This window comes from Xanthomonas bonasiae (assembly GCF_014836395.1).
Classification (GTDB): domain Bacteria; phylum Pseudomonadota; class Gammaproteobacteria; order Xanthomonadales; family Xanthomonadaceae; genus Xanthomonas_A; species Xanthomonas_A bonasiae.
Genome location: NZ_JACSQX010000012.1, coordinates 56,901 through 112,353 on the forward strand (window position 1 = coordinate 56,901; position 55,453 = coordinate 112,353).

A 55,453-nucleotide genomic window follows, 5' to 3' on the forward strand; every position below is an offset into this window, starting at 1 on the left:
CGTCGAAGGAGGCCGCAGACGCTGCCGCCGCCCCGACCAGCGTGGTGGTGGAGGCGTTCGGATCGGTCTGGCTCTTCACCCTTGCGCAGGCCGCGTGGCATTCAGAGGGCGGCGAGCACGTGTCCACGGTCGGTCCGCTCGCGGTGGCGCCGGCGTCGACCTATGCGGCCGACTATCTGCGCTCGATCTTCCTCCCGGGGACGACGGCGCCGTTGCATGTCCATTCCGGGCCGGAGGCCTTCTTCGCGGTCAGCGGCGACACCTGCCTGGAGACGCCGGCCGGCGTCCAGGTCGGGCGCGGACCCGGCAACAGCCTAACGATCGAGGCCGGACCGCCGATGCTGCTGATGGCGATCGGCACGGTGCCACGGCAAGGCTTTGCGCTCATCCTCCACGACGCCGACCGGCCAGCGACGACCTTGACCCAGGCCTGGCAGCCGCAAGCGCTGTGCGCGCGGCAGCTTGCGGCGGATCGGAGTCCTTAGCCCGCCCTCGATTGTCGGCCCGTGTCGGGAAATTCTGACGGCACGACACGGCATCGACCGATCGCGCCGGCACGTGTCCACAGGCATCCTGTGTCTGTCGGCAACGTCATCGCTCCCGCGCCAGGGATGCGCGCTTGCACGGAATCGAACGGATCTCGATTCGCCGGCCACCTGATTTCGTTCCCGCATGCGCCGACGGACCGGCGCGCGTGCATGCGAGCGGAGTGACACGGACGGAACGCACGACGCCCCGGCATGCCGGGGCGTCGTGCGTTTGGGTGCATGTTGCTTGGCCGCTCGCCTGCGCCGAATACCGGCCGAGCGGTGACGTTCGCGTGGCGCCGATGCAGAAATCGGCGGCGCCTGGACGCTACTGCGGACTGTCGGTGCATCCATTCCCGGACCGTCCTTTGACCTCGCGAGATCCGCTGGACCGCTGCTTCGCTAGCCAGGCAGGATCGCCGCTATCGCGGTCGCTTCGATCCTGCCGCCTGGCATCGAGGTGATCGGCTACGCGCGCTGAGGAAACACCGCGCCCTGCGCACGCCACCATCAGCGTCCGCCCAGGCGCGACGAATCCCCAATCCCCAATCCCGGCTCTACAACGCCCAATCCACGCGCATGCCGGCGACCAACGCATTCGGCAGGTCGCGGGTCCGCGACGGATCGTTGAACTGGTCCGGATGCACGATGTAGTGCAGGTTCGGCGCGATGCGCAGCTGCGGCGTGACCTGGATGCCGTAGCTCAGTTCCATCATGTACTGCGAGCTGTGCGGGGTGCCGCTGCCGCCGGCCGCGGCGCGCGCCAGGCGCAGGTCTTCCAGCGCGTCGTCGCTGTAGCGCTGCTGGGTGACGACGAAGGCGATGTTGTCCTGCTCGCGGCTGGCGAAGGTGCCGCGCTGGACCAGGCCCAGCTCCAGGAAGTGGTCTTCGATCAGTTGCCCGGAGGTGCCCTTGAGCACCGAGCCGAACAGCACCAGCCCGCGCGCGCTGTCGGCGTCGGGGCGGGTGACCTGCTGCTCGAAGCGGAAGAACGCGCCGGAGCGGCCGTTGCGGGTGGCGTAGTCCAGCCCGCTGAGCCGCGCCGGGTTGCCGTTGCGGTCGGTCAGCGGGTCGGTGTAGTCGGAGTTGTCCTGCCAGCCGCCCAGTTCGTACATCGCCGGGAAGCGCACGCTGGCCGCCTCGGTCTTGTAGCCGATCGCGTAGGGCACGATCACCCCGGTGCGGTCGCGGCTGCTCCAGTTCAGGCCGTGCTCGCCGTCCTCGGCCTGGGTCGGATTGACCTCGTAGGCGCCGACGTGCACGTACACGGTCGGGGTCACCCAGGCCTTGGCATGCGCGGCCCAGCTGGATACCGGCCAGTAGGTGAAGTTGCTGGTGCGGAACACGAAGGTCGGATTGCCGCAGGCCGAGTTGCCCTGGAAGTAGCCGCACAGGTCCGAGCCGAGGAAATGGATGTTGGCCACGCTGCGTCCGGCCTCCAGTTCCAGGCGGTCGTCGAACAGCTTCTGCGCGATGGTGAAGTTGGCCAGGCGCGTGCCCTGGCCGCCGTAGATTTCCTGCACCGAGGTGCTGTTGCCGATGTCGCTGTTGGCCAGGTTGGTGCCGTGGCGGTTGATCGCATAGACCTTCAGCGTGGCGCCGTTCCAGCCCATCAGCCGCTGCAGGTCGACGTCGGTGCCGAGCATCAGCTGGCCGGCGTAGGCGCTGCCCTGTTCCTTGCCGCCGTCCAGCGAGACCGCGGCCTCGCCGGTGTAGGCGAGCTTGAGCTTGAACGCGTCGCTGGCGTCCTGGGCGTGGGCCAGCGGGGCGAGCGCGAGCGCCAGGGCGGTGAGCGACAGGCGCCGGGTGAGGGGGAGGGACATGGCAGAGACTCCTGGGGTGTGATGGAGGCCGGCGCGCCGCCGTGGGCGACGGGGGAGGGGACATCGCCCCCGGCAGCGCGTCGGCACAGGACTTATTCGGCGACCGGCTTCTTCAGCACGCGCAGCGCCAGCGCGGTCAGCACGGTGCCGGCGAGCAGCGCGATCAGGTACATGCCCAGATGGGTCACCGCGTTGGGGATCGGCAGCACGAACACGCCGCCGTGCGGCACCTTCAGTTCGGCACCGGCCGCCATCGAGATCGCGCCGGCCAGCGCCGAGCCCAGCATCAGCGCCGGGATGGTGCGCAGCGGGTCGCGCGCCGCATACGGGATCGCGCCTTCGGTGACGAAGGCCAGGCCGAGCACGCCGGTGGCGGCGCTGGTGCCGCGCTCCTCGCGGGTGAAGCGGTTGCGGAACACCCAGGTGGCCAGCGCGATGCCCAGCGGCGGGGTCATGCCGGCGACCATCGCCGCGGCCATCGGTGTGTACACCTGGCTGGCGATCAGGCCGGTGGAGAACGCATAGGCGGCCTTGTTGACCGGCCCGCCCATGTCGAAGGCCATCATCGCGCCGAGCAGCAGGCCCAGCAGCACCGCGCTGCTGCCCTGCATGCCGCGCAGCCAGTCGGTGAGCCAGGCCAGCGCTTCGGCGACCGGCTGGCCGACCACGTACAGCATGGTCAGGCCGACCAGCAGGGTGCCCAGCACCGGCAGGATCAGCACCGGCTTGAGCCCTTCCAGGGTGCGCGGCAGCTTGATCGCACGGTTCAGCGCGGCCACGCCGTAGCCGGCGATGAAGCCGGCGAAGATGCCGCCGATGAAGCCGGCGCCAAGGTTGGCCGCGACCATGCCGCCGATCATGCCGGGGGCGATGCCGGGGCGGTCGGCGATGGAGTAGGCGATGTAGCCGGCCAGCGCCGGCACCATCAGGGTGAAGCCGGCCTTGGCGCCGATCTGGAACAGCGACCAGGCCAGGGTGCCCTTGTGCGCGTCGTCGAAGGCGTAGATGCCGCCCAGCGCGAACGCCAGCGCGATCAGCAGGCCGCCGGCGGTGACGAACGGCAGCATGAACGACACGCCGGTCATCAGGTGCTTGTACGGACCGGCCGATTTGCCGCGTTCGCTGCTCGCGGTTGCGGCGCCGTTGCCGCTGGCCACGTGCACGCCGGCCTCGGCCAGCGCCTTGCGGATCAGCCCAGGGCCGTCGTTGATCGCCGGCTTGGTGCCGCTCTTGAACAGGCGCTTGCCGCCGAAGCGGGACAGATCCACTTCGCGGTCGGCGGCGATCAGCACCAGGTCGGCGTCGGCGATTTCGGCGTCGCTGAGCGTGTCCTGCGCGCCGACCGAGCCCTGCGTCTCGACACGGATCTGGTGGCCCAGGGTCTTGGCCGCCTGCTGCAGGCCTTCGGCGGCCATGAAGGTGTGGGCGATGCCGGTGGGGCAGGAGGTCACGGCGACGATGCGCTTGGGCCCGTCCGTCTGCGTGGCCGCGCTGGCGGTCGTCGCCGGCGCGGCCGCGGCCAGCAGCGGCGCGAGCACGCCGTTGGCATCGTCGAGCACCGCATCCAGGCTGGCGCGCAGCGGCGCGGCGCCGGCGAAGCGCGCCGCATCGGCATCGCCGTCGCCGACCAGCAGCAGCGGATAGCCGCTGCCGGCCGCGGCCAGGTCCAGTGGCGCGATCACGCCCTGCGGCGTGCGCACCTCGGCGTGCACCACCGCGCCGCGTGCGCTGGCCGCATGGCGCAAGGCTTCGGCGGCGAGGACGGCTTCGGTGCTGCGTTCGCCGGCGACGATCACCACGAAGATAGGATTCATGCTTGCTCCCGATGGACGCAGGGGGACGCCGCGCGCGATGGCGGCGGCGTGCGGTTCGATGACATGCGGTTCGAACACATGGGGTTCGACGTGGGGTTCATTGCAGCGACTCGATGCGGACCGCGGCGGCGATGCCGTCGACCTGGTCGCGCGGCAGCCGGCGCGCGGCGCCGCTGCCGAGCGTGGCCACGGCGAAGGCGGTGGCCTGGCGCGCGCAGGTCGCCAGGTCGGCCTCGGCGAGCAGCGCCGCGACCAGGCCGGCGACCATCGCATCGCCGGCGCCGACGCTGCTGCCGCCGGCCAGCTGCGGCGGGCGTGCCAGCAGCGCCTGCTCGCCGCGCACGAACAGCGCGCCGTCGGTGCCCAGCGACACCACCACCAGGGCGATGCCGCTGGCCAGCAGCGCGCGGGTGGCCGCCAATAGTTCGGCGGTCGCGCGCAACGGCGTGCCGGCCCAGTCCTCCAGTTCGTGGCGGTTTGGCTTGATCGCGAACGGCAGCTGCGCGCGCGGTGCGGCCAGCGCTTCGCGCAGCGGCGCGCCGCTGGTGTCCAGCAGCACCCGCGCGCCGGCGGCGGCGGCCTGCGCCTGCAGCACGCGCCAGCTGTCGTCGGCCAGGCCGGCCGGCAGGCTGCCGGTCAGCACCACCGGCAGGCCCGGACGCAGCAGCGGGGCCAGGCGCGCGCCGACCGCGTGCAGCTCGGCCGCGCCCAGCGGCAGGCCGGGCAGGTTGATGTCGGTGGTGTCGCCGCTGTCGGCGGCGACCAGCTTGAGATTGGTGCGGGTGTCGCCGGGCACGCGCAGGCAGCGGTCGTCGATGCCGCGCGCGGCGAACAGGGTCTCGAACAGGTGCGCGTTGCCGGCACCGAGCACGCCGAGCGCGGCCGTGACGACGCCGGCGTCGGCCAGGCAGGCGGCGACATTGATGCCCTTGCCGCCGGCGATGGCGTGCGCGCTGCTGGCGCGATGCACCTGGCCGGGCTGCAGCCGCTCGATCGCCACGGTCAGGTCGATCGCCGGGTTCAGGCTGACGCTGACGGCCTGCACGCTCATGCGCCGGCTCCGTCCAGCGCGCGCACGTCGGCCGCGCTTTCGCAGTCCAGCGCCCGCTGCGCCAGCGCCTGCAGCGCATCCAGGCGGCTGCCGCGCAGGCGCGCCTTCACCGCCGGCACGTCGTTGGGGGTCATCGACAGCTCGTGCACGCCCAGCCCGGTCAGCAGCGCCGCGCCGAACGCGTCGCCGGCCAGGCCGCCGCACACGCCGACCCAGCGCCCGTGGCGCGCGGCGCCTTCGACGGTGGTGCGGATCAGGCGCAGCACCGCCGGGTGCAGGCTGTCGGCCTCGGCGGCCAGGTCCGGGTTCTGCCGGTCGATCGCCAGCGTGTATTGGGTCAGGTCGTTGGTGCCGATCGAGAAGAAGTCGGCATGCCGCGCCAGCGCGTCGGCCTGGATCGCCGCCGCCGGCACTTCGATCATGATCCCCAGCGGCACCTCCGGCGCGTCCAGCTCGGCGCGCAGGCGTTCGCACTCGGCGCGCAGCGCGACGATCTCCGCCGCCGAGGTGATCATCGGGAACATGATCGCCAGCTTGGCGCCGTCCCTGGCCGCGCGGTACAGCGCGCGCAGCTGCGGTTGCAGCAGGTCGGCGCGGCGCAGCAGCAGGCGCGCGCCGCGCACGCCGAGGAACGGGTTGTCCTCGCGCGGCAGGTTCAGGTGCGCGACCTGCTTGTCGCCGCCGATGTCCAGCGCGCGCACGATCAGCGAACGCCCGTCCAGCGCCTTGGCCATCGCCATGTAGGTGGCGTACTGCTCGTCCTCGCTCGGCGTGCTGCCGCGCTCCAGGAACAGGAATTCGGTGCGCATCAGGCCGACGCTCTCGGCGCCCTGCGCCAGCGCCATCGGCACCTGCTCGGGCAGGTTGACGTTGGCGCCGATCTCCACGCGGTGGCCGTCCTGGGTCTGCGCCGGCTGGTTGCGCTGCTCGGCCTCGCGCTCGCGCAGCTGGCGCTGTTCCTCGATGTAGGCGCGCGCCGAGGCCAGGTCGGCCTCCGACGGCGCCAGGTACAGGCGGCCGCTGTTGCCGTCGACGATGACGGTGGCGCCGTCGTCCAGGTCGAGCAGGTCGGCGCCGCCGGCGACCAGCGCCGGCAGGCCCAGGGTGCGCGACAGGATCGCGGTATGCGAGGTCGGCCCGCCCAGCGCGGTGGCCAGGCCGAGCACGCGGCTGGTGTCCAGGTGCGCGGTGTCCGACGGCGACAGGTCGCTGGCGAGCAGGATGCACGGACGGTCGGGCAGGTGCTCCAGGCTGCCGCTGGCCAGGCTCGGGTCGATCTGGGTCAGCACCCGGCGGCCGACGTCGCGCAGGTCGCTGGCGCGTCCGGCCAGCACCGCATTGCCCAGCGCCGACAGCTTGTTGGCCATGCGCTCGACCGCCTGCTGCCAGGACCAGGCCACGCCGTGGCCTTCGACCATCAGCTGGCAGGCCAGGGTGATCAGGTCGGTGTCGTTGAGCAGTTCGGCCTGGGCGCGGAAGATCGCCGCATCGCCGGCGCCGAGCCGGCGCCGGGTGTCGTCCTCGATCGCCTGCAGTTGCTGGCGGGTGCGCAGCAAGGCGTCGTGCAGCAGCGCGCCGCCGTCGCTGAGCGGCACCGGCGCGTCCGGCACCGGGCCGTCGTTGCCGGCCAGCTTGTGCACCACGCCGATCGCCAGGCCGGGGCTGGCGCCGATGCCGACGATGGCCGGCTGCGCCTGCGGCGGGGTCCAGCCGCTGACCGGGGCGGCACGGCGCTGCGCCGCGGCCTGCGCGTCGGCTTTCTCCTGTGCGGTGAGGCCGTCAATGACGCTGCGCAGCCGCGCCAGCGCGGCGGCGGCGTCCTGGCCTTCGGCCGAGATGGTCACCGTGTCGCCGGCATGCAGGCCCAGCTGCAGCAGCGACACCAGGTTCTTGGCATCGCCGGTCTGCTCGCCGGCGCGCACCTGGATCCTGGCGGCGAAACCGCGCGCGGTCTCCACCCAGCGCGTCGCGGGGCGCGCATGCAGGCCGGTGGGGTAGGCGACGGTCCATTCGAAGCGCTCGCCGAGATCGGCGACCGGGGCGCCGCTCGCCGCGACGGCCGGGTCCTGGCTCAGCGCGTCGACGATCGCCTGCGGGTCGTCGCTGGCGAACAGCGCGTCCAGCCGCGGCTGGTCCTGGATCAGCCGGGTCAGGCGCCGCAGCAAGGTGATGTGGGTATCGGACTGCGCGGCGATGGCGACCACCAGATGGGTGGTCTGGCCCGGATTCCACTCCACGCCGTCGCGGATCTGCAGCACCGCGATGCCGTCGCGCTGGACCAGGTGGCGGTCCTCGCCGGTGCAGTGCGGGATCGCCACGCCGTGGCCGAGGAAGGTGTTGGCCAGGGCTTCGCGGCGCAGCATGCTGGCCGCGTAGGCGGGCGGCACGCAACCGGCGGCGACCAGCAGCTGCGCGGCCTGGGCGATGGCGTCGGCCTTGTCGCGGACCTGGACGTTGACGCGGACCAGTTCGCTGGCGACCAATACGGGGGGATTCGTCTGGGTCACGCGGGGCATCCTTCGAGGGTCTGGGGGCGGCGAGTGGGCGCAGTGTGGGAACGTTCCCACTGCCGCGTCAATGTGCACTGCACAATTTATTCGGGAAAACCCGGTGCTACTATCGAATTTGGCCACTTGGAAGGGGGTTGCAGTGGGAATTTTGCGGGAACGTTGCCAGTGACGGTCAGCATCCATGACGTGGCGCGGGTGGCCGGGGTCTCGACTTCGACCGTATCGCGGGCGCTGGGCCAGGGCCCGGTCAGCGAGGACGTGCGGGCGCGGGTCGAGGCGGCGGTGCGCGAGACCGGCTACCGGCCGAACCTGATGGCGCGGCGGCTGCGTTCGCAGCATTCGGGGATCGTCGGGCTGATCGTGGCCGACATCCGCAACCCGTTCTTCACCGCGGCGATCGGCGCGGTCGAGGAGGTGGCCTACCGCGCCGGGATGCGGGTGATCCTGTGCAACACCGACGAGGATCCGCAGCGCGAGGCGCTGTACCTGCAGCTGATGCAGGAAGAACGGGTCAGCGGCCTGATCTTCGCGCCGACCCGCACCACCCAGAGCCAGTTGCCGAAGTTGAACTTCGACTATCCGGTGGTGCTGCTCGACCGTGCCGGCAAGGCCGGCGTGCACGACAGCGTGGTGCTGGACAATGCCGCGGCGATGGCGAGCTTGATAGAGCACCTGGCCGAGCGCGGCTTGCGCCGCATCGGCGGGCTGTTCGGCAAGACCAGCAGCACCGCCGCCGAGCGCCGCGACGGCTATCTGGCGGCGATGCAGGCGCACGGCCTGGCGCCGAGCTACCGCGAGGTGGCGCCTAGCGCGGAGGCGGCGACCGCCGAGGTGCAGGCGTGGCTGGCGCAACCCGAGCGCCCGGAGGCGCTGGTGGCCAGCAATAGCCTGTTGCTGATGGGCGCGCTGAAGGCCGCGCGCGGCGCCGGCCTGCGCATTCCGCAGGACCTGGCGCTGGCCGGCTTCGACAACGAGAGCTGGACCGACCTGGTCGAGCCGGGCATAACCGTGATCGAACAGCCGGTGGAGGACATGGGCCGCACCGCGATGTCATTGCTGCTGGAACGGCTGAATGCGCCGACCCTGCCGATGCGCAAGGTGGTGCTGAGCGGGCGCTGCATCGTGCGCGGGTCCAGCCTGCGCTGAGGGCGTGGCGTCGCGGGGCGCGCCGAGGGACGGACGCTGGCGCGGTGGCGCGGTGGCGCGAGCGTCGATGAACGCGCCGCAGCGCGATGCCCGATGCGTGAGTCTGGAATCGCCGGCGCTGTGACGCCGGCGGTGTGTCTGCCTACTCGCTGCCGTCCGGCCGCGGGTAGTCGCGCTCCGGATCGGCGTGGTCGCGTTCGGGGTCGCTGTCCGGCTGGTCGCGGTCCTTCCACTGCGCCGCGTCGTTGCGCAGCTTGTCGGGCGTGTGGCCGCGCTGCTGCGGACTGTCCGCGTTTTCGCGATTGGGTGGGTTGGACATGGGCGTGCCTCCAGGGTCAGGCGGGGACAGGGGCAGGATCGGGCTGGGTATCGCGCCGCTCGGAACCGTCGAGCCTGGCCCAGCAGGCCAGCACGAAGGCTTCGGCATCGTTCCAGGCGATGCGCGGCCACGGATGTTCGGCGTCGTAGCGCTGGCGCAGGCGCTGCATGCGCACCTCGTTGGGCTCGCGCGGCAGCTGCAGAAACACATCGCAGGCCATCTTGATCAGACGCGCATGCTCGCTGAAGGACTGCGGCCCCAGCTTGCCTTCCCCGTGCAGCACCTTCCAATGCGCCAGTTCGGCTTCGACATCCACGAGCAGGCACGGAGCGTGGCTCACGGCAGGATCTCCTGTAGTAGTAATGAGGGGGTTGTTCTGGGAACTGCGCGGAGGCGCTTCGCCAGACTAGGGCGTAAGGCGTAAACGCCAGGTCACATCGGCGTCGCGGCCGTGGCAAGAACCGCGACAGGCTGGCGAGACGGTGTGTGCGATGGGCCAATGATAGGCACGTCGTGCGTGAAGGCAGTGCCCGCTTGGAGCGGGCCGCCGCGCCGCTTACCATGGCCGTGGGTCCGCGCCGCGGACATCCGCACTTCCGCGACCACCCGCATCGACGGCGCACGCCGCCGCGGCGCCCTGAAAGGAACGGCATGCCCGTCGATATCGTGTTCGATCCCGCGCAACTGCGCATCGCCGTCATCGGCCTGGGTTATGTCGGCCTGCCGCTGGCGGTGGCGTTCGGCGCACGCTACGACACGCTCGGCTACGACATCGACGCGCAGCGCGTGACGCAGCTGCGCGACGGCCACGACCAGACCCTGGAAATGGAACCGGACGAACTGCGTGCCGGCGTGCACCTGCGCTACAGCGACGATGCCGCCGCGCTGCGCGACCGCAACGTCTATGTCGTCACCGTGCCGACCCCGATCGACGCCTACGAGCAGCCCGACCTGCAGCCGCTGCGTCAGGCCAGCGAACTGCTGGCCGGCGTGCTCAAGCGCGGCGACCTGGTGATCTACGAGTCCACGGTGTATCCGGGCACCACCGAAGAGGTGTGCGTGCCGCTGCTGGAACAAGGCTCGGGCCTGCGTTTCAACGAGGACTTCCACTGCGGCTACAGCCCGGAGCGGGTCAACCCGGGCGACCGCCAGCGGCGCCTGGCCGACATCCGCAAGATCACCTCCGGCTCCAGCGCCGCGGCCGCCGATGCGGTCGATGCGCTGTACGCGAGCATCATCGACGCCGGCACCTGGCGCGCGCCGTCGATCCGCGTGGCCGAGGCGGCGAAGGTGGTGGAGAACATCCAGCGCGACGTGAACATCGCCCTGGTCAACGAGCTGGCGCTGATCTTCGACCGCCTCGGCATCGATACCCAGGACGTGCTGGAAGCGGCCGGCACCAAGTGGAACTTCCTGCCGTTCCGCCCCGGGCTGGTCGGCGGCCACTGCATCGGCGTGGATCCGTACTACCTGCTGCACAAGTCCGAGAGCATGGGCTACCACCCGGACCTGATCCACACCGCGCGCCAGGTCAACAACCGGGTCGGCGCGCACGTCGCCGCGCGGGTGCAGGCGCTGCTGGCGGACAAGGGCGTGGCCATGGCCGCGGCCACGATCCTGGTGCTCGGCGTCACCTTCAAGGAAAACTGCCCGGACTTGCGCAACAGCCGCGCGCTGGAGCTGGTGCAGGCGCTGGCCGCCAGCGGCGCGCGGGTCGATGCCTGCGACCCGTGGGCCGAGCCGCAGCTGGCGCGCGAACATGGCGGGGTGGAACTGCTGCCGGCACCGGTCGCCGGCCGCTACGACGCGGTGGTGCTGGCGGTGGCGCACGACGAATACCGCGGCTTCGATGCCGCGCGGATCCGCGCGCTGGGCACGCCGAACCTGGTGGTCTACGACGTCAAGTCGGTGTGGCCGCGCGAGGCGGTGGACGACCGGCTGTAGCCGAAAGCACCGCACGCTGTGCACCACCAAGCTGTACGCCGCCCAAGCGGGCGGTAGGCTGCTCCAGCGCCATTGCCGGCCTGCACCGCCTACACTCGCTGCCTTCCGAATCTCGCGAGGAACGCGATGCACCGCTACCTAGCCTATGTCGCCAGCTGCGTGCTGCTGGCGCTGTCCATCGCCCTGTGCGCGATCTGGCCGCTGTGGGGCTGGGGCGTGGCCGCCTTCGCGGTCCTGGCCCTGCTGGGCACCTGGGACCTGCTGCAGACGCGCAGCACGCTGCGCCGCAACTATCCGATCCTGGCGCATTTCCGCTATGGGCTGGAATCGGTCGGCCCGGAGATGCGCCAGTATTTCCTGCAGAGCGACATCGAGGAGGCGCCGTTCTCGCGCCAGCAGCGCGCCCTGGTCTACCAGCGCGCCAAGAACGTCATGGACGTGGTGCCGTTCGGCACCCTGCGCAGCGCCTACGCCACCGACTACGAGTGGATCAACCACTCGCTGGCGACCAGCGAGATCGCCCATCACGATTTCCGCGTCACCATCGGCGCCGGCTGCGCGCAGCCGTACTCGGCCAGCGTGTTCAACATCTCGGCGATGAGCTTCGGCGCGCTGTCGGCCAACGCCATCCGCGCGCTCAACGAGGGCGCGCGCCGCGGCGGCTTCTACCACGACACCGGCGAAGGCTCGATCTCGCCGTATCACCGCGAATGCGGCGGCGACCTGGTGTGGGAGATCGGCTCGGGCTACTTCGGCTGTCGCGATGCGGACGGGCGCTTCAGCGAGGAGCGCTTCGTCGCCAATGCCACGCTGGCGCAGGTGAAGATGATCGAGGTCAAGCTGTCGCAGGGCGCCAAGCCCGGCCACGGTGGGGTGCTGCCGGCGGCCAAGGTCAGCGCCGAGATCGCTGCCACCCGCGGCGTGGCGATGGGCCAGGACTGCGTGTCGCCGTCGCGGCATTCGGCGTTCTCCACGCCGCTGCAGCTGCTGCAATTCGTGGCCCGGCTGCGTGAGTTGTCCGGCGGCAAGCCGAGCGGCTTCAAGCTGGCGATCGGGCATCCGTGGGAGTGGTTCGCGATCGCCAAGGCGATGCAGGAAAGCGGGCTGTACCCGGATTTCATCGTCATCGACGGCGCCGAGGGCGGCACCGGCGCGGCGCCGGCCGAGTTCATCGACCATGTCGGCGTGCCGATGCACGAGGCGCTGCTGCTGGTGCACAACACCCTGGTCGGGCTGGACATCCGCGACCGGATCAAGCTCGGCGCGGCCGGCAAGATCACCAGCGCGTTCGACATCGCGCGCACGCTGGCGCTGGGCGCGGACTGGTGCAACGCCGGGCGCGGCTTCATGTTCGCGCTGGGCTGCATCCAGTCGCTGAGCTGCCACAGCGACCGCTGCCCGACCGGCATCGCCACCCAGGACCAGCGTCGCTGGAAGCACCTGGATCCCACCGACAAGGCGGTGCGGGTGGAGCATTACCACGCCAACACCCTGCGCGCGCTGCGCGAACTGCTCAGCGCCGCCGGCCTGGCGGATCCGTCGCAACTGGGGCCGGAGCACATCCTGCGGCGCATCTCGCAGGTCGAGATCCGTTCGCTGGCCTCGCTGTACCGCTATCTGGAACCGGGCGAACTGCTGCGCGACGGCGTGCCCGACCACGCAGTGTTCCAGGAGTACTGGGCCGATGCGCGCAGCGATTCCTTCCAGCCGCCGGCGCGGATCCGCAGCCTGCGCGACAGCAAGTCGCGATGAGTGCCGCCGCGCCTCCGCCAGGGGCGGTCGCCTTGCGCGCGGCGCGGCACGCCGACATCGCCGCGATGTGGGCGCTGCGCACCCGCTGCGTGCGCCAGGTGTGCAGCACGCATTATCCGCCCGAGGTCATCGCGGCCTGGGCGTCGGCACCGGCGCCGGCGGCGTATCCGCAGCTGATCGCCAGCGGCGGCGCGGTGCTCGCCGAGGACGCCGGCGGTCGCCTGCGCGGCTTCGGCGTGGCCGATTTGGCAGGCAGCGAGATCGACGGCCTGTTCGTCGATCCCGACGTGCGCGGCGGCGGACTGGGACGACGCCTGCTGCAGGCGCTCGAAGCCAAGCTGGTGCCCGGCGCGCGCATCCACCTGGCCGCCGCACTCAACGCGGTCGCGTTCTATCGGGCCCAGGGCTACGCGGTGCTGCAGCAGGGCAGCTATGCGCATCCCAGCGGCATCGCGCTGGCCTGCGTGTACATGGAAAAGCACCACGCACAGGCGCAGGCAGGCACGCCGCAAGCCGCCGTCTAGCGGCGCCTGCGGCGGCTGCCTGGGAGCTGCGCGGCGGCCGGCCCGGGGCGTGACGCCCCCGGCCACCCCGCTGCGCAGGCACTGCTTGCGCCGCAGCACGCCACCTGCCGCGACACCCGCGCTGCGCGCCGAATGCGTGGTGCACGTCGCCAACCGCGATCGTGCGACTGCCATCGTCGCCCGCGGCCAGTTATCGTGACCGGCTCCCCATCCCGCTTGCCGCGCATGCCCCAGCGACCGCCCCTCGGCTTCATTCCCGCGCCGTTGCCCGCCGACGAACTGGAGCGGCTGCGCGCGGTGGCCGAACTGGGCATGCTGGACACGCCGCCGGAGCCGGTGTTCGACGACCTGATCTGGCTGGCCAGCCAACTGTGCGACGTGCCGATCGCCTTGGTCACGCTGATCGACGAACACCGCCAGTGGTTCAAGGCCAGCCGCGGCCTGAACGTTTCAGAGACGCCGCGCGAGTTGGCGTTCTGCGCGCATGCGCTGCTGTCGCCGCAACTGCTGGAGGTGCCGGATGCGCTGCAGGATCCGCGCTTCGCCGGCAACCCGCTGGTGCAGGGGGCGCCGCATATCCGTTTTTATGCGGGCATGCCGCTGCGCGGCAGCGGCGGCCATCTCTACGGCAGCCTGGGCGTGATCGACACCATGCCGCGGCAGCTGGGCACGGCACAGCGCGAGGGGCTGCGGCGCCTGGCCGCGCAGGTGACGATGCAGCTGGAGGCGCGCCGCGACGCGCGCATCGCCCAGACCCAGGCGCAGATGCTGAGCCTGCTGCTGGAAACGGTGCCCGACGCGGTCGTGTCGTGTTCCGCCGACGGCACGCTGTCCCAGTTCAACCGGGTCGCGCGCGCCTGGCACGGCACCGATCCGCGCGCGTTGCCGCCGGCGCAGTGGGCGCAGTATTTCGACCTGTTCGATGCGGACGGCCAGCGCCTGCTCGAGCGCGAACGGATCCCGCTGTTCCGCGCCTGGCGCGGCGAATCGGTGCGCGATGCGGAAATCGTCGTCGCCGCCGCCGGACAGCCGCCGCGCAGCGTGCTGTGCAGCGCCGAGCGGCTGCACGACGCCGACGGCCACGCGCTGGGTGCGGTCTGCGTGATGCGCGACGTCACCGTCGAGCGCCAGGCCACGCGTGCCGCGCTGCTGGCCGGACAGCGCTTCTCCGGCGCGTTCTCGGCGGCGGCGCACGGCATGGCGCTGGTGTCGCTGCAAGGCGGCTGGCTCGAGGTCAACGACGCCCTGTGCGCGATGCTCGGCTACGATCGCGATGCGCTGCTGGCGCTGGATTTCCGCCAGCTCAGCCATCCGCAGGATGTCGCCCCGGACCTGGCGCTGGCGGCCGAACTGGTGGCCGGGCAACGCAGCGGCTACCACCTCGACAAGCGCTACCTGCGCCGCGACGGCGCCACGCTGTGGACGCGCCAGGCGGTATCGCTGGTGCGCGACGAACACGAGCGGCCGCTGCACTTCGTGGCGCAGATCCAGGACGTCACCGAGCAGCACCTGGCCGAGGCGCGCCTGCGCCAGAGCGAATCGCAGCTGCGCACCATCGCCGACAACGCGCCGACCCTGATCGCCTACGTCGACAGCCAATTGTGCTATCAGTTCGTCAACAAGCCGTATGCGGACTGGTTCGCGCTGGCGCCGGCGGCGATCGTCGGCCGGCGCATGCCGGAGCTGCTGGATGCCGAGCACATGGACAGGATCCGGCCGCATCTGCAGCGGGTGCTGGACGGCGAGGCGCAGCACTTCGATACGGAATTGCGCGATGCGGCCGGCGAACTGCGGGTCATGCACTCCAGCTACGTGCCCGACGATTCCATGGCGCCGGCGCGCCCCGGCTTCCACATCATGATCAGCGACATCACCGGGCAGACGCGACTGGCGCGGCTGATGGAAGCGCGCGCGCTGCGCGACGAACTGACCGGGCTGCCGAACCGGATGGCGTGGAACGAGACCCTGCGCCGGACCCTGGCCCAGCCCGGCCGCCGCGGTGCCGACCAGGTGGCGGTGATGTTTCTGGACCTCAACGATTTCAAGACGGTCAACGACCGGTTCGGCCATCACGCCGGCGACGCGGTGCTGGTGCATTTCGCGCGATTGCTCAAGACCTGCCTGCGCGAGGAGGACTTCATCGCGCGCCTGGGCGGCGACGAGTTCGTGGTGCTGCTGGACCAGTTGGCCGACGCCCGCAGCGAAGCGCACGCGGCGGCGGCGCGGGTGCTGGCCGCCGCGCGCGACGGTTGCGTGGTCGACGGGCAGCGCCTGCCGTTGCAGCCCAGCATCGGCATCGCGCTGCAGACCGGCCCGGAATTCGACCCGGTCCTGCTGATCCAGCGTGCCGACGAGGCCATGTACAGCGCCAAGCGCGATCCGCAGCGGCGCGTGCAGATCGCCGACCTCTGATCCGCGGCGGCACGATGGGGGCGGGGCACGGCGATCCGCTCGGCGCGCCGGGGGGCGCCATTGTTCGCGCGCTTGTCGGTCTTCGTGCCTGCCTGCCGTGGACGCGCCCGAGCACGGCGCGGTCCTTCCCATCGCATTCGCGCGCCTCAGCGTGCGCTGTCGGCCGGCACCCGGCGGAACGGCGCATGAAAGCTTCCGGCGTCGATCGTGCCCAGGTCGGCCTGGCCGGCGTCGAAGCGGATCACGATGTCCTGCGCGCTGAGGAAGAACGCATGCTCCGACGAGGGAATCAGCGGGTAGGCCTGATCCTTGCGCAGTTCGACCTGCAGGCCGCCAGCCCCTTCGCGGATGTCGAACGTGCCCAGCTCGGGAATGGCGAAGCTGCCCACGAAGCGGCGCAGCACGGCGATGTCCACGCTGGCGGCCTGACGCTGGATCGGCCGGAAGTCGGGCCAGTCGTAGGCTGTGGCGACGGCGCGGACGATTTCCAGGCCCAACTGGTAGCCCTGGTCGCCGTTGCTCAGCACCACCGCGCCGTCGCAGCGGTCGGGATAGACGACCAGGGTGGCCTTGTAGCCGGCATTGGAACCATCGTGATAGGCGTAGCGGCGCGCGCCGTGCCCGCCGATCTGCAGTCCCAGCCCGTAGTCGCCGCGCACCGGGGTCAGCATGTCGCGCACGCTGGCCGCGGACAGCACGCGGCCATGTCCGGCGCTGGCCGCGCACAGCTCCAGCGCATAGCGCGCCAGGTCCTCGGCATTGCTCCACAGCCCTGCGGCGGCCAGTTCCGGATAGACATGCGCGCCGCCTGCGATGGGCTGGCCCATGGCGTCGTGCGGTTGCGCCGCCTTGGCCAGCACCGCCGCCGGCAAGGGTTGCGTATAGCCGCTGGCCTCCATGCGCAGCGGCGCCAGCACGCTGTCGCGGAGCAGGTCGGGGAACGGCTTGCCGCCGACGTCGATCAGCAACTGCTGCATGACCGTATAGCCGCCTCCCGAATAGCGGTAGCGTTCGCCGACCGGCGCATCCACCACCACCGGCGCCGAGTTGGCCGGCGCCTGGCCGTCGAGCACCTGCTGCAGGGTCGGGACCGCCGCGCCCTGGGCATAGCCGTCGAAGCCGTGCACGCTGGTGCCGGCGCTGTGCGACAGCAGTTGCCGCAGCGTGACCGGGTGATCGCGGGTGTAGACGGAGTCGGGCAGCTTCCAGGTCTTCAGCAGCGCATTGACCGGCGCATCCAGCGCCAGGCGCTTGTCCTGGACCAGCTTCAAGGCCGCCATCGCCGCGACCGGCTTGCTCACCGAGCCGGCCTGGAACAGGGTCCTGGCGTCGACCGGGGCGCCGTCGGCGGCGGTGACACCGTACCCCTTGGCCCAGTCGACGCGGCCGCCGTGGATCACCGCGATCGACACGCCCGGCACGTGCAAGGCGTCCATCTGCTCGCGCAGCGACAGCGTCGTGGTGGCCTGGTCCTGCACCATGACGGCCGGCAACAGGCCGGTTTCCACCCGCCGCATCTGCGCGGAGGACGCCGGCGGCGCGGCGCCGGCGATGTCGCAGCTCACCACACCGAGTGCGAGAAGGGTCAACAGGCGCATGCGTGCTCCGGGTCGATGGCGCCGTTGCGGCGGCCACCGCATGGATATGCCACGCCGCGGCATGGCCGACAGGCCCGAAGGTCATTGGCCGTTCCGGCGCCCCCCGCTGCCGATGCCGCTCAGCCCGTCGTCCGTTGCAGCCACGCCACTGCGCCACGCCCGGCGCGCAGGCCGCTGGCGAAGCAGGCGCTGAGCAGGTAGCCGCCGGTCGGCGCTTCCCAGTCGAGCATTTCGCCGGCGCAGAAGGTGCCGGGCAGGGCGTGCAGCATCAGCGCCGGGTCCAGCGCTTCCAGGCGCACGCCGCCGGCGCTGCTGATCGCCTCGGCCAACGGACGCGGGCGCAGCAGGGTCAGCGGCAGCCGTTTCAGCGTGGCCGCCGCACGCGCCGGGTCGTCGCCGGCCTGCTTGCCCAGGATCTCGAACAGCAGCGCCGCCTTGACCCCGTCGATACCGGCCTGGCGCCGCAGGTGCTCGCCGAAGCTGCGCCCGCCGCGCGGCTTGCCCAGTTCGGCCTGCAGCCGCGCCAGCTCGCGCCCCGGCGCCAGGTCCAGCCACAGCGTGGTCGCACCGTGCGTGGCGATGGCCTCGCGCAGCTCCGCCGACAGCGCATAGACCAGGCTGCCTTCGATGCCGTGCTCGCCGACCACGCATTCGCCCTGCAGCGCGCGTTCGCATCCCTGCGCATCGCGCCAGTGCGCGATCACCGGTTTCAGCGGCGCGCCGGCATGGCGCTCGCGGAAATGCGCGCTCCAGTCGATATCGAAGCCGCAGTTGGCCGGCCGCAGCGGCGCGAGGTCGACGCCGCGCACGCGCAGCGTCTCCTGCCAGGCGCCGTCGGAGCCGAGCTGCGGCCAGCTGCCGCCACCCAGCGCCAGCACGCAGGCATCGGCATGCACCAGGCGCTCGCCGTCGGCGCCGGCGAAGCGCAGCGCGCCGGCGCTGTCCCAGCCCAGCCAGCGATGCTGCACGTGAAAGCGCACTCCGGCGTCCTTCAGCCGCCGCACCCAGCCGCGCAGCAGCGGCGCGGCCTTGCGGTCCAGCGGGAACACGCGGCCGGAACTGCCGACATAGGTTTCCACGCCCTGCGCCTGCGCCCAGGCGCGCAGCGCGTCTGCGTCGAAGTCGGCCAGCCATTCGCCGACCTGCGCGGCACGCTCCCGGTAGCGCGACACGAACAGCGCGAACGGATCGGAGTGGGTCAGGTTGAGCCCGCCCTTGCCGGCGATCAGGAACTTGCGCCCGACCGAGCCCTTGCCCTCGTACACGTCGACCTCGGCACCGGCCGCGCGTGCGGTCTCGGCGGCGATCAGCCCGGCGGGGCCGCCGCCGACGATGGCGATGCGGCCGCGCACGGTGGCGGCGAGCTTGCTGGCGGACATCGGCGGCAGCGGCTCAACGCGGCTTGACGTCGAGCAGTTCCACCTCGAACACCAGCGAGGCGTTCGGCGGAATCACCCCGCCGGCGCCGCTGGCGCCGTAGCCGTATTCCGACGGGATCATCAGCTTGCGCTTGCCGCCCACGCGCATGCCGGCCACGCCTTCGTCCCAGCCGCGAATCACCTGGCCGCCGCCAAGGGTGAAGCTGAAAGGCTGGCCGTGGTCGGCCGAGGCGTCGAACTTCTCGCCATGCTTGTCCTTGGCTGCCTCGTCGTACAGCCAGCCGGTGTAGTGCACGGTCACCTGGTTGCCGGGCCGCGCCTCGGCGCCGCTGCCGACCTGCTCGTCGATCATCTGGAACGCGGCGATGCTGCCGCCCGGCGGCGGACCCGGCGGCGTGCAGCCGCTCAACAGCCAGGCCGGCAACGACAGACTCAACAGCAACAGGGCACGGCGCATGCGGTCATCCATGGGCGAACAGGGCGTGCAAGGGTAGCGCATCGCCGCAGCGGCTATCATCGGCGCATGGCCAAACTGCTGCTCAACCTGCGCCACGTGCCCGACGACGAACTCGCCGAGGTGCGTGCACTGCTCGATGCCGCGCGCATCGACTACTACGAAACCCGCCCCGGCACCTTCGGCATTTCCGCCGGCGGCGTGTGGCTGCGCGAGGACGCCGAGCAGGCGCGGGCCAAGGCGCTGCTGGCCGACTACCAGGCGCAGCGCGGCGAACGCGCCCGCGCCGAGCGTGCCGCGGCGCTGCGCGACGGCAGCGCCGAGACCTTCGCCACGCTGCTGCGGCGGCGCCCGCTGTTCGTGCTGGCGACGCTGCTGGGCATGCTGCTGATCGCCTCGCTGGTGCTGCTGCCGTTCTTCCTGTTGCGCGGCTGAAGCCAGCCGGCACGATTGGCAGGGGCGCGGCGACCGGCGTGACGTGGCTGGGCGTGTCCCGGAAGGATCGTCGCTCGGCGACTCAGGTGGCGCATGGGACCTCGTTGCTCCCTTGCCCTCGCGCATGAGCGCGGCGACGCCGCCGCCATCGCCCTCGCGCTGCCAGCCCCGGCTGCACGCCGCGCGCTAAAATGCGCGGATGATCGCCAATACCGCCGCCTACCATTTCGTCGCCATCGCCGATCCCGACGCGCTCGCCGCGCGGTTGCAGGACTGGGCGCAGGCCGGCGCGTTGCGCGGCACCATCCTGGTCGCGGGCGAGGGCATCAACCTGTTCCTGGCCGGCGCGCCGGAGGCGATCGACGACTTCTACGCGCAACTGCGTGCCGACCCGCGCTTCGCCGCGCTGCGGGTCAAGATCAGCCTCAGCGCGCAGCAGCCGTTCGCGCTGCTGAAGACCAAGGTCAAGCCGGAGATCATCAGTTTCCGCCGCGATGCCGCCTCGCCGCTGGCCGCCGAACGCGCCCCGGCGGTGGCGCCGGCCACGCTGCAGCGCTGGCTGCGCCAGGGCCACGACGACAGCGGCCGCCGCGTGGTGCTGCTGGACACGCGCAACGCCCAGGAAGTGGAGTACGGCACCTTCGCCGGCGCGCTGACCCTGCCGATCGTCAAGTTCACCGAACTGCCCGAGGCGCTGGCGCCGCATCGCGCCGAGCTGGCCGACGCCACCGTGGTCAGCTTCTGCACCGGCGGCATCCGCTGCGAGAAGGCGGCGCTGTGGATGCGCGCCGACGGCATGCACAACGTGCTGCAACTGGACGGCGGCATCCTCGGCTATTTCGAGGAAGTGGGCGGCGAGGGCTACGCCGGCCGCTGCTTCGTGTTCGACGAACGCGTGGCGCTGGACCCGCAGCTGCGGCCGCTGGTGGATGTTGCTGAGGTGGGGATTGGGGAGTCGGGATTGGGGATTGGCCAAAGCGGGCTGACCCGCAACTGACCGAAACTTGCGGTCTGCAAGTGGGTTTCGGCTCGCTGCATGCCGCGTCCCCTCAGAGCCTCAAAAAAAATGCTCCGGCGAATCCCAAATCCCCAAACACGAATCCCGAAAAAAATGGCTTGGAAAGCGTCCGGGCCGTACGCTGTTCGCCAGAGGCGCTAGCCAGTGGCGCGATGGCGCACTCGGCCCCTCAGGTCAGGCAACAGCCGCTTTAACGAATCCCCAATCCCGACTCCCCAATCCCACCGCCGTCAGGCGTACTGCATCTTGCGCGTCATCCCGCCATCGACCACGAAGTCCTGGCCGGTGACGAACCCGGCATCGTTCGACAGCAGGTACACCGCCAGCGCGCCGATATCCTGCGGCGTGCCGACCCGGCCGGCCGGATGCTGCGCATGGTCCTGCCGCGACAGCGCCGGCTTGCGCCGCGCACTGGGCTTGCGCCAGGCATCGGTGGCGATCCAGCCCGGGCTGATGCAGTTGACCCGCACCGCCGGCCCGGCGCTGATCGCCAGCGCATGGGTGAAGGCCAGCAGGCCGCCTTTCGCCGCCGCATAGGCTTCGCTGTCGGGTTCGGACTGGTGGGCGCGGGTCGAGGCGATATTGACGATCGCGCCGCCGCTAGCGCTGGCGCGCAGTGCCGGCAGCGCGTGCTTGCTGCACAGGAAGGCGCCGCCCAGGCTCGCGCCCAGGCGCCGGTTCCATTCGCGCAGCGCCAGGCGCTCCAGCGGGCCGCTGTGCGGATCGGCGACGCCGGCATTGTTGACCAGGCCGTCGATGCGGCCGAACCGCGCAAGCGCGGCATCGACGAAACGGCCCACGCTGGCCTCGGCGGCCACGTCCAGGCGCCGGAACAGCACCCGGTCGCCGGCATCGAGTTCGGCGACGCAGGCGCGCCCGGCCTCGGCGTCCAGATCGCCGAACGCGACCCGGCCGCCGGCGCCGAGCACCGCCTGCACCACGCCGCGGCCGATCCCTTGCGCGCCGCCGGTGACCAGCACCACGCGGTCGCGCAGCGGCAGGGCGGGAGTGGTGGAGACTGGTGGGATCAGGGACATGGCGCACACCGGGCAGGGCGGGAGTGCAAGCGTAGCCAGGCGGTCGTGCAGTCGGCGTTGCCGTCGCGCGTCCGCGCGTGGGTGTCGAAAGACAGCGGGGCGCACGTACCCTCATCCGCCCCTTCGGGGCACCTTCCCCCGAAAAGGGGGCCATGGTCCCGGAGTGAGAAGGGAGCGCTCGCTTGCTTGAGCCCCTCTCCCGCCGGGAGAGGGGGTGGGGTGAGGGTACGGCCGCACGCGAACCAGCCATGCCGCCACCGCAAATCAGCGTTCCGGCGCCGGCCGCTGCAATCGGCCCGTCCGTCCCCATTTCCACTGCATCGCTTTGCAGGAACCCGCTCTCCATGATGCCGATCTCCATCCTCGATCTCGCCCCGGTCTGCGAAGGCAGCGACACCACCCAGGCCTTCGCCAACATGCTGGACCTGGCGCAGCATGCCGAGCGCTGGGGCTATCACCGCTACTGGCTGGCCGAGCACCACAACATGCCCGGCATCGCCAGCGCCGCCACCGCGGTGCTGATCGGGCATGTGGCCGGCGGCACGCGCCGGATCCGGGTCGGCGCCGGCGGCATCATGCTGCCCAACCACGCGCCGCTGCAGGTGGCCGAGCAGTTCGGCACGCTGGCCTCGCTGTATCCGGGGCGCATCGACCTGGGCCTGGGCCGCGCGCCCGGCACCGACCAGCCCACCGCGCGCGCCTTGCGCCGCTATTTCGACAGCGCCGACCAGTTCCCGCAGGACGTCGCCGAGCTGCTGCGCTATTTCGAGCCGGCCGAACCCGGCCAGCTGGTGCGCGCGGTGCCGGGTGCCGGCATCGAGGTGCCGGTGTGGCTGCTCGGCTCCAGCCTGTTCAGCGCGCGCCTGGCGGCGGCGCTGGGACTGCCGTTCGCGTTCGCCTCGCACTTCGCCCCGGATGCGATGGACGAGGCGCTGGCGGTCTACCGGCGCGAGTTCCGTCCTTCGGCGCGGCTGCGCGATCCGTACGCGGTGCTGGCGCTGAACGTGGTCGGCGCCGAGTCCACGGACGCGGCGCGGCGGCTGTTCACCACCCAGCAGCAGAGTTTCGTCAATCTGCGTCGCGGCCGCCCGGGGCTGATTCCGCCGCCGATCGACGACATCGAGGCGTTCTGGCAGCCGCACGAGAAGGCCGGCGTGGAGCGCGCGCTGGCCTGCACCGTGCTCGGCGATGCGGCCGAGGTCGCGCGCGGCATGGCCGAGTTCGTCGCCCGCCATCGCCCCGACGAACTGCTGCTGACCGCCAACATCCACGACCACGCGGCGCGGCTGCGCTCGTTCGCGATCGCCGCCGAGGCCTGGACCCAGGCGGCGGCCGCGTAGGCGGCGGCAGGCGCGGTCGCACTGCGCGGCCGCGTTCGCCAGGCCGGCGGCCCGGGCCGTCTTGGCGCGCAGCGTAGACAAGTCACGGCGACAGCGGCGGTTTTCACTGCGCCTTGTCGGTGCCTTGGAGCAGATTCGGATGGCACGCCATGGGTTGGCGCGCACGTGGCGGCAGGACCCGGCATCGCACCGGTCGGCGCCACGCATCCACGGATCGAAACAGGGGGCGTCACATGGAATCCGAATACCTGCCGCCGGCCGCGCGCGGCTGCGGCCTGGAGGCCGTCTTGCATCAGCTCGCGCTGCAGCTGCAACGTCTGCAGCGCGCGCCGGAGGACGCCCGGGCGGCGCAGCCGTTGCGCAGGCAGGTGTTCGCCGAGGCGCCGGTTTCGGAGTAGCGCTGCGTCGCGAGAGATGCGTGCCCGTGGCGCGCGCGGCGCGGTTTCGCGCCAACCTCTGGCTACAGTTTGTGCATCCACTCGCGGCCCAGGTCCACCACCTGGTCCGAGGCCAGGCCCAGGCCGACCGCCACCGCGATGCCGCCCAGCCAAGACACCAGCATCAGGCCGCCGTCGCGTTCCAGCAGGGCCAGCGAGAACAGCAGCAGCATCGCGCCGAACGCATAGTTGGTGAAGGGAATCGGCAGCGACAGCAGGATCCCCAGCACCACCAGCAACAGGCCGCTGAAGGCGCGCGCCGGCAGCGTCTCGACCAGCGCCGGCAGGCGCGGCTTGAGCAGCTTGTCCAGCCGCCGCAGCCACGGCGCGATGCGCCCGACGAAGCGCTGCATGGTGCGCCGGCGCGGGCCGCGTTCGCCGATGAAGCGCGGCAGCCAGGGTTTGCGCAGGCCGATGAGCATCTGCGCGCCGATCAGCGTCACCAGCGGTCCGCTGATGCCGCCGGCCAGGCCCGGCACCGGCAGGAACGCCGGCAGGATCGCCACGAACAGGAACATGCCGAACGCGCTCTGCTGCAGGTCGGCCAGGATCAACCGCAGCCGCAGCTGTTCGTCCGGATCGCCGAGCAGGAAGGTGTCGAGCAGGGTGCGGATGCCTTCGGCGCTGTAGCCGTGAGCGTCGTCCGTGCCGGGTGTCTCACCCGGTGATGTCATCGCTGTTCTCGTCCTGCAGCTTGCTCAACAGCAGCTTGTCCACGCGCGCGCCGTCCAGATCGACGATCTCGATGCGCCAGCCGGCCCAATCGAAGAACTCGCCGGCGTGCGGGATGCGGCCGAAGTAGTAGATGCACAGGCCGGCCAGGGTGTTGTAGTCGCCTTCCTCGGCGTTGGGCAGTTCGGCGCCGCCGAGCAGCTCGCGCAGGTCCTCGATCGCCAGCGAGCCGTCGATCAGCAGCGAGCCGTCGGCGCGGGTCACCACCAGCGCGTCCTCGTCGGCGTTGTCCACCGACTGCAGGCGCCCGACCACCGCGCCCATCAGGTCGCTGATCGTGACCAGGCCCTGGATCTCGCCGTATTCGTCCACCACCAGCGCCATCGACTGCTGTTCCTCGCGGAAGATCTCCAGCAGCTTCATCGCGTGGGTGGACTCGGAGACGAACAGGGTCTCGCGCAGGCTCTGGAACAGTTGGGTGGCGTTGCCGTCCATGCGCGTGACCAGCGATTTCACTTCCAGCACGCCGGCGATGTCCTGGTCGCTGCCGCGGTACACCGGATAGCGCGAGAACTCGTGCTCGCGCATCACCTGGAAATTGCGTTCGGCCTCGGCATTGGCGTCGAGCCAGGCGATGCGGTTGCGCGGCGTCATCAGGCTGTCGGCGGTGCGGTCGCCCAGGCGCATGACCCGGTTCATCATGTCGCGCTCGTGGCTGTCGATCACGCCGGCCTCGTGGCTCTCGGCCACCAGCATGCGGATCTCCTCTTCGGTCACCGACGCCGACTGCTCGTTGCCCAGGCCGAGCACGCGCAGCACCAGCCGGGTCGAGCGCGACAGCACCCACACCGCCGGCGCGGCGATCAGCGCCAGCCAGCCCATCGGCACCGCGACGAAGCCGGCGATGACTTCCGAGCGGGTCAGCGCCAGGCGCTTGGGCACCAGTTCGCCGAAGATCAGCGTCAGGAAAGTGATCAGCACGATCGCCAGGGTCTTGCCGATCACCGCCGAATACGGCTGCGGCTGCCCGATCAGGCTGAAGGTGGCCGACAGCGCCGGGAACAGCGACTGCAGCTTGGCCGCGATCGCCTCGCCGATGGCCTCGCCGCCGAACACGCCGGTCAGGATGCCGATCGCGGTGATGCCGATCTGCACGGTGGACAGGAAGTTTTCCGGATTCTCGGCCAACGCCAGCGCCTTGGCCGCGCGCGTGCTGGATTGCGCCATCTGCTTCAGGCGGCTCTTGCGCGAGGTCATCAGCGACATCTCGGACATCGCGAAGAAGCCGTTCAGCAGCACCAGGGCTGCCACGACCAATAGTTCAAGCATGCGCGCGCTCCCTGGCGGCGAGGGAAGCGGGGACATGGGCGCCAAGGCGGCGCGGGGGAGGGGGGCTAGGGTGGTCGTCCATAGGGTGCGCCTAGCGACGGCGCGGCTGCATGGTAGCAAACCCGGGTGGCGGGCGCGTCCACGCGGCGCCGGTGCGCTGCCGCCGGTCGCCCGATTCCCCCGTTTTGTCAGCAAACGGTCATAATTCCGCCCCGGTGCCGTCCCTCCCGCGACGGCGGGATTGCGTTTCATGTTCTCGTTGCAGACCATCTTCGGTTCCGGCAAGCAGTTCTACACCCTGCTCGACGAAGCGGCCCAGGCCGCCTACGACAGCACCAAGGCGCTGCATTCGATGATGCGCGAGTCGGATCGGCAGCCGGCGCTGGACGCCTTCAAGCTGGCGCGGCTGCGCGAGCGCGCCGCCGCCGACAAGATCGGCCAGGCGCTGGTCGACAGCTTCATGACCCCGATCGAGCGCGAGGACATCGAGGCGCTGGGCTCGGCGCTGTACAAGATCCCCAAGCAGGTGGAGAAGTTCGCCGACCGCTATTCGCTGGCGGTGCAGCACCTGGAGCACATCGATTTCGCGCCGCGTGCGGCGATGCTGGAACAGGCCGCGGCGGTGGTGGTGGAGATGGTCCACGACCTGCGCAACATGCACCTGGACCGGATGAGCGCGCTCAACGACAAGCTGCGCTCGCTGGAGAACGAGGCCGACCGGCTGATGCTGGAGCTGTACCGCGACATCTATTCCGGGCGCCTGGACAACCTGCAGATGTTCCTGCTCAAGGAATTCTTCGAGATCCTGGAGAAGGCCATCGACCGCTGCCGCGAGGCCGGCGTGGTGGTCTACCAGATCGTGCTGAAGAATTCGTAATGGGCACGCTCCGGATCCGCTGCATGCGCGGCTGCGCCGCCATGCCCGCCGCCGCGGCCGCCATGCCTGAGGCGAGGAGCGCACGATGCTGACGCTGGTCCTGATCGTGATCCTGGCCGCGCTGGTGTTCGAGTTCATCAACGGCTTCCACGACACCGCCAACTCCATCGCCACGGTGGTCGCGACCAAGGTGCTCAGCCCCGGCTGGGCGGTGATCCTGGCCGCCGGCATGAACCTGATCGGCGCGCTGACCGGCACCGCGGTGGCGATGACCATCGCCTCGGGCCTGCTCAACACCGATGTGGTGACGGTGACCCCGCAGGTGATCCTGTGCGCGTTGCTCGGCGGCATCGTCTGGAACCTGATCACCTGGTGGAAGGGCCTGCCGTCCTCGTCCTCGCACGCCCTGATCGGCGGCCTGTGCGGCGCCGGCCTGGCCGCGGCGCACAACAACTGGGGCGCGCTGATCTGGTCGCAGAACGTCGGCGACTGGGCCAAGAACAAGGGCCTGCTGTGGAAGGTGTTCGTGCCGATGATCACCTCACCGATCGCCGGCTTCCTGCTCGGCATCGTGGTGATGCTGCTGCTGTGGGCGATCATCGCCGGCATGGCCGGGCTCGGCGGCCGCATCGGGCGGCTGGCGCGGCCGCGCTGGGTCAACGCCTTCTTCGGCAAGGCGCAGATCGCCTCGGCCGCGTACATGGGCTATGCGCACGGCCACAACGACGCGCAGAAGACCATGGGCATCATCGCCATGACCCTGGTCGGCGCGCAGAGCACCGGCGCGCTGGACGACCTGCCGGCGTGGCTGGCGTTCCTGCACCCGGCCGCCAGCCAGGGCCAGGGCATCGCCACCTGGATCGTGCTGACCTGCGCGGTGGTGATGGCCGCCGGCACAGCCTCCGGCGGCTGGAAGATCATCAAGACCCTGGGCCACAAGATGGTCAAGCTGCACCCGATCCACGGCTTCGCCGCGGAAACCAGCTCGGCGACGATCCTGACCCTGGCCGCGCACTTCGGCATGCCGGTGTCCACCACCCACAGCATCTCCACCGCGATCATGGGCGTGGGCTTCGCCAAGAACCCGCGCTCGCTGCGCTTCGGCGTGATCGAGCGCATCGTCTGGGCCTGGATCCTGACCATCCCGGCCGCCGCCGGCGTGGCGTATCTGATCTTCCGGATGTTTGCGCTGTTCGGTTGGACGTGAGGTAAAGCCGGGACACGGGAATGGGGAAACGGGAATCGTAAAAGCCGAAGGCAACTGTCCTTCGGATGCGCGGGGAGCCGCTTTTGCGATTCCCCATTCCCGATTCCCCACTCCCCGCTAGTTGGCCCGATACATCGCCAGCACATCCCCGCGCAACGCGTGCTGGCTGTCGGGGCGGTTGTAGAACATGTGCCCGCCCGGATAGTTCCTGACCTGTACCCGGGTCGGGTCGTTGCCCATCACCGGCATCTGGTCCACGGTCAGCACCGAACCCATGAACGGGCACGACAGGTCGTTCCAGCCGTGCACGATCAGCACCCGCAGCTTGGGATCGATCGCCACCGCCTGGCGCAGTTCGGTCACCGAACCCTTGCGCAGTTCGTCGTTCCAGTCCCACAGCTTGTTCACGTCGTAGTTCAGCGCCTGGTAGCGCGCATCCACCTTCCAGCCCACCACGCGGGTCACGAAATCGACCATCGCGGTGGTGGTCGGGGCGATGATGCTGTCCAGCAGCGGGTCGTTGGCGCGCTGCTCGGGCGCGTTCGGGAACGGGTCGAACGCGGTGACGTTGGAGTCGTAGCGGCTGCCGAGCTGGCCCTTGTCGCGGAACACCTCGCGCAGGTAGGCCTGGGTTTCCAGGCGGCCGCCGGCGCGGCGCACATAGACCGGGTCCAGTCCGGTCATCGCCGCCACCTGCTGGATCATGCGTTCGCTGCCGGCCGCGTCGGAACGCCCGCGCAGCAGCGCGGTGACGTAGTCGCCGCGGGTGTAGTCGATCACCTGGCGCATCGCCTCCGGGGTCAGCCGCTGCTCGCGCTCCAGGTGTGCGGCGGCGATCGAGGGCAGGGTCAGCATCCACGCCAGCGGCGACACGTCGCCGTTGTCGTCCAGGGTCGGGTTGAGGTACGGCGAGACCAGCACCACGCCGTTCATCGCCACGCCCAGCTGGGTCTGCAGGTAATGGGTGATGCGCGGCCCGCGGAAGCCGCCGTAGCTCTCGCCGACCAGATACTTGCGCGACTGCAGGCGCTGGTTCTTCAGCAGCCAGTCGTAGATCGTGCGCGACAGGTATTCGATGTCGGCCTGCGGGTTGTAGAACAGCTTCTTGGCCTGCTCGTCGGCGACCCGCGAACGGCTGAAGCCGGTGCCGACCGGATCGATGAACACCAGGTCGGTGAAATCCAGCCAGGTGCCGGGGTTGTCGTGCAGCGTCGCCGGCGCCGAGGCGCTGTCGCCCTCGCTGCCGAAGGTGACCACCTTCGGCCCGATCGCGCCCAGGTTGAGGTAGACCGACGCGGCGCCGGGGCCGCCGTTCAAGGCGAAGGTGACCGGGCGGTCCTTGCCGTCCACGGTGTAGGCGGTGAACACCACATCGGCGACGGTCTTGCCCTGTGCGTCCTTCACCGGCAGCGTGCCGACCGTGGCGGTGTAGCTGAGCGACTTGCCGTCCACGTGCGTGACCTGGCGCACCTTCGCGTCGGCCGGCAACGCGGCCGGCTTGGCTTGTTCGGCGCTGTCGGCCTTGTCGGGTTTGTCCGCCTTGTTGGCGCCGTCGGCATCGGCAGCCAGTGCGGCGGAGATCGGCAGGACGGCCAGCAACAACGCCGCCAGCAGCGGCTTGGACAGGTTCGGCACGGGGAGGGCGCTCGGCAGAAGGGAAGCCGGCATGCTAGGCCGCGGCGCGGCGCGCGCGGATGTGCACAAAGGCATGGTCGGCGCGCAGCGCGCATTGCCGGAGGGCCGGAGCACGCGCCTGAATCGTCATCGGTGACGCCCACCCTGGCGTTGGCGCACGACCTGGGCCGTGGCCCCTGGCCTGGAGCGCTCGCCATGCGTGTGCTGCCGGTGTACTACTGCTTGCTAGCGCCGCGACGACCGGCCGCGACGCCAGCGGCGCCAGGACACTGCGGCCAAGGCTGTGCCGCAATGGTCATCGATCGCCGCTGCCGACAGGCGCTTTACCAGGCCAGTGTCGGGTCCGGATCCGGACAGCGCGGCAGCGGGCGGCAGATGAAGGCCAGGATGTAGACGCTGTCGTCGTGAGTTGCGGCGTCGCGTACCGTTGCGGCCGCTGGTTCCGGGGCAGGAGCGACCTCGGCCACGCTCAGATCGCGCGCATAGGCGTCCAGGCGCAGGCGCCGCAACATCGCCTGCGCTGCCACCGGCGCGTTCGCCGCTGGCGATGACGGCGCCGCCGGTCGGCCGATCACGATGCGCGGACGCAGCATAGGTGTCGATGTCGGTGCGGCGATATTGCGCACCGGCATGCGCAACGCTGCGTTGGCGATCGGCGCAGTGGCGACTGCAGTGCTGCTGCGGTCCGGCACGGCGAGCACAGGCCGTCGGCGCATGCCGATCGGCCCCGCCGGGACGGGCGGCGGCGGCCGCAGTTCTCGCCGCGCGATCAGCCTTGGGGTCAATCGCAGTTGTCGCAGCAAGCCCGGGTCGAAGCCCAGCGCCGGGCCGACGACGCTCGGTAGCGCTGCCGTCGGCTTGCGCTGCACCTGGATGTCGCGGGCGAACACCACCGCCACCGGATACGCAGTGCAGGGACCGTGCGCGGGCGACTGCCCGTCGCTGAGCTGCAGCGAGGCATCGGCGAAGCGCCAGAATCGCGCCGCGAAGGCATCGGCGCTGAACCAGGGCCGGATCAGCGCGGCCGAGCTGAATTCGAAGCTCAGCGAGGCGATGCCGGCATCGCCGCCGGTTCCCAGCCGTTCGCGCAACTCGGCCGGCGCCTCGGCCAGCGCGGCGTCGATCTCCGCGCCGCTGAGTTCGAAACGCCGCCAGGAACCCTCGTCCAGCGCATTGCTGGGCGCGTAGCTGGTCGGATAGACCTGCAGTTGGTCGCTGGCGCGGGTCAGCGTGTCCATGTCGGGATTGCAGCGTCCCTTCCATTCGCTCAGCGTCTGCCACGGCGATTTCGCGCCGAGCCCACTGACCTGCGCTTGCGCCTGCTCGACCGCGTCGCGGTAGCCCAGCGCGGCCCAGTCGGCCAGTGCGTCGTCGAGCCCGCGCTGCAGCGCCGGCTGCTGCAGGTCGTGCCAGGCCTGCACCTGCTCGGCGCTGCCGGCGCTGGCGGTGGCCTGCTGCGCCAGATAGTCCTGTTGCAGCAGCAGGTAGCGGTCGCGATAGCTGCGGTAGGCGAGCGCGGCATCGGTCGGCAGGCGCCGGCCTTCCTCGTCCTGCCGGTACAGCACCGCGGACGCGGCCTGGTAGTCGGCCTCCTCTTGTGCGGTGCGGGTGGACTGGGCGAATTGAGCCTCGCGCAGCACCTGCGCGTAGACCTCCCACAACAGGGTCTGGCCATCGCCGCTCCAGGCGGGACCGTCGGGAATGCGGTTGGCCAGCAGCGAAAATTCGATCAAATGCTCCATCGTGCCGTCGCCGAGCAGATCCAGGGCGGCGGGTGCGAACGCCAGCGGCGTGACCGGGAAGCTGAGTTCGGTGTCGTCGCTGCCGAACACGTGTTCGGCTTTGGCCATCAAGGCCAATTGGGCGGCTGCGTCCATTGCAGGCGATTCCTTAAAAAATGGGGAAACATCGGGCGCGCGGGACGGCAGGCGGCGCGCGGCCGCCTGCCGTGGTGCTGCGGCGCCGCTCAGATCCAGTCGGTGATGCTGGGCAGCGGGTCCGGCGACTTCGGGAACACATGGCACTTGAAGCCGATGATCTGGGTGCCGTCGACCGTCATCGTCTGGCTTTCGCGATCGTAGTGCGCCTGGCTGGAGCGCTCGCCGCTGGCCGAACTGCGCCCGTGCGAACCGCCCAGATGGAACGGGCCGAACGAGAACACGCCGCCGCCGCTGGCCGAGGAGCGCTGCCAGGACTCGGCCATGTCGCTGAAGCCGGAGGCCTTGGCGAAGCACAGGCTCAGGTTGCGGACCAGGATCAGCGAGGTCGGATAGGCCGGCAGCAGGCCCTTGGCCGGGGTTGCGCCGTCGGAGGCGAACTGGCCCTTGGCCTCGGGGTTGTTCTGGTCCATGCGCCAGCTCTTGCTCATCAGGAACGCGGTCTTGAACCAGGGCCGCACGATCGGCATCTGCGCGATGCTGAACTTCATGCTGAAGTGCTCCGAATCGAACTGCACATGCGACTGGCTTTCGCCGCTGGCGTTGCTGACCTTGCCGCCGCCGCCGAAGATGCCCAGGAAGCCGCCGCCGGCGCTGGTGGTGGAGCGGCGCATCGCGTAGCTAGAGTTGCTGGAGCTGTTGTAGTCGGAAGAGCTGAAGCCGAAGTCGGTCCAGCCGGCGTTGTCCATGAAGTTGCCGGGTACCACCGAGCTGTAGAAGAAGTCGCTGCCGGAGTTCAGTCCGGTCAGTCGCGCCTTTTCCAGGTCGTCGCGGTACTGCTGCTTGAGCAGCGCCATGTCGCGCTGCATGACCTGATCGATGAACGCGGCGATCTGCTCGTAGTCGTTCTTGTAGCCGTTGGAGACCCAGTCGGACATCGCCGCCTTGACCTTGTTGCGCAGGATGTTGGCGTTGATCGCCCAGTTCTGCACCGCGCGCTGGTCGGCGGCGGCCAGCGCGTCGATACGCTGATTGTTGTACTCCAGCGCCGCACTCATGTAATCGACCATCTTCTCGTTGTAGGCCTTGACCAGAGGGCTTGGCTCGGTGACCTGGGTCTCGCTGTCGTCGATCAGATTCTTCTTGGTGACGGTGGTCTGCAGCAGGCCGCGGAACTTCTCGATCTTCTTCTTGATGTCGTCCGGCAGCTCGTTGTGCATGACCTGGCTCATGCGCAGGATGTACTCGTAGCGCTCGGACAGCGTGCCTTCGTTGTTCATCACGCTGAGCGCGGAGAACTGGTTGTTGACCGTGGCCGCCAGGTCCGGCACGAAGTCCACCAGGCGCGCGAAGTCCTCGGCCTGTTTCTGCAGTTGCACCGCGTCGCTGCCCTTCATCGCCTCCAGTTGCGCCGGGGTGAATTCCGGAGTGGTGACGGTGCCGTCGGGTTGGGTGGTGCGCTGTTCGTCCAGCGCGGCCTTGCGCACCACGCCGGTGAGGCCTTGCTTCATGAAGCGCACGTCTTCGGGCTGCAGCGGGATGCCGGGCGTGGCCCAGCTGAAGAAATTGTCTTCCGACTTGGGGACGGTGTCGTCGCCGTTGGTGAGGACGTTGTAGACCTTGCCCATGACCGAGTTGAGCATGACGTCCGGAGTGACGAGTGGCATGAAAGTGCTCCTTGCGTTTAGGTGGGGCGGCGTTCCCGCCGCCCTGGTGGTTACGGAAGATCGGCGATGACCGCGCCGTAGTAGTTGTCGATGAAGTCCTGCTGCGGGACCGCCAGGTCGAAGCTGTTCTCGCCCCACGACCAGATCGACAGCAACACGTCGTCCTTCTGGAACTTGTGCGTGCCGTCGTCGTTCTGCGGGCCGTCCATCACCGCCACGCTGATGTTGTTGAGCCCGACCACGTAGTGGTTGGGAAACAGGTCCAGCAGGAACTCGCTGTCGATCGGACTGCCGCTGCTGCGCGCGGCGTGCAACAGGTTGCTGTGGATCAGCAGGGCCACGTCGCGGCCTTCGTGGAACTCGATGCCGGTGGCGTGCGGAATGCCGGCGGGCGAGGCCCAGTTGCCTTCGTCGCTGACCTGCGCGTAGATGCCGGTGGCGCGCAGCCAACTGGCCAGTTCTTCCGGCCTGGTCAGCCCGGCCAGGGTCTGCGCCGGATCGCCGACCCAACTGCTTTGCCAGAACGGCTGGTCGGTGTTGCGGATCGCGCTGAGCAGCATCCAGTCGGCGCCGAAGGTGCCGGTGCTCAGGCTGCTGTAGTCCTGCGCCAGCAGCGTGTCCTTGGGGACGATGGAGAGATCGCCCAGCTCGGCGCTGCCGTTGTCGTACAGCGTGGTGGCGAAGCTGGCGAACCCCAGCGGGTCGCGGCTGGCCCACATCAGCAGCAGCGCCGCCGGCCCGCACAGGTTCAAGGCGCCTTGGCGGATCAGACGCGGGTTGTTGACGAGGTCGAGCAGGCGGTCGGCCACTTCGATGCGGTCCAGTCCATTCCATGAACCGGTTCCGTCGCCGTCGCGGAACGTGGCGATGGCGTCGCGCGCCTCGTCGATGTCGGAGACGGTGCGAGTGTCGTTGGCGCGGGTGTCGGTGAGCAGGGCGTCGAGCTGATCGAGATCGTCGAACGCCGGGGTATCGGAGCTGTCGCTCATATGGCTTCCTTTTCGTGGTTGATTCCTGAGGCAGCCGGCGCAATGCGGGCTACTCCATCAACAACGCCGCTTGCGGAAAAAACCGGACAGCGCACGCGGCACTTTCGCGCGCGCGATCGCGCATGCAGGCGGCGGCCGATGTGGCCGCTATGTCAGGGCGATGACGTAATGCGCGCGGGCGAACTTGTCGGGAGGAACTCCTGTCCCAACCCGGTGCGGCACCGCGATGAGGCGGCTTCGTCCGTCGCGGCTGATGGCCCGATGACACTCGGAGCCGCTGCTACGGATGCTTGCGCGCAGCGGTCTGGTGAATTTATAGGAGAGACTTCAATCCCGACGCTTTCGCGGCATGACGAAGTGGCCCGCTTCGTTCGTCGCGACTGAAGTCGCTGCTACAGGATGCTGCGCGCTTCCATGGGATGGTCTAGCCGCTGTCAGACCAATCCGAATCCGCAACCTCGGCAGTTCAGACCTCCAACCAAGCCAGCCCGCCTTTGGTCTCCAGCCGCTGTTTGCGATCGCCAGCGCGCTTCTTGGCCAGTAGCATGTCCATCAGCGTGCGGGTCTGGTCAGCGCGGCGCGCGCGGATGTGCGCAACGGCATGGTCGGCACGCATGGCGCGACGGGCCCTATCATGTCCCGCCCTGCCTGCCCGGAGACGTCGTTTTGAAGTTCAGAAGCCTGTTGCCATTGGCGTTGCTGCTGGCGCTGGCCGCGTGCCTGAGCGTACCGCGCGTGCGTCATGCGGCCGATCCCGACGCGCTGTGGCGCATCATCAACACACACTGCCTGGCCGCCGACGCGCCGCGCGCGGTCGACTGCGCCGCGGTGTGGTCGCAGCCGGAGCGGCGCTCGGTGGTGCTCAAGGACAATCACGGCGACTTCCAGTTCCTGCTGCTGCCGATCGACCGCATCACCGGCATCGAGGACCCCCGCCTGTTGCAGGCCGGTTCGCCCAACTACTTCGCCGCGGCGTGGGACGCGCGCATCTTCGTGGAACGGGCGCTCGGCCGTCCGCTGCCGCGGCAGTATCTGTCGCTGGCGCTCAATTCCCCGCATGGCCGGTCGCAGGAGCAACTGCACATCCATGTCGATTGCCTGCATCCGCAGGTCCGACGCGAGCTGGATGCGATGCAGGCGCAGGTCGGTACGGCGTGGCGGCCGCTGCCGCAGCCGCTGCTGGGCCACCGCTACCTGGCCCGGCGCCTGCCAGGGGAGGCGCTGTCGGCCAATCCGCTGCGGCTGCTCGCCGAGGGATTGCCGGCCGGCGACGCGCTGCGCGACTACTCGCTGGTCGTCGTCGGGGACGCCAGTCCGGCGCCCGGGTTCGTGTTGCTGGCAACGCGAGTCGATGCCGCCAGCGGCAATCGCGCCAGCGGCGAGGAACTGCAGGACCATGCCTGCGGCCTGGTGACCGGCGCGGAGCAGGTGCTGCCGGGCGTGCGCTGAGCGCCTCCCCCGGGGAGGGGCGGCGCGAGGACCGGTCTACCGCGATGCCGGCGAGCGCCTGGAATCGAACGCCGCTCCTCTCAGTGGCCGGCCGCGCGTGACGGCGCCGCTGGATCTGCAACCATGGCCGGCACGCAGCGCGGTGCCAGATGGCCGGGGCCGTCTGGCTCCGCTCCAACCGAATCGCATTCCTGTCACCAGTGGCAGCACGGGCAACGCATGGAGTCTATTGGGCTAACCCAATCCCCAATCCCGACTCCCCAATCCCGGCCCCTCAGACCTCCAGCGACGCCAGGTCGCCCTTGGTCTCCAGCCACTGCTTGCGATCGCCGGCACGCTTCTTGGCCAGCAGCATGTCCATCAGCGCACGGGTTTCGTCGCCTTCGTCGACGGTCAGCTGCACCAGCCGCCGCGTGTCCGGGTGGATGGTGGATTCGCGCAGCTGCTGCGGGTTCATTTCGCCCAGGCCCTTGAAGCGGGTCACGCTGAGCTGGCCCTTGAGCTTCTCGCGCGCGATCTTCTCCAGCAGCGAGCGCTTCTCTTCTTCGTCCAGCGCGTAGAACACCTGCTTGCCCACGTCCACGCGGAACAGCGGCGGCATCGCCACGAACACGTGACCAGCCTTCACCAGCGCCGGGAAGTGGCGCAGGAACAGCGCGGTGAGCAGGGTGGCGATGTGCAGGCCGTCGGAGTCGGCGTCGGCCAGGATCACCACCTTGCCGTAGCGCAGCCCGGTGATGTCGTCCTTGCCCGGGTCGCAGCCGATCGCGATCGCCAGGTTGTGCACTTCCTCGGAGGCCAGCACGCTGCCGGAGGCCACTTCCCAGGTGTTGAGGATCTTGCCGCGCAGCGGCAGGATCGCCTGGAAGTCCTTGTCGCGCGCCTGCTTGGCGCTGCCGCCGGCCGAGTCGCCTTCCACCAGGAACAGCTCGGTGCGCGACAGGTCCTGGCTGATGCAGTCGGCCAGCTTGCCGGGCAGGGCCGGGCCGGAGGTGACCTTCTTGCGGGTGATCTGCTTCTCGGTCTTCAGCCGCGCGCTGGCGCGATCGATCGCGATCTGCGCGATGCGCGTGCCGGTTTCCACGTTCTGGTTCAGCCACAGGCTGAAGGCGTCGTGCGCGGCGCCTTCGATGAAGCCGGCGGCCTGGCGCGAGGACAGGCGTTCCTTGGTCTGGCCGCTGAACTGCGGGTCGGTCATCTTCAGCGACAGCACGAAGGTGACCCGGTCCCACACGTCTTCCGGCGCCAGCTTGACCCCGCGCGGCAGCAGGTTGCGGAAGTCGCAGAACTCGCGCAACGCGTCGGTGAAGCCGCTGCGCAGGCCATTGACGTGGGTGCCGTGCTGCGCGGTCGGGATCAGGTTGACGTAGCTTTCCTGCACCAGCTCGCCGTCGGCGACCCAGGCCACCGCCCAGTCGACGATCTCGCGATCCTTCTTCAGATTGCCGACGAACAGGTCGGCCGGCAGCAGTTCGCGCTCGGCCAGTTCGCCCTTGAGGTAGTCGCGCAGGCCGTCCTCGAAGTACCAGGTGTCCTGTTCGCCGGTGGCCTCGTCGTGCAGCTTCACGGTCAGGCCGGGGCACAACACCGCCTTGGCGCGCAGCAGGTGGCGCAGCGCGCGCACCGCGAACTTGGGCGTGTCGAAGTATTTCGGATCGGCCCAGAAGCGCAGCCGGGTGCCGGTGTTCTTCTTGCCGACGCTGCCGACGATCTCCAGCTTCGAGGCGGGGAAGCCGTCGCCGAATTCCATCCGGTATTCGTTGCCGTCGCGCTTGATGAACAGCTCCACCTTCTTGGACAGCGCGTTGACCACGCTGACGCCGACGCCGTGCAGGCCGCCGCTGAAGGTGTAGTTGCGGTCGTTGAACTTGCCGCCGGCGTGCAGCCGGGTCAGGATCAGTTCGACGCCGGAAATCTTCTCTTCCGGATGGATGTCCACCGGCATGCCGCGGCCGTCGTCGGCGACCTCGCAGCTGCCGTCCTTGAACAGGGTCACCTCGATGTGCCGGGCATGGCCGGCCAGCGCCTCGTCCACGGCGTTGTCGATGACTTCCTGCGCCAGATGGTTGGGGCGGGCGGTGTCGGTGTACATGCCCGGCCGGCGCTTGACCGGGTCCAGGCCAGAGAGAACTTCGATGTCGGCGGCGTTGTAGCGGGTATTCATGCGTCTCAACAGGTGGCGCGAAGCAGATCCGGAAGTGTGCGGTGTGCGGCGGCTTTTTGCACGTCGCCGGTGTTCAGGGCCAGTGCCGTGGCCGTGCGCTAGCCTTGCACTGGAAAATCGGTAACGGCATCCCCATTGTCGTTGCAGCCTCACACAGGAGTACGCCATGAACGTTCGCAAGCTGTTGACCCTGGCCGCGCTGGTCGCCGCCGCGGTGGCCATCCCGGTCGCGATGGCCCAGGCGCAGAGCGCCGATCCGGCCACCTCCGGCGCCGCCGCCTACGAGGCGCAGGTCGCGAAGGAGAAGGCCGAGGCCGATGCCAAGGCCAAGCGCCGTGCCGCTGCGGCGGCCGAGCACAAGGCCGGCAAGGATGCGGCTGCGCCGAAGAAAGAGGAAGAAGAGGAAGCGCGCAAGCCCTGAGCGCGCGCCCTGTTGCGACCTGCGACGCCCCGGCTGGTGCCGGGGCGTCTTCTTTTTGTGCGGTCGATCGGTCCGAAAGCGCTTGGGCAAATCGGCTTCACCCGTTAAACTATGGCTTTCCGGGAGGCCTTCGAGCCATGACCCCCCTGATCTTCGTTACCGGCGGCGTAGTGTCCTCGCTTGGCAAGGGCATCGCGGCCGCTTCGCTTGCGTCCATTCTCGAAGCACGTGGCCTGTCGGTCACGATGATGAAGCTGGACCCCTACATCAACGTCGACCCGGGCACGATGAGCCCGTTCCAGCACGGCGAGGTGTACGTCACCGACGACGGCGCCGAGACCGACCTGGACCTGGGCCACTACGAGCGCTTCGTGCGCACCCGCCTGTCGCGCAAGAATTCGGTCACCACCGGCCGCATCTACGAGAACGTGATCCGCAAGGAGCGCCGCGGCGACTATCTGGGCGCCACCGTGCAGGTGATCCCGCACATCACCGACGAAATCCGCCGTTGCGTGGACGAAGCCACCGCCGGGTTCGACGTGGCGCTGGTGGAAATCGGCGGCACCGTCGGCGATATCGAGTCGCTGCCGTTCCTGGAAGCGATCCGCCAGGTGCGCACCGAGCGCGGCGCCGAGCGCGCGCTGTTCATGCATCTCACCCTGGTGCCGTACATCGCCGCCGCCGGCGAGCTGAAGACCAAGCCGACCCAGCATTCGGTCAAGGAGCTGCGCTCGATCGGCATCCAGCCGGACGTGCTGCTGTGCCGCTCCGAGCAGGCGATTCCGGATTCGGAGCGGCGCAAGATCGCGCTGTTCACCAACGTCTCCGAGCGCGCGGTGATCAGCGCCGCCGACATCGACGTGCTCTACGGCATGCCGCTGGAACTGCACCGGCAGGGCCTGGACGAGATCGTCATCGACCAGTTCAAGCTGCGCGACAAGGTCGGCCCGGCCGACCTGTCGGAATGGGAAGCGGTGGTGGACGCCACCAAGCACCCGCTCGACGAGGTCACCATCGCCGTGGTCGGCAAGTACGTGGACCACCAGGACGCCTACAAGTCGGTCGGCGAGGCGCTCAAGCACGGCGGCCTGCGCCAGCGCACCAAGGTCACCTTGAAGTGGCTGGAGGCGCAGGAACTGGAAGGCAGCGACCTGTCGGCGCTGGCCGACGTGGACGGCATCCTGGTGCCCGGCGGCTTCGGCGACCGCGGCTTCGAAGGCAAGGTGCTGACCTCGCGCTATGCGCGCGAGCACCGCGTGCCGTACTTCGGCATCTGCTACGGCATGCAGGCGGCGGTGGTGGACTACGCGCGCCATGTCGCCGGCCTGGACGGCGCCAACAGCACCGAGAACGACCGCCAGTCGCCGTATCCGGTGATCGGCCTGATCACCGAGTGGCGCACCGCCAGCGGCGACGTGGAGAAGCGCGACGAGAAGTCCGATCTGGGCGGCACCATGCGCCTGGGCCTGCAGGAACAGCGGCTCAAGCCCGGCACGCTGTCGCGCGAGATGTACGGCAAGGACGTGGTGTCCGAGCGCCATCGCCACCGCTACGAGTTCAACAACCGCTACCGCACCCAGCTGGAGGACGCCGGCCTGGTGATTTCCGCCAAGTCGATGGACGACACCCTGGTGGAGATGGTCGAGCTGCCGCGCGAGGTGCATCCCTGGTTCCTGGCCTGCCAGGCGCACCCGGAGTTCCTGTCCACGCCGCGCGACGGCCATCCGCTGTTCATCGGCTTCGTGCGCGCCGCGCGCGAGAAGAAGGCCGGCGGCAAGCTGTTGAAGGAAGCGCGCGCCTAGTTCCTTCTCCCATCGGGAGAAGGTGGCGCGAAGCGCCGGATGAGGGGACGGGCGCAGCCTCGCGCGCCTGAATTCCTCGAAGCTTCGCCCGTACCCTCACCCCAACCCCTCTCCCAATGGGAGAGGGGCTCCAATCGATAGGTGATCCGATGAAACTGTGTGGCTTCGAAGTCGGCCTGGACCAGCCGCTGTTCCTGATCGCAGGCCCGTGCGTGATCGAGTCGATGCAGCTGCAGCTGGACGTGGCCGGCAAGCTCAAGGAGATCACCGGCAGGCTGGGGATCAACTTCATCTTCAAGTCGAGCTTCGACAAGGCCAACCGTACTTCCGGCACCAGCTTCCGCGGCCCCGGCCTGGAAGAGGGGCTCAAGGTGCTGGAGGCGGTGAAGAAGCAGATCGGCGTGCCGGTGCTGACCGACGTGCACGAGTACACGCCGATGCACGAGGTGGCGGCGGTGGTGGACGTGCTGCAGACGCCGGCGTTCCTGGTGCGGCAGACCGACTTCATCAGGAACGTCTGCGCCGCCGGCAAGCCGGTCAACATCAAGAAGGGCCAGTTCCTGTCGCCGTGGGACATGAAGCCGGTGGTGGACAAGGCCAAGTCCACCGGCAACGAGCAGATCATGGTCTGCGAGCGCGGCGCCAGCTTCGGCTACAACAACCTGGTCAGCGACATGCGCTCGCTGAGCGTGATGCGCGAGACCGGCTGCCCGGTGGTGTTCGATGCCACCCATTCGGTGCAGTTGCCGGGCGGGCAGGGCAGCACCTCCGGCGGCCAGCGCGAGTTCGTGCCGGTGCTGGCGCGCGCAGCGGTGGCGGTGGGCGTGTCCGGCGTGTTCGCCGAGACCCACCCCGATCCGTCCAAGGCGCTGTCCGATGGCCCCAATGCCTGGCCGCTGGACAAGATGGAGGCGCTGCTGGAGACGCTGATGGCGCTGGACGCGATCACCAAGCGCAGCGGCTTCCTGGAGCACGGGCTGGGCTGATGCGGCGACGGTGCGGGTGCGCCGGCCCCTGGACGCACCCGTCTCTCGCACAGCGCTCGCGCTGTTCGGGCCCGTGCGCGGCGCCGGCGCGGCGCGCGGTTCATTTGGCAAGCAGCGGCGCTGCGGCCATAATCCGACGGTTTCCGGTGTCCCCCTCCTTTCCTGGTAACCGACTGGACTTATGACCACTATCGCCAAGATCCACGCCCGCGAGATTCTCGATTCCCGCGGCAACCCCACGCTCGAAGCGGAAGTCACGCTGGCCGACGGCTCGCTGGGCCGCGCCGCGGTGCCGTCGGGCGCTTCCACCGGCACCAAGGAAGCGGTCGAGCTGCGCGATGGCGACAAGACCCGCTACCTGGGCAAGGGCGTGCGCAAGGCGGTGGAGAACGTCAACACCACGATCGCCAGTGCGCTGCAGGGCTTCGACGGTGCCGACCAGCAGGGCCTGGACCGGCGCCTGATCGACCTGGACGGCACCGAGAACAAGGGCCGCCTCGGCGCCAACGCGCTGCTCGGCGTGTCGCTGGCCAACGCGCATGCGGTCGCCGCCTCGCGCAAGCAGGCGCTGTGGCAGTACCTGGCCGGCGCCAACACCGCCAACGTGGTGCTGCCGGTGCCGATGATGAACATCATCAACGGCGGCGCGCATGCCGACAACAACGTCGACTTCCAGGAATTCATGGTGCTGCCGGTCGGCGCCGCCTCGTTCTCCGAGGCGCTGCGCGCCGGCACCGAGATCTTCCACGCGCTCAAGGCGGTGCTGAAAGGCCATGGCCTGTCCACCGCGGTCGGCGACGAGGGCGGCTTCGCGCCGGACTTCCGCAGCAACGTGGAAGCGCTGGACACCATCCTCGAAGCGATCGGCAAGGCCGGCTACACCGCCGGCGAAGACGTGCTGCTGGGCCTGGACGTGGCTTCCAGCGAGTTCTACGACAACGGCAAGTACCACCTGGTGGGCGAGGGCAAGCGCCTGACCAGCGAGCAGTTCGTCGATTTCCTCGCCGACTGGGCCGCGCAGTACCCGATCATCAGCATCGAGGACGGCCTGGCCGAGGACGACTGGGCCGGCTGGAAGCTGTTGACCGATCGCCTCGGCAGCAAGGTGCAACTGGTCGGCGACGACCTGTTCGTGACCAACCCGAAGATCTTCAGGCAGGGCATCGAGTCCGGCACCGCCAACGCGATCCTGATTAAGGTCAACCAGATCGGCACCCTGACCGAGACCCTGGAAGCGATCGCCATGGCCGACACCGCCGGCTACGCGGCGATCGTCTCGCACCGTTCCGGCGAGACCGAGGACACCACCATCGCCGACATCGCCGTGGCCACCACCGCCACCCAGATCAAGACCGGCTCGCTGTGCCGCAGCGATCGCGTGGCCAAGTACAACCAGCTGCTGCGGATCGAGGAAGCGCTGGGCAGCGGCGCGCGCTACGCGGGGCGCGACGCATTCGTCTCGCTCAAGCGGTAGGCCGTGCGCAACTGGCGCTGGCTGCTGCTGGTGCTGGCGGGACTGCTGGCGTGGCTGCAGTACCGTTTCTGGCTCGGTCCGGGCAATTCCGGCGAGGTACTGGTGCTCGAGAGCCAGGTCGAGCACCAGAAGCGGGATAACGAAGGCCTGCAGCAACGCAATGCCGCGCTCGCCGCCGAGGTCAAGGACCTCAAGGACGGCGAGGCGGCGATCGAGGAGCGCGCGCGCAGCGAGCTGGGCATGATCAAGCCGGGCGAGAAGTTCTATCGCGTCGTCGAGGACGCGCCGGTGCCGGTCGCGCCGGCCGCCGACGGCACCCCGGCGCAGGCGCCGGCCGCGCCGAGCGAGCAACCCTGATGGCCACGGTCTGGGCCGTGGTGCCGGCCGCCGGCCGTGGCACCCGTTTCGGCAGTCCCGTGCCCAAGCAGTATCTGCAGGCCGGCGGGCAGCCGTTGATCGCGCATGCGCTGCAGGCCCTGCTGGCGCATCCGGCGGTGGCCGGGGCGATGGTCGCGCTCGGCACCGACGATGCCGATTGGCCGGGCTGGAACGAACTGGACGGCAAGCCGGTGCTGACCTGCGTCGGCGGCGCCAGCCGGGCCGGCTCGGTGCTGGCCGCGTTGCAGGCCTTGCCGGACTCGGTCAAGGCGGACGATTTCGTGCTGGTGCACGATGCGGCGCGCCCGAACCTGGCACTGGCGGACCTGGACCGGCTGCTGGAAACCGGGCGCGGCGATCCGGTCGGCGCGATCCTGGCCGCACCGGTGCGCGACACGCTCAAGCGCGCCGGCGACGACGGCGGCATCGACGCCACCGAGCCGCGCGAGCGCCTGTGGCGCGCGCTGACCCCGCAGTTGTTCCGGCGCCTGCAGCTGACCAGGGCGCTGGAACAGGCCGCGGCCGCCGGCGTCGAGGTCACCGACGATGCGATGGCGATGGAGTTGCTGGGCCTGCGGCCGCTGCTGGTCGAGGGCGCCGAGGACAACTTCAAGGTCACCACCCCGGCCGACCTGGTGCGCTTCGAGTTCGAACTGTTCCTGCGCGCGCGGCAGCCGTGACGCAGCCGCGCCGCGCTGCGGCGTCGCGCCGCCGATGCCTTCCTTTTTTCCTTTTGCGATCCTGCGATGCCCATGCCTGACTTTCCTCCCTTCCGTATCGGCCAGGGCTACGACGTGCACGCCTTCGGCGACGGCGACCACGTGATGCTCGGCGGCGTGCGCGTGCCGCACACGCGCGGCGTGCTGGCGCACAGCGACGGCGACGTGGTGATCCACGCGCTGTGCGACGCGCTGCTCGGCGCGCTGGCGCTGGGCGACATCGGCCAGCATTTCCCGCCCTCGGATGCGCGCTGGAAGGGCGCCGACAGCGCGCAGTTCCTGAGCCATTGCGAGCAGCTGTTGCGCGAGCGCGGCTGGCAGCTCGGCAACGCCGACGTCACCGTGATCTGCGAGCGGCCCAAGGTCGGCCCGCATGCGCTGGCGATGCGCGAACGCCTGGCCGCGCTGCTGCAGGTCGGCGTCGAGCGGGTCAGCGTCAAGGCCACCACCAGCGAGCAGTTGGGGTTCACCGGCCGCGGCGAAGGCATCGCGGCGCAGGCGGCGGTGTTGCTGGTGGCGCTGTGAGCGACTTGCCGCGCGCGTTCGGCGCGGCGCCGTTGCAGGCGCGCATGCGCAGCGTGGCCGAGGATTTCCAGGTCGACGAAATGCCCGCGTTCGAGCCGAGCGGCGAGGGCGAACATCTGTTGCTGACCGTGCGCAAGCGCGGCATGAACACCGCATTCGCCGCACGCCGCCTGGCGCAATGGGCAGGTGTGACGGAGATGGCGATCGGCTATGCGGGCATGAAGGACCGCCACGCGGTCACCACCCAGCGCTTCTCGGTGCACCTGCCCAAGCGGGTGGCGCCGGCGCTGGAGGCGCTGCACAGCGAGGACCTGCAGGTCGTGCAGTCGCAGTGGCACAACCGCAAGCTGCCGCGCGGCGCGCTGGCCGGCAACGGGTTCGTGCTGGTGTTGCGCGAGGTGCGCGGCGAGCGCGCCGCGATCGAGGCGCGGCTGGCGCAGATCGCCGCGCGCGGCATTCCCAACTGGTTCGGCGAACAGCGCTTCGGTCGCGACGGCGGCAACGTCGGCAACGCACTGGCGATGTTCGGCGGGCGCCGGGTGCGGCGCGAGCAGCGCTCGCTGCTGTTGTCGGCGGCGCGCTCGGAACTGTTCAACCGGGTCCTGGCCGCGCGCGTGGCGGCGGGCAACTGGGACGGCGCGCTGGATGGCGAGGTGTGGCTGCTCGACGGCAGCCGCAGCGTGTTCGGCCCGGAACCCTGGTCCGACGTGCTGGCCGAGCGGCTGCAGCGTTTCGACATCCATCCTTCGGCGCCGTTGTGGGGCGCGGGCGAGTTGCGCAGCGCCGACGCGGCGCGCGCGCTGGAACTGGCCGCGCTCGAGGATGCGACGTCCGTGCGCTTGCGCGAAGGCCTGGAGCGCGAAGGCCTGAAACAGGAGCGGCGCGCCACCCGCTTGCGCGCGGCCGCGCTGCAGTGGCGCTGGCTGGACGCGCACGACGACGCGCTGGAACTGCGTTTCGCGCTGCCGCCGGGCAGCTATGCCACCGCGCTGCTGCACGAGCTGGGCGAGGTCGTCGATGCCGGACAGGGCGCGCAGGCCGAGCCGGCGGCGCAGGAGTGAGCGGCGCGGCGTCAGCGCCGCGCCAGCAACACCAGCATCGCCCCGGTACCGCCTTGCGTGGGCGGCGCCGAATGGAACGCCAGCACGTCGTTGCGCTGCCGCAGCAGGCGATCGACCAGATTCTTCAGCATCGGGATGCCGCCGGACTGCAGGCCCTTGCCGTGCACGATGCGCACGCAGCCGAACTCGTGCGCATGCGCCTCGGCGATGAACTGCCGCAGCAGCGCCTCGGCCTGCGCCGCGTTGGCGCCATGCAGGTCCAGTTCGTCCTGGGCGGAGAACTGGCCGCGGCGCAGCCGCTGGAACACCCGCGCCGGCACGTTCTCGCGGCGGTAGCTGGCCACGTCGCCGGCCTCCAGCGGCGCGCTGTCGCGCAGCAGGCGCTGGAATTCGCTCTGTGCCTCGGCGTCGTCGCGCTCGGCCATGCGCGCGCGCGGCTTCGGCCGCGGCTTGGCATTGGCCGGCGGCGTCGCGTTGAGCGGCGTGACCGCGCCGATCGCCGCGCGAAACAGGGCGGCGGGATCTTCGTCTTCGGGATGCGACATGGCGCACAGCGTAACCCGCCGGTCACGCGGCGCAAGCAGTGCGAGCGTGCATGAGGGCGGAAGGCGAGGGACGCATCCGGTATCATGGCCGGGTTATCCGAGGAGTCCCATGCGCGTATTAGTGAGCAACGACGACGGCGTCGACGCCCCCGGCATCAAGATGCTGGCCGAGCAACTGCGCGGCGCGGGCCACGAAGTGACCGTGGTCGCACCCGATCGCGATCGTTCCGGCGCCAGCAACTCGCTGACCCTGGATCTGCCGATCCGGATCAAGCGCATCGACCCGCACACCTGCAGCGTCGCCGGTACGCCGACCGACTGCGTGCACCTGGCGCTCACCGGCATGCTCGACGACGAACCGGACATGGTGGTCTCGGGGATCAACAACTCGGCCAACCTGGGCGACGACGTGATCTATTCGGGCACCGTCTCGGCGGCGATGGAAGGCCGCTTCCTGGGCCTGCCCGCGCTGGCGATGTCGCTGGTCACCCACAACCACGAACCCAAGCACTTCCAGACCGCCGCGCGCGCCGCGGTCGAGATCGTGGCGCGGCTGAAGGCCGATCCGCTGCCGGCGGACACCATCCTCAACGTCAACGTGCCGGACCTGCCGTGGGGCGAGATCAAGGGCTTCGAGGTCACCCGGCTCGGCAACCGCCACCGCTCCGAACCGTGCCTGCCGCAGCCCGATCCGCGCGGCGGCACCGTGTACTGGATCGGCCCGGCCGGCCGCGAGCAGGACGCCGGCCCGGGCACCGATTTCCACGCGGTGCGCACCGGCTTCATCTCGATCACCCCGATCCAGGTCGACCTGACCCGCTACCAGGCGCTGGAGACGGTGGCCAGCTGGGTTGGCGGCCTCACCGCCGCGCTGGACAACCCGGCATGACCCCGCGGCTGCGCCTGCAACCGGAAGCGATCGGCATCGGCATGACCTCGCAGCGCGTGCGCGACCGCCTGGTCGAACGCCTGCGCGAGTCCGGCATTCGCGACGAGGCCGTGCTCAACGCGGTGCGCACGGTGCCGCGGCACTTGTTCATCGACGAAGCGCTGGCCTCGCGTGCCTACGAGGACACTGCGCTGCCGATCGGCCATGGCCAGACCATCTCGCAGCCGTGGGTGGTGGCGCGGATGACCGAGACCGTGCTCGAGGTTGCACCGAAGAAGGTGTTGGAAGTGGGCACCGGCTCCGGCTACCAGGCCGCGATCCTGGCCGCGCTGGGGCTGGAGGTCTATACCGTGGAGCGCATCGGCGACCTGCTGCGGCAGGCGCGCAAGCGCTTGCGCCAGCTCGGCATGAACGTGCGCAGCAAGCACGACGACGGCCGCATCGGCTGGGCCGAGCACGGCCCCTACGATGCGATCGTGGTCACCGCCGCGGCGCCGGCGCTGGTCGATGCGCTGGTCGAGCAACTGGCGCCGGGCGGCTGCCTGGTGGCGCCGGTCGGCGGCCCCTCGTCGCAATCGCTGGTGCGCCTGCGCCGCGATGCCGAAGGCCGCATCGAACAGGACATTCTGGCGCCGGTGACCTTCGTCCCGCTGCTGTCGGGCATGCTGGATTGAGTCACCCTGGATTGAATCACCGGAGCTGGGTTGCATGAAGATATTCGGGCCGTTGTACGAACGTGCCATCGCCTGGTCGCGCCATCGCCGCGCGCCGACGTTCCTGACCGGGCTCAGCTTCGCCGAGGCGATCGTGTTCCCGGTGCCGCCGGAGGTGATGCTGGCGCCGATGTCGCTGGCGCAACCGCGGCGCGCGCTGTGGTTCGCCACGCTGAGCCTGATGGGTTCGCTGGCCGGTGCGCTGGTCGGCTACATGCTCGGCCATTTCGCCTTCGCCGCGGTGCAGCCGCTGATCGAATGGCTGGGCTGGACGCAGAAGATCGATGCGCAGGTGACTCATCTGCGCGAGGTGGTCGCCGAGTCGCCATGGCGTGCGTTCTGGTTGCTGGTGCTGGCCGGTTTCACCCCGATCCCGCTGAAGATATTTACCTGGGCCTCAGGCATCGTGGGAATCCCGCTGCTACCGTTCCTGGCGAGCATGTTGGTCGGCCGCGGCAAGCGCGTGTACCTGGTGGCCGGCGCGATCCGCCTGGGCGGGCCGCGTGCGGAAGCCGCGTTGCGGCGCTGGATCGAACCGCTCGGTTGGGTCGCGATGGCGATCCTGGCGCTGCTGGTGGTGTGGGTCATATGGAGAGCGAAGTACGGATGAGCGTCGATCGGGTGGTGCGCAACGGCCTGCGTTGCAGCGTGTGGTTGCTGGTGGCGGCAGGGATGGGCGCGTGCAGCAGCGCCACCGTCGTGCGGACGTCCGGAGCGCCCGGCAAGCCCGGCACGTCGGCGCCGCGTCCGTCCGTGCCCAAGCCCGGGGTCAGTGCGACCGTGCGCCGTGGCGACACGCTGTATGCGATCGCCCGCGTCAACAACATCAATCCGCAGGACCTGGCCGCCTGGAACCGGTTGCCGCCGCCGTACACGATCTATCCCGGGCAGTCGCTGAAGCTGTACCCGCCGGGTGGCGGCAGTGGCGGCGGCACGGTCGCGCGGCCGGGTAGCGCTCCGGTCGCGCCGCCGGGTTCTGCGGGAACGGCCGCGCGGCCGCCGGTCGCTGCGCCGACGCCGGTGAACAGCGGCTTCAGCTGGCGCTGGCCAGCCGACGGCGCGGTGGTCAGCCGCTTCGTGGTCGGCGAGACCACCAAGCAGGGCGTGGACATCGCCGGCAGCAGTGGCCAGGCGGTGCGTGCCGCCGCCGATGGCGTGGTGGTCTATTCGGGCGCCGGCCTGGTCGGCTACGGCGAACTGATCATCATCAAGCACAACGAGCAATGGCTGTCGGCCTACGGCCACAACCGCAAGCGCCTGGTCAACGAAGGCCAGAACGTGAAGGCAGGCGAGCAGATCGCCGAGATGGGGCGCAGCGGCGCCGCGCGCGACATGCTGCACTTCGAGATCCGCTACAACGGCAAACCGGTCGACCCGCTGCTGTACTTGCCCAGCAAGTAATCGGTACGTCGGCCCTCGGGCGGATCCCCGGCCCGGTGCAGCGCGCCGGGCGCTCAGTGGCGCGCGGTCCGGTGGACCGCAGGCGGCGCCGCCTAGCCCGCTACAACGGCCAAGCCGGTCGATCACGCTGCTGTATTTGCTGAGCAAGCAAGCGGCGGATCGGCGATGGGGCGTATTCCGGCGCAGCGCGCCAGTGGATCGGACGGCGAAACGCGGTCCGCACAGACAGCGACGGTGCTGCCGCTCAGCCTTCGAGCAGGAACCCGACCGCCACGCGCCGGCCTTCGGCGGCCAGTACGTTGTAGGTGCGCGCCGCCGCGGCGTTGTTCATCACTTCGATGCCGATGCCGCGGGTCAGGAACAGCGCCAGCGCGGCGGCAGAAGGGAAGACCTGGCGTTCGCCGGTGCCCAGGATCACCAGGGCCGGGTTCATTTCCAGCAAGGGCTGCAGGTGCTGTGGCTGCAGCTCGGTTGCGACCGGTGCGTCCCACGCCTCGACCAAGGCATCCGGGGCGAGAATGAAGCTGCGGGTGAGCAGGCGGTCGTTCACCTTGGCCTGGCGGCCATCGGCCATGCGCAGGGTGTAGGCGTAATCGGGCAGGTCCTGGGTCAGCTGCATGAGGGCACCGGGAAGCGGGTCAGCCGCGCGGCAGCACGATCTGGCGGTCTTCCTTGGCCGGGCGGTACAGGATCGCGGTGTGGCCGATGCGCTGCACCAGCACGCTGTGCGATTGCTCGACCAGGCTGGCGATGCTCGCGTCGCGGGCCTCGCGGTCGTCGCCGCCGACCTTCACCTTGACCAGTTCGTGGCGCTCCAGCACCTCGTCCAGTTCGGCCAGGAAGGCCGGCGTGACGCCCTTGCCGCCAATCTGCAACAGGGGTTTGAGGTCGTGCGCCAGGCCGCGCAGGAAGCGGTTCTGGGACGGAGTCAGGCTGATCGACATGCAGGCGGGAACGGGGTTGCCAAGGGCGATCAGGGTATCATGGCCGCCCACCACGACCGCGATCCCATGGCAACCCGCAGCAAAAGCAGCCAACGCTGGCTCCGCGAACATTTCGCCGACCCCTTCGTGAAGAAGGCCCAGGCCGAAGGCATGCGTTCGCGTGCCGCCTACAAGCTGGAAGAGCTGCTGCAGCGCGACAAGCTGCTCAAGCCGGACATGCTGGTGGTCGATCTCGGCGCCGCGCCGGGCGGCTGGTCGCAGCAGGTGCGCAAGTCGCTGGGCGAGCGCGGCCGGGTGCTGGCGCTGGACATCCTGGAGATGCCGCCGCTGGCCGGCGTGGAGTTCCTTCACGGCGACTTCAGGGAAGACGCGGTGCTATCGCAGTTCGAGGAAATGCTGGGCGGCAACCCGGTAGACCTTGTGCTGTCGGATATGGCCCCCAATAAAAGCGGCATGGATGCGGTCGACCAGCCGCGGATGATGCATCTGGCCGAATTGGCGATGGCGTTCGCCGATACCCACCTCAAGCCGGGCGGGGCGTTCCTGATCAAGCTGTTCCAGGGCGTCGGGTCCGACGACTACATCCGCGAGATGCGCCGCCGTTACGAGAAGGTGTCCATCCGCAAACCGGCGGCATCGCGCAAGCGCTCGCCGGAGGTCTATGTCCTCGGACAGGGCAAGCGTGCCCAGATCAAGTAAGCTGAACCCGTCGCATCACGCATCGAGAAAGAGTTGAAGGGACACCGGAGCCAATGAGGATGAACGACTTGACCAAGAATCTGTTGCTGTGGGTAGTCGTCGCCGTCGTGCTGATGGTGGTGTTCCAGAGCTTCTCGCCACGGCTGGCCGGCGGTCCCGGCAACGACACCGTGACCTATACCCAGTTCCTGAAGGAAGTGGACGGCGGGCGGGTGAAGTCGGTCGACTTCACCGACGACACCGGACTGTCGGTGACCGCGATCCGCTTCAAGCGCAGCGACGGCAGCGAGAGCACGGTCTACGGGCCGCGCGACGACAAGCTGGTCGACGTGCTGTACAGCAAGAACGTGGAGATGACCCGGCAGAAGCCGGCCAACGGCCCGAGCTTCTGGTCGCTGGTGCTGAACTTCCTGCCGGTCATCCTGATCATCGGCTTCTGGCTGTTCATCATGCGCCAGATGCAGGGCGGCGGTGGCGGCGCCAAGGGCGCGATGTCGTTCGGCAAGTCGCGCGCCAAGCTGCAGGGCGAGGACCAGATCAAGATCACCTTCGCCGACGTCGCCGGCTGCGACGAGGCCAAGGAGGAAGTCAGCGAGCTGGTCGACTTCCTGCGCGATCCGACCAAGTTCACCAAGCTCGGCGGCAAGATCCCGCGCGGCGTGCTGATGGTCGGCCCGCCCGGCACCGGCAAGACGCTGCTGGCCAAGGCCATCGCCGGCGAGGCCAAGGTGCCGTTCTTCAGCATTTCCGGTTCCGACTTCGTCGAGATGTTCGTCGGCGTCGGCGCCAGCCGCGTGCGCGACATGTTCGAGCAGGCCAAGAAGCACGCGCCGTGCATCATCTTCATCGACGAAATCGATGCGGTCGGCCGTCATCGCGGTGCCGGCCTGGGCGGCGGCCACGACGAGCGCGAGCAGACCCTGAACCAGTTGCTGGTGGAGATGGACGGGTTCGAGGGCGGCGAAGGCGTGATCGTGATCGCCGCGACCAACCGTCCGGACGTGCTCGACCCGGCACTGCTGCGCCCGGGCCGCTTCGACCGCCAGGTGGTGGTGGGGCTGCCGGACGTGCGTGGCCGCGAGCAGATCCTGAAGGTGCACATGCGCAAGCTGCCGCTGGCCGACGACGTCGAGCCGATGGTGATCGCGCGCGGTACTCCGGGCTTCTCCGGCGCCGACCTGGCCAACCTGTGCAACGAGGCGGCGCTGTTCGCCGCGCGCGAAACGGTCAAGGAGGTCCGCATGGACCACTTCGACCGCGCCCGCGACAAGATCCTGATGGGGTCCGAGCGCCGTTCGATGGCGATGAGCGAGGAAGAGAAGACGCTCACCGCCTACCACGAGGCCGGCCATGCCATCGTCGGTCGCCTGGTGCCGGAGCACGATCCGGTCTACAAGGTCACCATCATCCCGCGCGGGCGTGCGCTGGGCGTGACCATGTACCTGCCGGAAGGCGACAAGTACTCGATCAACCGCGTCGCGATCCAGTCGCAGCTGTGCTCGCTGTACGGCGGCCGCGTCGCCGAGGAGCTGATCTTCGGCACCGACAAGGTCACCACCGGCGCCTCCAACGACATCGAGCGCGCGACCAAGATGGCGCGCAACATGGTCACCAAGTGGGGCCTGTCCGACGAGCTGGGGCCGATCGCCTACGGCGAGGAAGACGACGAGGTGTTCCTGGGCCGTTCGGTGACCCAGCACAAGAGCGTGTCCGACGATACCGCGCGCCGCATCGACGAAGTAGTGCGTTCGATCCTCGACAAGGCCTACGCCAAGACCACGCATATCCTGACCGAGAACCTGGACAAGCTGCACGTGATGGCCAAGTTGCTGCTGGAGTACGAAACCATCGACGTGCCGCAGATCGACGCGATCATGGAAGGCCGCGATCCGCCGCCGCCGATGGGCTGGAACAAGTCCGGCAAGGATGGCAAGGACGGCGGCAACGACAAGGGCAGTTCGCGGCCGCTGCCGCCGATCACCGGCCCGGCCGAGCAGCTGTAAGCGCCCGCTCGGGTCGATCGGAAAGCCAGGGAGCGATCCCTGGCTTTTTTGTTGCCTGCGCTTTTGTAGATCCGGCGGTGCAGGACAGGCCGCCGCAGCGGCGATCGCATCGCTCCGGCCGAGCTTGTGGACGCATCCTGCCGCCGCGTCGTCGTAGGCACTGCGACTGGGCGACAATGGCGCCCCGTCATCACTGTCCGCCGCCCATGCCAACGCCCGCTTGTCCATCGCTGTCGCTGCCTGCGAACGCCGTCGTCGCCACGACGCGCCGCGCCGCTGCACGAAGCGCAACGAAGCCCGTGCGCGGCATCCCCATCCGGTGCGGCAACCCGCAGGAGTACCGCTGATGTTCGAAACCTCGCCGAGCCTGGATTGCGGCGGACGCCGCCTGTTGCTGGATCGTCCGCGGGTGATGGGCATCGTCAACGTCACCCCCGACTCGTTTTCCGACGGCGGCGCGCATGCGACGGTGGAAGCGGCCGTCGCGCATGGCCTGCGCCTGGTGGAGGAGGGCGCCGACCTGCTCGACATCGGCGGCGAATCGACCCGTCCCGGCGCCACCCCGGTCCCGGTGGAAGAGGAATTGCGCCGGGTCATCCCGGTGATCGAGCGCCTGGCGGCGCAGACCACGTTGCCGCTGAGCGTGGACACCTTCAAGCCGGACGTGATGCGCGCGGCGGTCGCCGCCGGCGCCGGCATGATCAACGACATCCAGGCCCTGCGCCGGCCCGGCGCACTGGACGCGGCGGCGGAACTGCGGGTGCCGGTGGTGCTGATGCACATGCCCGACGACGCCTATGCCGCCGGCAGCGCGCCGCACTACGACGACGTGGTCGGCGAGGTGCACCGGTTCCTGGCCGAGCGCCTGTTCGCCGCGGAAATGGCCGGCATCGACAAGCGCCGCCTGCTGGTCGATCCGGGCTTCGGTTTCGGCAAGGGCACCGCCGACAACCTGCAGTTGCTGGCGCAGCTGTCGCGCCTGGTCGAACTCGGCGTGCCGGTGCTGGCCGGGCTGTCGCGCAAGCGCAGCATCGGCGAACTGACCGGGCGCACCGCACCGGAGCAGCGCATGGCCGGCTCGGTGGCGGCGCACCTGCTGGCGGCGCAGCGCGGTGCGCTGCTGCTGCGCGTGCACGACGTCGCCGCCACGGTCGACGCGCTGAAGGTCTGGAATGCGCTGGCGGCGGTGCCGCTGCCGCGCAGCGGCGCCGCGCCCGCCGCGCTCCGCTGGCCGGACGAGGACTGATGCCCGCCGACCGGCGCCCGCGCGCCATCGCGCTGATGGGGCCGACCGCGTCGGGCAAGACCGCCGCGGCGATCGCCCTGGCCGAGCGCTACGGCGGCGAGATCGTCAGCGTCGATTCGGCCCTGGTGTACCGCGGCTTGAGCATCGGTGCGGCCAAGCCCGACGCCCGGCAGCTGGCGCGCGTGCCGCACCATCTGCTGGACCTGCGCGATCCGTGGCAACCCTATTCGGCCGCCGAATTCGCGGTGGACGCGCGTGCCGCGCTGGAGGCGATCGTCGCCCGCGGCCGCCTGCCGATCCTGGCCGGTGGCACCGGCCTGTATTTCCAGGCGTTGCTGGAAGGCCTGGCGCCGATGCCGCCTGCCGATCCGCAGCTGCGCGCAGCGCTGGCCGCGCGCGCGCAGGCCGACGGCTGGGCGGCGCTGCACGCGCAGCTGCAGCAGGTCGATCCGCTGGCCGCGCGGCGGATCCGGCCCGGCGACGCGCAGCGCATCCAGCGCGCGCTGGAAGTGTTCCAGCTCAGCGGCCGCCCGATCAGCGCATGGCAGGCGCAGCCGGGGCCGCCGCGGCTGCCGTTGCGGGTCCTGAAACTGGTGCTGGCGCCGCCCGACCGCGCGCTGCTGCACCGGCGCATCGCGCTGCGCTTCGACGCGATGCTGGAGCAGGGCTTCCTCGACGAGGTGCGCGCGCTGCGCGCCTTGCCGGCGTTGCGCCAGGTGGCGCGGCCGCTGGAGCTGCCGGCGGTGCGCGCGGTCGGCTACCGCCAGGCCTGGGAACACCTGGACGGGGCCAGCGATGCGGCCACGTTCCGCGATCGCGCGATCTCCGCTACCCGCCAGCTGGCCAAGCGCCAACTGACCTGGCTGCGCGGGGAGCTGGACGCGCGCTGGTTCGACCCCGAATGCGACGGCGCGCGCCTGGATGTCGCAGTGGCGGACTTTCTTGGCTGATTTGGCTACACGCCGCGCTGTGCTGGAGCCCGCGGTTGTGTAACATCGGCGGTCCGGGCCACGGCAGGGGAGCTGCAGTGCCGTCCCGGGCACATAAAAACAATAAACGGGAGTGAAGCATGTCCAAGGGGCAATCCTTACAGGATCCTTTCCTGAACGCGCTGCGTCGCGAACGGGTGCCGGTCTCGGTGTATCTGGTCAACGGCATCAAGCTGCAGGGTACCATCGAGTCCTTCGACCAGTTCGTGGTGCTGTTGCGCAACACCGTGAGCCAGATGGTCTACAAACACGCCATTTCCACCGTGGTGCCGGCGCGCAACGTGCGCGTCGGACCGGGCGGTGGCTATGTGCAGCAGAACGAGGGTGGTAGTGCGGACGATGACGAAGCCGAGTAAGACGCTGGTGAAGACCGGAGCCGCGGGTGTTTGATCGTTCCCGCCGCGGCGAACACGCACTGCTGATCCAGCCCTATGCCGGTGGACCGTTGGAGGACGATGTGCTGGAGGAGTTCGCCGACCTGGCGCGCTCCGCCGGCGCCAGCATCGCCGCCACGCTGACCGCGCGCATCGACAAGCCCAGCCCGTCGACGCTGATCGGCAGCGGCAAGCTGGAAGAGGTCAAGGCCGCGGCCGAGGCCAGCGGCGCCGATCTGATCCTGGTCAACCATGCTCTGAGTCCCGGCCAGGAGCGCAACCTGGAAAAGTACCTGGAGCGGCGCGTGATCGACCGCACCGGGCTGATCCTGGACATCTTCGCGCAACGCGCGCGCAGCCACGAGGGCAAGCTGCAGGTCGAACTGGCGCAGCTGCGCCACATGGCCACGCGGCTGGTGCGCGGTTGGACCCATCTGGAGCGCCAGCGCGGCGGTTCGATCGGCCTGCGCGGCCCTGGCGAAACCCAGCTGGAAACCGACCGCCGGCTGCTGCAGAAGCGGGTCGAGCAGTTGCAGAAGCGGCTGGAAAAGGTCGAGGTGCAACACACCCAGATGCGCCGTGCGCGGGTGCGCAGCGAACTGCCGCGGATCGCGGTGGTCGGCTATACCAATGCCGGCAAGTCGACCCTGTTCAACGCCTTGACCGGGGCCGAGGCCTACGCCGCCGACCAGCTGTTCGCGACCCTGGACCCGACCGTGCGCCGCATCGCGCTGCCGGGCGGCAACGCGATGCTGGCCGACACCGTCGGCTTCGTGCGCAACCTGCCGCACGAACTGGTCGCCGCGTTCCGCTCGACCCTGTCCGAGGCGCGCGAGGCCGATTTCCTGCTGCACGTGGTCGATGCCGCCGATCCGTTGCGCGAAGAACGCATCGCCCA

The 55,453-nt window shown here is 69.9% G+C and carries 52 protein-coding genes (2 of these 52 only partly in view); 31 read left to right on the top strand and 21 right to left on the bottom strand.

All coding sequences use genetic code 11. The features are described 5' to 3' along the window. On the top strand, nt 1-485 hold the 3' portion of the coding sequence (locus H9658_RS18360) for a hypothetical protein (protein ID WP_191826474.1). 181 nt of this gene lie to the left of the window's left edge; 485 of the gene's 666 nt are visible here — the last part of the coding sequence; its start codon lies off the left edge, out of view; it ends in the stop codon at nt 483-485. 599 nt (nt 486-1,084) lie between these two features. Here the strand turns inward: H9658_RS18360 and H9658_RS18365 are convergent. From H9658_RS18365 to ptsP, 4 genes are all read right to left on the bottom strand, one after another. Further along, nucleotides 1,085-2,350: a carbohydrate porin gene (locus H9658_RS18365; protein ID WP_191826475.1), complete on the bottom strand. Its 1,266-nt coding sequence runs from the start codon at nt 2,348-2,350 to the stop codon at nt 1,085-1,087. Nucleotides 2,351-2,442: 92 nt separating this feature from the next. After that, nucleotides 2,443-4,164 (bottom strand): PTS fructose transporter subunit IIC, encoded by a 1,722-nt coding sequence (locus H9658_RS18370; RefSeq protein WP_191826476.1) that lies wholly within the window; start codon nt 4,162-4,164, stop codon nt 2,443-2,445. A 97-nt stretch (nt 4,165-4,261) separates the two neighbouring features. After that, nucleotides 4,262-5,215 (bottom strand): 1-phosphofructokinase family hexose kinase, encoded by a 954-nt coding sequence (locus H9658_RS18375; RefSeq protein WP_191826477.1) that lies wholly within the window; start codon nt 5,213-5,215, stop codon nt 4,262-4,264. After that, the gene (gene ptsP, locus H9658_RS18380) at nt 5,212-7,722 is read right to left on the bottom strand and encodes a phosphoenolpyruvate--protein phosphotransferase (RefSeq protein ID WP_318241430.1); all 2,511 of its coding nucleotides are present in this window, start codon (nt 7,720-7,722) and stop codon (nt 5,212-5,214) included. The genes H9658_RS18375 and ptsP overlap by 4 nt, the downstream gene beginning before the upstream one ends. Before the next feature lie 168 nt (nt 7,723-7,890). On the opposite strand from ptsP, the gene H9658_RS18385 reads away from it, so the two are divergent. Beyond that, nucleotides 7,891-8,871, top strand: a complete 981-nt coding sequence (locus H9658_RS18385; RefSeq protein WP_179564111.1) for a LacI family DNA-binding transcriptional regulator — start codon at nt 7,891-7,893, stop codon at nt 8,869-8,871. 142 nt (nt 8,872-9,013) lie between these two features. Here the strand turns inward: H9658_RS18385 and H9658_RS18390 are convergent, their stop codons facing one another. Together H9658_RS18390 and H9658_RS18395 are read right to left on the bottom strand one after the other, a co-directional pair. Further along, nucleotides 9,014-9,190, bottom strand: a complete 177-nt coding sequence (locus tag H9658_RS18390) for a hypothetical protein (protein WP_191826479.1) — start codon at nt 9,188-9,190, stop codon at nt 9,014-9,016. Between the two features lie 16 nt (nt 9,191-9,206). Further along, a complete protein-coding gene (locus tag H9658_RS18395) occupies nt 9,207-9,530 on the bottom strand; it encodes a transposase (RefSeq protein WP_191826480.1) in 324 nt (107 codons plus the stop codon). A 311-nt stretch (nt 9,531-9,841) separates the two neighbouring features. On the opposite strand from H9658_RS18395, the gene H9658_RS18400 reads away from it, so the two are divergent. From H9658_RS18400 to H9658_RS18415, 4 genes are all read left to right on the top strand, one after another. Next, on the top strand, nt 9,842-11,134 hold the full coding sequence (locus tag H9658_RS18400; RefSeq protein ID WP_191826481.1) for a nucleotide sugar dehydrogenase: 1,293 nt from the start codon (nt 9,842-9,844) through the stop codon (nt 11,132-11,134). Nucleotides 11,135-11,260: 126 nt separating this feature from the next. Beyond that, nucleotides 11,261-12,886, top strand: a complete 1,626-nt coding sequence (locus H9658_RS18405) for an FMN-binding glutamate synthase family protein (protein ID WP_191826482.1) — start codon at nt 11,261-11,263, stop codon at nt 12,884-12,886. Next, a complete protein-coding gene (locus tag H9658_RS18410; protein ID WP_191826483.1) occupies nt 12,883-13,410 on the top strand; it encodes a GNAT family N-acetyltransferase in 528 nt (175 codons plus the stop codon). Before H9658_RS18405 ends, H9658_RS18410 begins: the two co-directional genes overlap by 4 nt. 225 nt (nt 13,411-13,635) lie before the next feature. Then, on the top strand, nt 13,636-15,822 hold the full coding sequence (locus H9658_RS18415; RefSeq protein ID WP_191826484.1) for a sensor domain-containing diguanylate cyclase: 2,187 nt from the start codon (nt 13,636-13,638) through the stop codon (nt 15,820-15,822). A gap of 146 nt (nt 15,823-15,968) precedes the next feature. Here H9658_RS18415 and H9658_RS18420 read toward each other — a convergent pair whose 3' ends face one another. From H9658_RS18420 to H9658_RS18430, 3 genes are all read right to left on the bottom strand, one after another. Continuing rightward, on the bottom strand, nt 15,969-17,420 hold the full coding sequence (locus H9658_RS18420) for a serine hydrolase domain-containing protein (RefSeq protein ID WP_191826485.1): 1,452 nt from the start codon (nt 17,418-17,420) through the stop codon (nt 15,969-15,971). A 119-nt stretch (nt 17,421-17,539) separates the two neighbouring features. After that, nucleotides 17,540-18,799 (bottom strand): TIGR03862 family flavoprotein, encoded by a 1,260-nt coding sequence (locus H9658_RS18425; protein ID WP_191826486.1) that lies wholly within the window; start codon nt 18,797-18,799, stop codon nt 17,540-17,542. Between the two features lie 13 nt (nt 18,800-18,812). Further along, the gene (locus H9658_RS18430; protein ID WP_191826487.1) at nt 18,813-19,256 is read right to left on the bottom strand and encodes an FKBP-type peptidyl-prolyl cis-trans isomerase; all 444 of its coding nucleotides are present in this window, start codon (nt 19,254-19,256) and stop codon (nt 18,813-18,815) included. Nucleotides 19,257-19,322: 66 nt separating this feature from the next. Between H9658_RS18430 and H9658_RS18435 the strand changes: the two genes are divergently transcribed. Together H9658_RS18435 and H9658_RS18440 are read left to right on the top strand one after the other, a co-directional pair. Next, nucleotides 19,323-19,688 (top strand): DUF6164 family protein, encoded by a 366-nt coding sequence (locus tag H9658_RS18435; protein WP_058360033.1) that lies wholly within the window; start codon nt 19,323-19,325, stop codon nt 19,686-19,688. A 199-nt stretch (nt 19,689-19,887) separates the two neighbouring features. Next, nucleotides 19,888-20,685 carry a sulfurtransferase gene (locus tag H9658_RS18440; RefSeq protein WP_225210098.1) on the top strand — a complete coding sequence of 266 codons (798 nt, stop codon included), beginning with the start codon at nt 19,888-19,890 and terminating at the stop codon, nt 20,683-20,685. 251 nt (nt 20,686-20,936) lie between these two features. Here H9658_RS18440 and H9658_RS18445 read toward each other — a convergent pair whose 3' ends face one another. Next, nucleotides 20,937-21,743, bottom strand: coding sequence for an SDR family oxidoreductase (locus H9658_RS18445; protein WP_191826488.1), 807 nt, complete (start codon nt 21,741-21,743; stop codon nt 20,937-20,939). Nucleotides 21,744-22,087: 344 nt separating this feature from the next. Between H9658_RS18445 and H9658_RS18450 the strand changes: the two genes are divergently transcribed. Together H9658_RS18450 and H9658_RS18455 are read left to right on the top strand one after the other, a co-directional pair. Continuing rightward, the gene (locus H9658_RS18450) at nt 22,088-23,083 is read left to right on the top strand and encodes an LLM class flavin-dependent oxidoreductase (protein ID WP_179564125.1); all 996 of its coding nucleotides are present in this window, start codon (nt 22,088-22,090) and stop codon (nt 23,081-23,083) included. A 233-nt stretch (nt 23,084-23,316) separates the two neighbouring features. Further along, the gene (locus H9658_RS18455) at nt 23,317-23,481 is read left to right on the top strand and encodes a hypothetical protein (protein WP_179564127.1); all 165 of its coding nucleotides are present in this window, start codon (nt 23,317-23,319) and stop codon (nt 23,479-23,481) included. Nucleotides 23,482-23,543: 62 nt separating this feature from the next. Here the strand turns inward: H9658_RS18455 and H9658_RS18460 are convergent, their stop codons facing one another. Then, nucleotides 23,544-24,194 carry an exopolysaccharide biosynthesis protein gene (locus H9658_RS18460; RefSeq protein ID WP_191826489.1) on the bottom strand — a complete coding sequence of 217 codons (651 nt, stop codon included), beginning with the start codon at nt 24,192-24,194 and terminating at the stop codon, nt 23,544-23,546. Then, nucleotides 24,178-25,521, bottom strand: coding sequence for a hemolysin family protein (locus H9658_RS18465; RefSeq protein ID WP_179564131.1), 1,344 nt, complete (start codon nt 25,519-25,521; stop codon nt 24,178-24,180). The genes H9658_RS18460 and H9658_RS18465 overlap by 17 nt, the downstream gene beginning before the upstream one ends. Nucleotides 25,522-25,771: 250 nt before the next feature. On the opposite strand from H9658_RS18465, the gene H9658_RS18470 reads away from it, so the two are divergent. Both H9658_RS18470 and H9658_RS18475 read left to right on the top strand, forming a co-directional pair. Further along, nucleotides 25,772-26,398 (top strand): DUF47 domain-containing protein, encoded by a 627-nt coding sequence (locus H9658_RS18470; RefSeq protein WP_179564133.1) that lies wholly within the window; start codon nt 25,772-25,774, stop codon nt 26,396-26,398. Between the two features lie 85 nt (nt 26,399-26,483). Beyond that, nucleotides 26,484-27,605 (top strand): inorganic phosphate transporter, encoded by a 1,122-nt coding sequence (locus tag H9658_RS18475; RefSeq protein ID WP_179564135.1) that lies wholly within the window; start codon nt 26,484-26,486, stop codon nt 27,603-27,605. Nucleotides 27,606-27,722: 117 nt separating this feature from the next. Here the strand turns inward: H9658_RS18475 and H9658_RS18480 are convergent, their stop codons facing one another. The 5 genes from H9658_RS18480 to H9658_RS18500 form a co-directional block, all read right to left on the bottom strand. Next, a complete protein-coding gene (locus H9658_RS18480) occupies nt 27,723-29,273 on the bottom strand; it encodes a S10 family peptidase (RefSeq protein WP_191826490.1) in 1,551 nt (516 codons plus the stop codon). A 290-nt stretch (nt 29,274-29,563) separates the two neighbouring features. Then, nucleotides 29,564-31,117: a hypothetical protein gene (locus H9658_RS18485; protein ID WP_191826491.1), complete on the bottom strand. Its 1,554-nt coding sequence runs from the start codon at nt 31,115-31,117 to the stop codon at nt 29,564-29,566. A gap of 89 nt (nt 31,118-31,206) precedes the next feature. Further along, complete coding sequence (locus H9658_RS18490) at nt 31,207-32,784, bottom strand: hypothetical protein (RefSeq protein WP_191826492.1); 1,578 nt, start codon at nt 32,782-32,784, stop codon at nt 31,207-31,209. A gap of 50 nt (nt 32,785-32,834) precedes the next feature. Beyond that, nucleotides 32,835-33,773, bottom strand: a complete 939-nt coding sequence (locus H9658_RS18495) for a hypothetical protein (protein WP_191826493.1) — start codon at nt 33,771-33,773, stop codon at nt 32,835-32,837. A 466-nt stretch (nt 33,774-34,239) separates the two neighbouring features. After that, a complete protein-coding gene (locus H9658_RS18500; protein ID WP_191826513.1) occupies nt 34,240-34,389 on the bottom strand; it encodes a hypothetical protein in 150 nt (49 codons plus the stop codon). Nucleotides 34,390-34,439: 50 nt separating this feature from the next. Between H9658_RS18500 and H9658_RS18505 the strand changes: the two genes are divergently transcribed. Next, on the top strand, nt 34,440-35,222 hold the full coding sequence (locus H9658_RS18505; RefSeq protein ID WP_225210099.1) for a CDP-diacylglycerol diphosphatase: 783 nt from the start codon (nt 34,440-34,442) through the stop codon (nt 35,220-35,222). Nucleotides 35,223-35,496: 274 nt separating this feature from the next. Here H9658_RS18505 and parE read toward each other — a convergent pair whose 3' ends face one another. Beyond that, nucleotides 35,497-37,386 (bottom strand): DNA topoisomerase IV subunit B, encoded by a 1,890-nt coding sequence (parE, locus tag H9658_RS18510; protein ID WP_191826494.1) that lies wholly within the window; start codon nt 37,384-37,386, stop codon nt 35,497-35,499. A gap of 166 nt (nt 37,387-37,552) precedes the next feature. Here parE and H9658_RS18515 point away from each other — a divergent pair, with 166 nt between their 5' ends. The 8 genes from H9658_RS18515 (at nt 37,553) to truD (ending at nt 44,752) form a co-directional block, all read left to right on the top strand. Next, nucleotides 37,553-37,807 carry a hypothetical protein gene (locus tag H9658_RS18515; protein ID WP_179564140.1) on the top strand — a complete coding sequence of 85 codons (255 nt, stop codon included), beginning with the start codon at nt 37,553-37,555 and terminating at the stop codon, nt 37,805-37,807. A 137-nt stretch (nt 37,808-37,944) separates the two neighbouring features. Beyond that, a complete protein-coding gene (locus tag H9658_RS18520; RefSeq protein WP_003474007.1) occupies nt 37,945-39,609 on the top strand; it encodes a CTP synthase in 1,665 nt (554 codons plus the stop codon). A 149-nt stretch (nt 39,610-39,758) separates the two neighbouring features. After that, nucleotides 39,759-40,595 carry a 3-deoxy-8-phosphooctulonate synthase gene (kdsA, locus tag H9658_RS18525; protein ID WP_191826495.1) on the top strand — a complete coding sequence of 279 codons (837 nt, stop codon included), beginning with the start codon at nt 39,759-39,761 and terminating at the stop codon, nt 40,593-40,595. Between the two features lie 181 nt (nt 40,596-40,776). Then, the gene (gene eno / locus H9658_RS18530) at nt 40,777-42,069 is read left to right on the top strand and encodes a phosphopyruvate hydratase (RefSeq protein ID WP_191826496.1); all 1,293 of its coding nucleotides are present in this window, start codon (nt 40,777-40,779) and stop codon (nt 42,067-42,069) included. 3 nt (nt 42,070-42,072) lie between these two features. Then, a complete protein-coding gene (gene ftsB / locus H9658_RS18535) occupies nt 42,073-42,426 on the top strand; it encodes a cell division protein FtsB (RefSeq protein ID WP_145700313.1) in 354 nt (117 codons plus the stop codon). Further along, a complete protein-coding gene (gene ispD / locus H9658_RS18540; protein WP_406848144.1) occupies nt 42,426-43,127 on the top strand; it encodes a 2-C-methyl-D-erythritol 4-phosphate cytidylyltransferase in 702 nt (233 codons plus the stop codon). Before ftsB ends, ispD begins: the two co-directional genes overlap by 1 nt. A 66-nt stretch (nt 43,128-43,193) precedes the next feature. Next, a complete protein-coding gene (gene ispF / locus H9658_RS18545; RefSeq protein WP_369913988.1) occupies nt 43,194-43,691 on the top strand; it encodes a 2-C-methyl-D-erythritol 2,4-cyclodiphosphate synthase in 498 nt (165 codons plus the stop codon). Further along, complete coding sequence (truD, locus tag H9658_RS18550) at nt 43,688-44,752, top strand: tRNA pseudouridine(13) synthase TruD (RefSeq protein ID WP_191826497.1); 1,065 nt, start codon at nt 43,688-43,690, stop codon at nt 44,750-44,752. Before ispF ends, truD begins: the two co-directional genes overlap by 4 nt. A gap of 11 nt (nt 44,753-44,763) precedes the next feature. Here truD and H9658_RS18555 read toward each other — a convergent pair whose 3' ends face one another. Next, nucleotides 44,764-45,297 (bottom strand): Smr/MutS family protein, encoded by a 534-nt coding sequence (locus H9658_RS18555; RefSeq protein ID WP_179564145.1) that lies wholly within the window; start codon nt 45,295-45,297, stop codon nt 44,764-44,766. Between the two features lie 109 nt (nt 45,298-45,406). Between H9658_RS18555 and surE the strand changes: the two genes are divergently transcribed. Genes surE through H9658_RS18575 form a run of 4 tightly spaced genes read left to right on the top strand, consistent with a single transcriptional unit; the run spans nt 45,407 to nt 48,300 of the window. Further along, nucleotides 45,407-46,186 (top strand): 5'/3'-nucleotidase SurE, encoded by a 780-nt coding sequence (surE, locus tag H9658_RS18560; RefSeq protein ID WP_179564147.1) that lies wholly within the window; start codon nt 45,407-45,409, stop codon nt 46,184-46,186. Beyond that, nucleotides 46,183-46,860, top strand: a complete 678-nt coding sequence (locus H9658_RS18565) for a protein-L-isoaspartate(D-aspartate) O-methyltransferase (protein ID WP_191826498.1) — start codon at nt 46,183-46,185, stop codon at nt 46,858-46,860. Before surE ends, H9658_RS18565 begins: the two co-directional genes overlap by 4 nt. Before the next feature lie 34 nt (nt 46,861-46,894). Further along, nucleotides 46,895-47,509, top strand: a complete 615-nt coding sequence (locus tag H9658_RS18570; RefSeq protein WP_179564151.1) for a YqaA family protein — start codon at nt 46,895-46,897, stop codon at nt 47,507-47,509. Further along, nucleotides 47,488-48,300: a peptidoglycan DD-metalloendopeptidase family protein gene (locus tag H9658_RS18575; RefSeq protein WP_191826499.1), complete on the top strand. Its 813-nt coding sequence runs from the start codon at nt 47,488-47,490 to the stop codon at nt 48,298-48,300. Before H9658_RS18570 ends, H9658_RS18575 begins: the two co-directional genes overlap by 22 nt. 244 nt (nt 48,301-48,544) lie before the next feature. On the opposite strand, the gene H9658_RS18580 is transcribed toward H9658_RS18575, so the two are convergent. Together H9658_RS18580 and yhbY are read right to left on the bottom strand one after the other, a co-directional pair. Beyond that, on the bottom strand, nt 48,545-48,919 hold the full coding sequence (locus H9658_RS18580) for an Mth938-like domain-containing protein (RefSeq protein WP_179564155.1): 375 nt from the start codon (nt 48,917-48,919) through the stop codon (nt 48,545-48,547). Nucleotides 48,920-48,938: 19 nt separating this feature from the next. Next, on the bottom strand, nt 48,939-49,244 hold the full coding sequence (gene yhbY / locus H9658_RS18585; protein WP_003471333.1) for a ribosome assembly RNA-binding protein YhbY: 306 nt from the start codon (nt 49,242-49,244) through the stop codon (nt 48,939-48,941). 66 nt (nt 49,245-49,310) lie between these two features. Between yhbY and rlmE the strand changes: the two genes are divergently transcribed. From rlmE to hflX, 6 genes are all read left to right on the top strand, one after another. Beyond that, complete coding sequence (gene rlmE, locus H9658_RS18590; protein WP_179565565.1) at nt 49,311-49,943, top strand: 23S rRNA (uridine(2552)-2'-O)-methyltransferase RlmE; 633 nt, start codon at nt 49,311-49,313, stop codon at nt 49,941-49,943. A 59-nt stretch (nt 49,944-50,002) separates the two neighbouring features. Continuing rightward, the gene (gene ftsH / locus H9658_RS18595; protein ID WP_179564157.1) at nt 50,003-51,946 is read left to right on the top strand and encodes an ATP-dependent zinc metalloprotease FtsH; all 1,944 of its coding nucleotides are present in this window, start codon (nt 50,003-50,005) and stop codon (nt 51,944-51,946) included. Between the two features lie 346 nt (nt 51,947-52,292). Continuing rightward, nucleotides 52,293-53,192 carry a dihydropteroate synthase gene (gene folP / locus H9658_RS18600; protein WP_191826500.1) on the top strand — a complete coding sequence of 300 codons (900 nt, stop codon included), beginning with the start codon at nt 52,293-52,295 and terminating at the stop codon, nt 53,190-53,192. Continuing rightward, nucleotides 53,192-54,142: a tRNA (adenosine(37)-N6)-dimethylallyltransferase MiaA gene (gene miaA / locus H9658_RS18605; protein ID WP_179564161.1), complete on the top strand. Its 951-nt coding sequence runs from the start codon at nt 53,192-53,194 to the stop codon at nt 54,140-54,142. The genes folP and miaA overlap by 1 nt, the downstream gene beginning before the upstream one ends. A gap of 119 nt (nt 54,143-54,261) precedes the next feature. Next, nucleotides 54,262-54,537 carry an RNA chaperone Hfq gene (hfq, locus tag H9658_RS18610; protein ID WP_003471569.1) on the top strand — a complete coding sequence of 92 codons (276 nt, stop codon included), beginning with the start codon at nt 54,262-54,264 and terminating at the stop codon, nt 54,535-54,537. A 26-nt stretch (nt 54,538-54,563) separates the two neighbouring features. Next, on the top strand, nt 54,564-55,453 hold the 5' portion of the coding sequence (gene hflX, locus H9658_RS18615) for a ribosome rescue GTPase HflX (protein WP_179564163.1). The gene runs 436 nt beyond the window's last position; the window shows 890 of its 1,326 coding nt (coding positions 1-890); the start codon lies at nt 54,564-54,566; its stop codon lies beyond the right edge, outside the window.

What these genes read in the sequence shown, in the direction of transcription:
- H9658_RS18365 (WP_191826475.1), bottom strand. Translation starts at nt 2,350, where the DNA reads ATGTCCCTCCCCCTCACCCGGCGCCTGTCGCTCACCGCCCTGGCGCTC.
- H9658_RS18370 (WP_191826476.1), bottom strand. Translation starts at nt 4,164, where the DNA reads ATGAATCCTATCTTCGTGGTGATCGTCGCCGGCGAACGCAGCACCGAA.
- H9658_RS18375 (WP_191826477.1), bottom strand. Translation starts at nt 5,215, where the DNA reads ATGAGCGTGCAGGCCGTCAGCGTCAGCCTGAACCCGGCGATCGACCTG.
- H9658_RS18390 (WP_191826479.1), bottom strand. Translation starts at nt 9,190, where the DNA reads ATGTCCAACCCACCCAATCGCGAAAACGCGGACAGTCCGCAGCAGCGC.
- H9658_RS18400 (WP_191826481.1), top strand. Translation starts at nt 9,842, where the DNA reads ATGCCCGTCGATATCGTGTTCGATCCCGCGCAACTGCGCATCGCCGTC.
- H9658_RS18405 (WP_191826482.1), top strand. Translation starts at nt 11,261, where the DNA reads ATGCACCGCTACCTAGCCTATGTCGCCAGCTGCGTGCTGCTGGCGCTG.
- H9658_RS18410 (WP_191826483.1), top strand. Translation starts at nt 12,883, where the DNA reads ATGAGTGCCGCCGCGCCTCCGCCAGGGGCGGTCGCCTTGCGCGCGGCG.
- H9658_RS18415 (WP_191826484.1), top strand. Translation starts at nt 13,636, where the DNA reads ATGCCCCAGCGACCGCCCCTCGGCTTCATTCCCGCGCCGTTGCCCGCC.
- H9658_RS18420 (WP_191826485.1), bottom strand. Translation starts at nt 17,420, where the DNA reads ATGCGCCTGTTGACCCTTCTCGCACTCGGTGTGGTGAGCTGCGACATC.
- H9658_RS18425 (WP_191826486.1), bottom strand. Translation starts at nt 18,799, where the DNA reads ATGTCCGCCAGCAAGCTCGCCGCCACCGTGCGCGGCCGCATCGCCATC.
- H9658_RS18430 (WP_191826487.1), bottom strand. Translation starts at nt 19,256, where the DNA reads ATGCGCCGTGCCCTGTTGCTGTTGAGTCTGTCGTTGCCGGCCTGGCTG.
- H9658_RS18435 (WP_058360033.1), top strand. Translation starts at nt 19,323, where the DNA reads ATGGCCAAACTGCTGCTCAACCTGCGCCACGTGCCCGACGACGAACTC.
- H9658_RS18440 (WP_225210098.1), top strand. Translation starts at nt 19,888, where the DNA reads ATGATCGCCAATACCGCCGCCTACCATTTCGTCGCCATCGCCGATCCC.
- H9658_RS18445 (WP_191826488.1), bottom strand. Translation starts at nt 21,743, where the DNA reads ATGTCCCTGATCCCACCAGTCTCCACCACTCCCGCCCTGCCGCTGCGC.
- H9658_RS18450 (WP_179564125.1), top strand. Translation starts at nt 22,088, where the DNA reads ATGATGCCGATCTCCATCCTCGATCTCGCCCCGGTCTGCGAAGGCAGC.
- H9658_RS18455 (WP_179564127.1), top strand. Translation starts at nt 23,317, where the DNA reads ATGGAATCCGAATACCTGCCGCCGGCCGCGCGCGGCTGCGGCCTGGAG.
- H9658_RS18460 (WP_191826489.1), bottom strand. Translation starts at nt 24,194, where the DNA reads ATGACATCACCGGGTGAGACACCCGGCACGGACGACGCTCACGGCTAC.
- H9658_RS18465 (WP_179564131.1), bottom strand. Translation starts at nt 25,521, where the DNA reads ATGCTTGAACTATTGGTCGTGGCAGCCCTGGTGCTGCTGAACGGCTTC.
- H9658_RS18470 (WP_179564133.1), top strand. Translation starts at nt 25,772, where the DNA reads ATGTTCTCGTTGCAGACCATCTTCGGTTCCGGCAAGCAGTTCTACACC.
- H9658_RS18475 (WP_179564135.1), top strand. Translation starts at nt 26,484, where the DNA reads ATGCTGACGCTGGTCCTGATCGTGATCCTGGCCGCGCTGGTGTTCGAG.
- H9658_RS18480 (WP_191826490.1), bottom strand. Translation starts at nt 29,273, where the DNA reads ATGCCGGCTTCCCTTCTGCCGAGCGCCCTCCCCGTGCCGAACCTGTCC.
- H9658_RS18485 (WP_191826491.1), bottom strand. Translation starts at nt 31,117, where the DNA reads ATGGACGCAGCCGCCCAATTGGCCTTGATGGCCAAAGCCGAACACGTG.
- H9658_RS18490 (WP_191826492.1), bottom strand. Translation starts at nt 32,784, where the DNA reads ATGCCACTCGTCACTCCGGACGTCATGCTCAACTCGGTCATGGGCAAG.
- H9658_RS18495 (WP_191826493.1), bottom strand. Translation starts at nt 33,773, where the DNA reads ATGAGCGACAGCTCCGATACCCCGGCGTTCGACGATCTCGATCAGCTC.
- H9658_RS18500 (WP_191826513.1), bottom strand. Translation starts at nt 34,389, where the DNA reads ATGCGTGCCGACCATGCCGTTGCGCACATCCGCGCGCGCCGCGCTGAC.
- parE (WP_191826494.1), bottom strand. Translation starts at nt 37,386, where the DNA reads ATGAATACCCGCTACAACGCCGCCGACATCGAAGTTCTCTCTGGCCTG.
- H9658_RS18515 (WP_179564140.1), top strand. Translation starts at nt 37,553, where the DNA reads ATGAACGTTCGCAAGCTGTTGACCCTGGCCGCGCTGGTCGCCGCCGCG.
- H9658_RS18520 (WP_003474007.1), top strand. Translation starts at nt 37,945, where the DNA reads ATGACCCCCCTGATCTTCGTTACCGGCGGCGTAGTGTCCTCGCTTGGC.
- kdsA (WP_191826495.1), top strand. Translation starts at nt 39,759, where the DNA reads ATGAAACTGTGTGGCTTCGAAGTCGGCCTGGACCAGCCGCTGTTCCTG.
- eno (WP_191826496.1), top strand. Translation starts at nt 40,777, where the DNA reads ATGACCACTATCGCCAAGATCCACGCCCGCGAGATTCTCGATTCCCGC.
- ispD (WP_406848144.1), top strand. Translation starts at nt 42,426, where the DNA reads ATGGCCACGGTCTGGGCCGTGGTGCCGGCCGCCGGCCGTGGCACCCGT.
- ispF (WP_369913988.1), top strand. Translation starts at nt 43,194, where the DNA reads ATGCCCATGCCTGACTTTCCTCCCTTCCGTATCGGCCAGGGCTACGAC.
- H9658_RS18555 (WP_179564145.1), bottom strand. Translation starts at nt 45,297, where the DNA reads ATGTCGCATCCCGAAGACGAAGATCCCGCCGCCCTGTTTCGCGCGGCG.
- surE (WP_179564147.1), top strand. Translation starts at nt 45,407, where the DNA reads ATGCGCGTATTAGTGAGCAACGACGACGGCGTCGACGCCCCCGGCATC.
- H9658_RS18565 (WP_191826498.1), top strand. Translation starts at nt 46,183, where the DNA reads ATGACCCCGCGGCTGCGCCTGCAACCGGAAGCGATCGGCATCGGCATG.
- H9658_RS18570 (WP_179564151.1), top strand. Translation starts at nt 46,895, where the DNA reads ATGAAGATATTCGGGCCGTTGTACGAACGTGCCATCGCCTGGTCGCGC.
- H9658_RS18575 (WP_191826499.1), top strand. Translation starts at nt 47,488, where the DNA reads ATGGAGAGCGAAGTACGGATGAGCGTCGATCGGGTGGTGCGCAACGGC.
- H9658_RS18580 (WP_179564155.1), bottom strand. Translation starts at nt 48,919, where the DNA reads ATGCAGCTGACCCAGGACCTGCCCGATTACGCCTACACCCTGCGCATG.
- yhbY (WP_003471333.1), bottom strand. Translation starts at nt 49,244, where the DNA reads ATGTCGATCAGCCTGACTCCGTCCCAGAACCGCTTCCTGCGCGGCCTG.
- rlmE (WP_179565565.1), top strand. Translation starts at nt 49,311, where the DNA reads ATGGCAACCCGCAGCAAAAGCAGCCAACGCTGGCTCCGCGAACATTTC.
- ftsH (WP_179564157.1), top strand. Translation starts at nt 50,003, where the DNA reads ATGAACGACTTGACCAAGAATCTGTTGCTGTGGGTAGTCGTCGCCGTC.
- folP (WP_191826500.1), top strand. Translation starts at nt 52,293, where the DNA reads ATGTTCGAAACCTCGCCGAGCCTGGATTGCGGCGGACGCCGCCTGTTG.
- miaA (WP_179564161.1), top strand. Translation starts at nt 53,192, where the DNA reads ATGCCCGCCGACCGGCGCCCGCGCGCCATCGCGCTGATGGGGCCGACC.
- hfq (WP_003471569.1), top strand. Translation starts at nt 54,262, where the DNA reads ATGTCCAAGGGGCAATCCTTACAGGATCCTTTCCTGAACGCGCTGCGT.